This window comes from Streptosporangium nanhuense (assembly GCF_059358815.1).
The window spans coordinates 1-56,624 of record NZ_JCADBG010000039.1 but is presented as its reverse complement, the minus strand read 5'-3'; the positions used below and the strand labels follow the sequence as shown (position 1 = coordinate 56,624).

51 protein-coding genes and 1 pseudogene are annotated in these 56,624 nt (G+C 72.0%); 32 read left to right on the top strand and 20 right to left on the bottom strand.

All coding sequences use genetic code 11. From position 1 onward, the window contains the following. Positions 1-166: 166 nt before the first annotated feature. Together AC5L38_RS41680 and AC5L38_RS41675 are read left to right on the top strand one after the other, a co-directional pair. The gene (locus AC5L38_RS41680; protein WP_495248347.1) at positions 167-1,369 is read left to right on the top strand and encodes a sensor histidine kinase; all 1,203 of its coding nucleotides are present in this window, start codon (positions 167-169) and stop codon (positions 1,367-1,369) included. Positions 1,370-1,465: 96 nt separating this feature from the next. Then, positions 1,466-2,170: a response regulator gene (locus tag AC5L38_RS41675; protein ID WP_495248353.1), complete on the top strand. Its 705-nt coding sequence runs from the start codon at positions 1,466-1,468 to the stop codon at positions 2,168-2,170. 102 nt (positions 2,171-2,272) lie between these two features. Here the strand turns inward: AC5L38_RS41675 and AC5L38_RS41670 are convergent, their stop codons facing one another. Together AC5L38_RS41670 and AC5L38_RS41665 are read right to left on the bottom strand one after the other, a co-directional pair. Then, positions 2,273-3,076, bottom strand: coding sequence for a hypothetical protein (locus AC5L38_RS41670; RefSeq protein WP_495248346.1), 804 nt, complete (start codon positions 3,074-3,076; stop codon positions 2,273-2,275). 327 nt (positions 3,077-3,403) lie between these two features. Further along, positions 3,404-4,984, bottom strand: a complete 1,581-nt coding sequence (locus AC5L38_RS41665; protein WP_495248345.1) for an FAD-dependent oxidoreductase — start codon at positions 4,982-4,984, stop codon at positions 3,404-3,406. Positions 4,985-5,253: 269 nt separating this feature from the next. On the opposite strand from AC5L38_RS41665, the gene AC5L38_RS41660 reads away from it, so the two are divergent. Continuing rightward, the gene (locus AC5L38_RS41660; RefSeq protein WP_495248344.1) at positions 5,254-5,904 is read left to right on the top strand and encodes a TetR/AcrR family transcriptional regulator; all 651 of its coding nucleotides are present in this window, start codon (positions 5,254-5,256) and stop codon (positions 5,902-5,904) included. A 98-nt stretch (positions 5,905-6,002) separates the two neighbouring features. Here the strand turns inward: AC5L38_RS41660 and AC5L38_RS41655 are convergent, their stop codons facing one another. Continuing rightward, positions 6,003-6,671, bottom strand: a complete 669-nt coding sequence (locus AC5L38_RS41655; RefSeq protein WP_495248343.1) for a Type 1 glutamine amidotransferase-like domain-containing protein — start codon at positions 6,669-6,671, stop codon at positions 6,003-6,005. A gap of 138 nt (positions 6,672-6,809) precedes the next feature. Between AC5L38_RS41655 and AC5L38_RS41650 the strand changes: the two genes are divergently transcribed. Further along, positions 6,810-6,956, top strand: a complete 147-nt coding sequence (locus AC5L38_RS41650) for a hypothetical protein (RefSeq protein ID WP_495248342.1) — start codon at positions 6,810-6,812, stop codon at positions 6,954-6,956. 129 nt (positions 6,957-7,085) lie between these two features. Here the strand turns inward: AC5L38_RS41650 and AC5L38_RS41645 are convergent, their stop codons facing one another. Beyond that, positions 7,086-7,472, bottom strand: coding sequence for a winged helix-turn-helix transcriptional regulator (locus tag AC5L38_RS41645; protein WP_495248341.1), 387 nt, complete (start codon positions 7,470-7,472; stop codon positions 7,086-7,088). Positions 7,473-7,574: 102 nt separating this feature from the next. On the opposite strand from AC5L38_RS41645, the gene AC5L38_RS41640 reads away from it, so the two are divergent. The 3 genes from AC5L38_RS41640 to AC5L38_RS41630 all read left to right on the top strand — a co-directional run bounded on the left by AC5L38_RS41640 (position 7,575) and on the right by AC5L38_RS41630 (position 10,415). Then, positions 7,575-8,228 (top strand): NAD(P)-dependent oxidoreductase, encoded by a 654-nt coding sequence (locus AC5L38_RS41640; protein ID WP_495248340.1) that lies wholly within the window; start codon positions 7,575-7,577, stop codon positions 8,226-8,228. Then, positions 8,228-8,644: a nitroreductase family deazaflavin-dependent oxidoreductase gene (locus AC5L38_RS41635; protein ID WP_495248339.1), complete on the top strand. Its 417-nt coding sequence runs from the start codon at positions 8,228-8,230 to the stop codon at positions 8,642-8,644. Before AC5L38_RS41640 ends, AC5L38_RS41635 begins: the two co-directional genes overlap by 1 nt. 154 nt (positions 8,645-8,798) lie before the next feature. Continuing rightward, positions 8,799-10,415, top strand: a complete 1,617-nt coding sequence (locus AC5L38_RS41630; RefSeq protein ID WP_495248338.1) for a hypothetical protein — start codon at positions 8,799-8,801, stop codon at positions 10,413-10,415. Between the two features lie 173 nt (positions 10,416-10,588). On the opposite strand, the gene AC5L38_RS41625 is transcribed toward AC5L38_RS41630, so the two are convergent. Both AC5L38_RS41625 and AC5L38_RS41620 read right to left on the bottom strand, forming a co-directional pair. Further along, on the bottom strand, positions 10,589-11,827 hold the full coding sequence (locus tag AC5L38_RS41625) for a glycosyltransferase (RefSeq protein WP_495248337.1): 1,239 nt from the start codon (positions 11,825-11,827) through the stop codon (positions 10,589-10,591). A 316-nt stretch (positions 11,828-12,143) separates the two neighbouring features. Continuing rightward, positions 12,144-12,368 (bottom strand): hypothetical protein, encoded by a 225-nt coding sequence (locus AC5L38_RS41620; RefSeq protein WP_495248336.1) that lies wholly within the window; start codon positions 12,366-12,368, stop codon positions 12,144-12,146. Between the two features lie 553 nt (positions 12,369-12,921). Here AC5L38_RS41620 and AC5L38_RS41615 point away from each other — a divergent pair. The 8 genes from AC5L38_RS41615 to AC5L38_RS41580 all read left to right on the top strand — a co-directional run bounded on the left by AC5L38_RS41615 (position 12,922) and on the right by AC5L38_RS41580 (position 25,362). Next, complete coding sequence (locus tag AC5L38_RS41615; RefSeq protein WP_495248335.1) at positions 12,922-14,244, top strand: cellulose binding domain-containing protein; 1,323 nt, start codon at positions 12,922-12,924, stop codon at positions 14,242-14,244. Between the two features lie 408 nt (positions 14,245-14,652). Further along, complete coding sequence (locus AC5L38_RS41610; protein WP_495248334.1) at positions 14,653-15,663, top strand: ketoacyl-ACP synthase III family protein; 1,011 nt, start codon at positions 14,653-14,655, stop codon at positions 15,661-15,663. After that, positions 15,660-15,929 (top strand): hypothetical protein, encoded by a 270-nt coding sequence (locus tag AC5L38_RS41605; protein ID WP_495248333.1) that lies wholly within the window; start codon positions 15,660-15,662, stop codon positions 15,927-15,929. The genes AC5L38_RS41610 and AC5L38_RS41605 overlap by 4 nt, the downstream gene beginning before the upstream one ends. 19 nt (positions 15,930-15,948) lie before the next feature. Next, a complete protein-coding gene (locus AC5L38_RS41600) occupies positions 15,949-16,992 on the top strand; it encodes a ketoacyl-ACP synthase III family protein (RefSeq protein WP_495248332.1) in 1,044 nt (347 codons plus the stop codon). A gap of 66 nt (positions 16,993-17,058) precedes the next feature. Continuing rightward, positions 17,059-20,847, top strand: coding sequence for a type I polyketide synthase (locus tag AC5L38_RS41595; RefSeq protein WP_495248331.1), 3,789 nt, complete (start codon positions 17,059-17,061; stop codon positions 20,845-20,847). 279 nt (positions 20,848-21,126) lie between these two features. Beyond that, positions 21,127-22,680: a condensation domain-containing protein gene (locus AC5L38_RS41590; protein WP_495248330.1), complete on the top strand. Its 1,554-nt coding sequence runs from the start codon at positions 21,127-21,129 to the stop codon at positions 22,678-22,680. A 180-nt stretch (positions 22,681-22,860) separates the two neighbouring features. Then, entirely contained in the window at positions 22,861-23,964 is a 1,104-nt protein-coding gene (locus AC5L38_RS41585) for a hypothetical protein (protein ID WP_495248329.1), read from the top strand. A 258-nt stretch (positions 23,965-24,222) separates the two neighbouring features. After that, positions 24,223-25,362, top strand: coding sequence for an NAD(P)/FAD-dependent oxidoreductase (locus AC5L38_RS41580; protein ID WP_495248328.1), 1,140 nt, complete (start codon positions 24,223-24,225; stop codon positions 25,360-25,362). 47 nt (positions 25,363-25,409) lie between these two features. Here AC5L38_RS41580 and AC5L38_RS41575 read toward each other — a convergent pair whose 3' ends face one another. The 4 genes from AC5L38_RS41575 to AC5L38_RS41560 all read right to left on the bottom strand — a co-directional run bounded on the left by AC5L38_RS41575 (position 25,410) and on the right by AC5L38_RS41560 (position 28,602). Then, on the bottom strand, positions 25,410-26,174 hold the full coding sequence (locus tag AC5L38_RS41575) for an SDR family NAD(P)-dependent oxidoreductase (RefSeq protein ID WP_495248327.1): 765 nt from the start codon (positions 26,172-26,174) through the stop codon (positions 25,410-25,412). 33 nt (positions 26,175-26,207) lie between these two features. Next, entirely contained in the window at positions 26,208-27,167 is a 960-nt protein-coding gene (locus AC5L38_RS41570) for an NADP-dependent oxidoreductase (RefSeq protein WP_495248326.1), read from the bottom strand. 288 nt (positions 27,168-27,455) lie between these two features. After that, a complete protein-coding gene (locus AC5L38_RS41565; RefSeq protein WP_495248325.1) occupies positions 27,456-27,896 on the bottom strand; it encodes a hypothetical protein in 441 nt (146 codons plus the stop codon). A gap of 73 nt (positions 27,897-27,969) precedes the next feature. Further along, positions 27,970-28,602 (bottom strand): pyridoxamine 5'-phosphate oxidase family protein, encoded by a 633-nt coding sequence (locus tag AC5L38_RS41560; protein ID WP_495248324.1) that lies wholly within the window; start codon positions 28,600-28,602, stop codon positions 27,970-27,972. A 232-nt stretch (positions 28,603-28,834) separates the two neighbouring features. Here AC5L38_RS41560 and AC5L38_RS41555 point away from each other — a divergent pair, with 232 nt between their 5' ends. The 9 genes from AC5L38_RS41555 to AC5L38_RS41515 all read left to right on the top strand — a co-directional run bounded on the left by AC5L38_RS41555 (position 28,835) and on the right by AC5L38_RS41515 (position 38,520). Further along, the gene (locus AC5L38_RS41555; RefSeq protein ID WP_495248323.1) at positions 28,835-29,008 is read left to right on the top strand and encodes a hypothetical protein; all 174 of its coding nucleotides are present in this window, start codon (positions 28,835-28,837) and stop codon (positions 29,006-29,008) included. Continuing rightward, the gene (locus AC5L38_RS41550; RefSeq protein WP_495248322.1) at positions 29,005-30,336 is read left to right on the top strand and encodes an enolase C-terminal domain-like protein; all 1,332 of its coding nucleotides are present in this window, start codon (positions 29,005-29,007) and stop codon (positions 30,334-30,336) included. Before AC5L38_RS41555 ends, AC5L38_RS41550 begins: the two co-directional genes overlap by 4 nt. Before the next feature lie 33 nt (positions 30,337-30,369). Continuing rightward, positions 30,370-31,518, top strand: coding sequence for an L-talarate/galactarate dehydratase (locus tag AC5L38_RS41545; protein ID WP_495248321.1), 1,149 nt, complete (start codon positions 30,370-30,372; stop codon positions 31,516-31,518). Between the two features lie 246 nt (positions 31,519-31,764). Next, the gene (locus AC5L38_RS41540) at positions 31,765-32,772 is read left to right on the top strand and encodes a 1-aminocyclopropane-1-carboxylate deaminase (RefSeq protein WP_495248320.1); all 1,008 of its coding nucleotides are present in this window, start codon (positions 31,765-31,767) and stop codon (positions 32,770-32,772) included. 307 nt (positions 32,773-33,079) lie between these two features. Continuing rightward, positions 33,080-33,853 carry a helix-turn-helix transcriptional regulator gene (locus tag AC5L38_RS41535; RefSeq protein WP_495248319.1) on the top strand — a complete coding sequence of 258 codons (774 nt, stop codon included), beginning with the start codon at positions 33,080-33,082 and terminating at the stop codon, positions 33,851-33,853. A 301-nt stretch (positions 33,854-34,154) separates the two neighbouring features. Then, on the top strand, positions 34,155-35,225 hold the full coding sequence (locus tag AC5L38_RS41530; protein ID WP_495248318.1) for an iron-siderophore ABC transporter substrate-binding protein: 1,071 nt from the start codon (positions 34,155-34,157) through the stop codon (positions 35,223-35,225). After that, on the top strand, positions 35,222-36,265 hold the full coding sequence (locus AC5L38_RS41525; protein WP_495248317.1) for a FecCD family ABC transporter permease: 1,044 nt from the start codon (positions 35,222-35,224) through the stop codon (positions 36,263-36,265). Before AC5L38_RS41530 ends, AC5L38_RS41525 begins: the two co-directional genes overlap by 4 nt. Positions 36,266-36,616: 351 nt before the next feature. After that, positions 36,617-37,669 (top strand): FecCD family ABC transporter permease, encoded by a 1,053-nt coding sequence (locus AC5L38_RS41520; RefSeq protein WP_495248316.1) that lies wholly within the window; start codon positions 36,617-36,619, stop codon positions 37,667-37,669. Beyond that, positions 37,666-38,520, top strand: coding sequence for an ABC transporter ATP-binding protein (locus AC5L38_RS41515; RefSeq protein ID WP_495248315.1), 855 nt, complete (start codon positions 37,666-37,668; stop codon positions 38,518-38,520). Before AC5L38_RS41520 ends, AC5L38_RS41515 begins: the two co-directional genes overlap by 4 nt. Positions 38,521-38,596: 76 nt before the next feature. On the opposite strand, the gene AC5L38_RS41510 is transcribed toward AC5L38_RS41515, so the two are convergent. Next, complete coding sequence (locus tag AC5L38_RS41510) at positions 38,597-39,205, bottom strand: class I SAM-dependent methyltransferase (protein WP_495248314.1); 609 nt, start codon at positions 39,203-39,205, stop codon at positions 38,597-38,599. Positions 39,206-39,569: 364 nt separating this feature from the next. Then, positions 39,570-41,000, bottom strand: coding sequence for an aldehyde dehydrogenase family protein (locus tag AC5L38_RS41505; protein WP_495248313.1), 1,431 nt, complete (start codon positions 40,998-41,000; stop codon positions 39,570-39,572). 246 nt (positions 41,001-41,246) lie between these two features. On the opposite strand from AC5L38_RS41505, the gene AC5L38_RS41500 reads away from it, so the two are divergent. The 5 genes from AC5L38_RS41500 to AC5L38_RS41480 all read left to right on the top strand — a co-directional run bounded on the left by AC5L38_RS41500 (position 41,247) and on the right by AC5L38_RS41480 (position 45,569). Continuing rightward, positions 41,247-42,413: a sensor histidine kinase gene (locus tag AC5L38_RS41500; protein WP_495248312.1), complete on the top strand. Its 1,167-nt coding sequence runs from the start codon at positions 41,247-41,249 to the stop codon at positions 42,411-42,413. Positions 42,414-42,432: 19 nt separating this feature from the next. Next, entirely contained in the window at positions 42,433-43,104 is a 672-nt protein-coding gene (locus AC5L38_RS41495) for a response regulator (RefSeq protein ID WP_495248311.1), read from the top strand. An 85-nt stretch (positions 43,105-43,189) separates the two neighbouring features. Continuing rightward, positions 43,190-43,903: an ABC transporter ATP-binding protein gene (locus tag AC5L38_RS41490; protein ID WP_495248310.1), complete on the top strand. Its 714-nt coding sequence runs from the start codon at positions 43,190-43,192 to the stop codon at positions 43,901-43,903. Positions 43,904-43,908: 5 nt separating this feature from the next. Further along, positions 43,909-44,700, top strand: coding sequence for an ABC transporter permease (locus AC5L38_RS41485; RefSeq protein ID WP_495248309.1), 792 nt, complete (start codon positions 43,909-43,911; stop codon positions 44,698-44,700). Further along, positions 44,697-45,569: a hypothetical protein gene (locus tag AC5L38_RS41480; protein ID WP_495248308.1), complete on the top strand. Its 873-nt coding sequence runs from the start codon at positions 44,697-44,699 to the stop codon at positions 45,567-45,569. The genes AC5L38_RS41485 and AC5L38_RS41480 overlap by 4 nt, the downstream gene beginning before the upstream one ends. 108 nt (positions 45,570-45,677) lie before the next feature. Here the strand turns inward: AC5L38_RS41480 and AC5L38_RS41475 are convergent, their stop codons facing one another. After that, positions 45,678-46,625: an AraC family transcriptional regulator gene (locus AC5L38_RS41475; protein ID WP_495248307.1), complete on the bottom strand. Its 948-nt coding sequence runs from the start codon at positions 46,623-46,625 to the stop codon at positions 45,678-45,680. Between the two features lie 85 nt (positions 46,626-46,710). On the opposite strand from AC5L38_RS41475, the gene AC5L38_RS41470 reads away from it, so the two are divergent. Then, positions 46,711-47,526, top strand: coding sequence for an NAD(P)H-binding protein (locus AC5L38_RS41470; protein WP_495248306.1), 816 nt, complete (start codon positions 46,711-46,713; stop codon positions 47,524-47,526). 141 nt (positions 47,527-47,667) lie between these two features. On the opposite strand, the gene AC5L38_RS41465 is transcribed toward AC5L38_RS41470, so the two are convergent. The 3 genes from AC5L38_RS41465 to AC5L38_RS41455 all read right to left on the bottom strand — a co-directional run bounded on the left by AC5L38_RS41465 (position 47,668) and on the right by AC5L38_RS41455 (position 51,012). Then, entirely contained in the window at positions 47,668-49,188 is a 1,521-nt protein-coding gene (locus AC5L38_RS41465) for a ricin-type beta-trefoil lectin domain protein (protein ID WP_495248305.1), read from the bottom strand. A 202-nt stretch (positions 49,189-49,390) separates the two neighbouring features. After that, the gene (locus tag AC5L38_RS41460) at positions 49,391-50,233 is read right to left on the bottom strand and encodes a hypothetical protein (RefSeq protein WP_495248304.1); all 843 of its coding nucleotides are present in this window, start codon (positions 50,231-50,233) and stop codon (positions 49,391-49,393) included. Further along, entirely contained in the window at positions 50,233-51,012 is a 780-nt protein-coding gene (locus tag AC5L38_RS41455; protein WP_495248303.1) for a MerR family transcriptional regulator, read from the bottom strand. Before AC5L38_RS41455 ends, AC5L38_RS41460 begins: the two co-directional genes overlap by 1 nt. A 100-nt stretch (positions 51,013-51,112) precedes the next feature. On the opposite strand from AC5L38_RS41455, the gene AC5L38_RS41450 reads away from it, so the two are divergent. Together AC5L38_RS41450 and AC5L38_RS41445 are read left to right on the top strand one after the other, a co-directional pair. Then, a complete protein-coding gene (locus AC5L38_RS41450; RefSeq protein ID WP_495248302.1) occupies positions 51,113-51,433 on the top strand; it encodes an ArsR/SmtB family transcription factor in 321 nt (106 codons plus the stop codon). Positions 51,434-51,488: 55 nt separating this feature from the next. Next, the gene (locus AC5L38_RS41445; RefSeq protein ID WP_495248301.1) at positions 51,489-51,944 is read left to right on the top strand and encodes an SRPBCC family protein; all 456 of its coding nucleotides are present in this window, start codon (positions 51,489-51,491) and stop codon (positions 51,942-51,944) included. A gap of 644 nt (positions 51,945-52,588) precedes the next feature. Here AC5L38_RS41445 and AC5L38_RS41440 read toward each other — a convergent pair. From AC5L38_RS41440 to AC5L38_RS41425, 4 genes and pseudogenes are all read right to left on the bottom strand, one after another. Then, complete coding sequence (locus AC5L38_RS41440) at positions 52,589-53,233, bottom strand: hypothetical protein (protein ID WP_495248300.1); 645 nt, start codon at positions 53,231-53,233, stop codon at positions 52,589-52,591. A gap of 124 nt (positions 53,234-53,357) precedes the next feature. Next, complete coding sequence (locus AC5L38_RS41435; protein ID WP_495248299.1) at positions 53,358-54,731, bottom strand: AI-2E family transporter; 1,374 nt, start codon at positions 54,729-54,731, stop codon at positions 53,358-53,360. Positions 54,732-54,861: 130 nt separating this feature from the next. Beyond that, positions 54,862-56,076 carry a hypothetical protein gene (locus tag AC5L38_RS41430; protein WP_495248298.1) on the bottom strand — a complete coding sequence of 405 codons (1,215 nt, stop codon included), beginning with the start codon at positions 56,074-56,076 and terminating at the stop codon, positions 54,862-54,864. A 110-nt stretch (positions 56,077-56,186) separates the two neighbouring features. Next, positions 56,187-56,624 (bottom strand): annotated as a pseudogene (locus AC5L38_RS41425) (phospholipid carrier-dependent glycosyltransferase); the annotation flags it as partial.

Genomic DNA, 56,624 nt, shown 5'->3' with positions numbered 1-56,624 from the left:
CCGCCGTCTGAAGTAGATCTGGAAGCGTGACGGGCGACGTCGTGGGTCGCGCCTCGGTGCGGTTCGTGCGAGCCGGTGGTGTGACCTCGGACGAACGCGCGGACGGAGGCGGATGTCCGATTGTGGGCGGATTCCGCATGATCCGGCGAGGGGATACTGTCCCATCATGGAACGGGCTGGATGGCGGCGCGGTGGAGGGGACGTCGTCGACGCGGCGGTGGCGGTCGCGGTGGCACTGCTCATCAGTTACGCCATCGTCGACCCGCCGGGACGGTCGTCACCGTGGCCCGCGTGGGCGGCCTGGCTGGTGGCGGCGGCCCTGAGCTTTCCGATCGCCGTCCGGCGGCGCCGGCCGTGGGCCATGCTCGCCGTCGCGTGCGCCGCGGGCACGGGGGTGACCGTGGTCGGGGCCGTCGCCGCGGGTGCGATCTGGCTGACTTTCGTGCCGACCGTGCTCGTGCTGTACCTGGTGGCCGCCACCGCCTCGATCGCCTGGTCGGCGGCGGGGCTGGCGGTCTGCCTGTCCGCCGCGGTGACCGCGATCCTGATCTTCTACGCGCGGGTGTTCCCCGGTCTCGCGCCCGCGGCGACGCCCAGCGAGATGCCGGCGGCCTGGCCGATCGAGATCGGTACGATCGGTGTGCTCCTGACCGTCGCGTGGGCCGTCGGAACGGTCGTGCGCTGGAAGCGGGAGACGACCGCCCGCCTCGTCCGCCACCTCGCCGACGCCGCGGTGATCGACGAGCGCAGGCGCATCGCCCGCGAACTGCACGACGTCATCGGCCACAGCATGAGCCTGATCGCCGTCAAGGCCACCGTCGCCAACCACGTCGCCGAGGCCCGCCCGCAGGAGGCCCGCGCCGCGCTGGCCGTCATCGAGCAGACCAGCCGCAGCACGCTCGCCGAGATCCACCGGGTGCTCGACCTGCTGCGCTCCGACGGCGATCCCCAGCAGGACCCTGTGCCCGCGCCCGGCATGGCGGACCTGCCCGAGCTGGCCGCCCACGCCCGATCGGCCGGGGTCGAGGTGGAGCTGACCGTCCGTGAGGAGGCCGCCCTGCCCGCCGCGGTCGCGATGTCGGTGTACCGGATCGTGCAGCAGGCCCTGACCAACGTCGTCACCCACGCGGGGCCGACCCGCTGCGTGGTCACCGTGGACGTCGACGGGCGGGAGGCCGTGATCGAGGTCGTCGACGACGGCCCCCGCCACGGCCGGCCGCCGCGCCCGGGCCACGGCGGCCACGGCCTGGTCGGCATGCGGGAACGGACCAAGATGTACGGGGGCGCGTTCGACGCGGGGCCCCGGCCAGAAGGAGGCTTTCGCGTGGCGGCTCGACTGCCCTACGACCCGGACGGCACCGCGGCATGAGCAGACATGAGCAGACATGAGCGCCGACGTCATGAGCACCGACTACATGAGCAGACATGAGCAGACATGAGCGCTGACGGCATGAGCATCGACGACATGAGCACAGACGCCGCGCCGCACGGCTCGCCCCCGCTCGTCCGGGTCCTGCTCGCCGAGGACCAGGTCCTGATCCGCGACAGCTTCAAGGTCCTCATCGACGCCACACCGGGGCTGGCCGCCGTGGGCGAGGCGGGCACCGGCACGGAGGCCGTGCTCCTGGCCCGCCGGCACCGGCCGGACGTCGTCCTCATGGACGTGCGGATGCCGGACATGGACGGCATCGAGGCGACCCGGCGTATCTGCGCCGACCCCGCCTGCGCCGGTGTGCGCGTGCTCATCCTCACCACGTTCGACCTGGACGAATACGTGTACGCGTCGCTGCGGGCGGGTGCGAGCGGCTTCCTGCTCAAGAGCGCCATGGCGGCCGAGTTGCTGGCGGCCATCCGGGTCGTCGCCTCCGGTGAGGCGCTGCTCGCGCCCACGGTCACCCGCCGGCTCATCACCGAGTTCCTGGAGGGCCCCCGTCCCACCCAGGTCGTGCGGGGCCTCGACGACGTCACCCCGCGCGAGCGCGAGGTGCTCACCCTCATCGGCAGGGGGATGTCCAACGCCGAGATCGCCGGGCACCTGCACCTCACCGTCGGCACGGTCAAGACCCACATCGGCCGCCTCCTGGCCAAACTGCGGGCCCGGGACCGGGCCCAGCTCGTCATCGCCGCCTACGAGGGCGGGCTCATCGCCGGTTCGGACGGCCGCCGGTGACCGTCCCGCCCTCCTCCGGTCGAGGGCGGAACGGTCACCGGCTCCGTAGCCGCTCCCGGGACGGCCGGCTTCGGGTCCGGAGCGGGATCCGCTTTTGGACCGTCACCCTCTCGGGCCGAAGCCCGTCATCAGGACGTGCACGCCGATGAGGACGGCGACCCAGATCATGGCGCGCCTGGTCGGCGGGGGGCCGCCGCGCAGCAGCGAGACGCCCAGGGGGATGAGGGCGACGCAGAGGCCGCCCACGGCGATGTAGGACTGGGGTTCGGTGCCTTTGAGCGTCCCGAGCGCGAGCGCCGACATCAGGCCGAGCGCGATCGAACGGCCCAGCCCCAGGGCGCCGGAGCGGTAGGCGCCGATGGCCAGCACGACCCAGCCGAAGAAGGCAGGCCCGGACATGGATCTGAACGGGTGCCAGACCGTGTCCCGCCATGCCAGGTAGTAGCCGTCGATGCCGGTGAGCATGGTCCGCAGGCCGAGGGTGTCGGTCAGGTGGAAGGCCAGGTGGTCGGTGCCGAACTGGAAGGTCCGGGTGAACAGGCCGACGATCACCAGGCAACCGCCCCAGATTCCCCACAGCGGGCTGGTGGCGGCGATCCTCTGGGCCAGCGTCATGATCGCCGGCCACAGCAGCACGAACCCGCCGGCGAAGCAGACGTAGGCGGCGGTGACGAGGGCGGGATGCTGAGTGTAGGCGGTGAGCTGGTGAGGGACGAAGTAGTGGAACGGGGAGCGCAGGAGAGTCCCGGCCATGATCAGGGCGGGGCCGCCGATCAGCGAGACGGCGCTCACCCATCGGCCGGGAAACGCGGGCCCGCGGTCCAGGTTGGCGGCGGCGTTGGCGGCCCGCCGGTCCGCGCCGGTCCGCCGCCATCGCGTGACGCGCCCGCCGAGGTCGATGCTCATGAATTGCCGCCCGTCCTGTCCGTGTCGGTGTGCCCGGACCGGTACGTCGGGGCACACCGAAATGGTGCGGGGCGAGGCGGGGGGCGCGCGTCTGGCCCGGGTCGCATCTTGGCGGGCCGGTACGGGCGGGTGGTGCGACCCCAGACGGATGCGCATGTCCGACCGTGGTCAGATGCCGGGTGATCTGCCGGGGCGGTACCTTCGCGTCGTGGAGTGGCGGCGGATCGGCGGTCCCGCTGCCGGTTGGCGTCGACCATGGGCCGTGATCGGTGTTGGGCCCGGCCGGCTACGCGACCCCGGCGGCCCGCGGGCCGGCTCGCCCCGGATTCACCGGGTACGGGCGGGTTCGGTGGCGCCGAACCACCGCCGCAAGGCCGTCCGCAGTGTTTCCGTCTCCGCGGGATCCGGCCGGGGTGACGCGGAGGCCCAGGCCACGTAGCAGTCCGGTCGAAGGAGCAGGGCGGCGGGCGCGTGGGGCAGGGGGCGTGCGGTGACGACGTCGACCCGGTCGTGCCGCAGGGCGGGCGTCCGTGCCAGCGATGCCCCTTCGGTCAGGTCGAGCAGCAGGGGGCGTGCGGTTCTGGTCAGCTCGGCCAGCCGGACCGGCCCGGCCGGGGTGTACAGCTCCAGGTCCGGGACGAAGCGGCCGACCAGCGGGTGCGGCCCGGGCTCGCCCGTGTCGTACGCGCCCATGTCGTAGCGGACGTCGGCGCCCGCGGTGAGCTCGGCCAGGCGCCGCACCGTGGCCGGGTCGCGGAGCAGTTCGGTGAACAGCCCGCGCAGTCCGGTGACGTCGCCACCGGGGGCGATCAGCGCCGACTGCGCCTGGGCGTTCAGCACCATGCGGTTCGCGGCCGATCGCCGCTCCGTCTCATAGGTGTCCAGCAGTCCGGGCGGGGCGCTTCCCCGGATCTCGGCGGCGAGTTTCCAGCCGAGGTTGACCGCGTCCTGCAGGCCGAGGTTGAGCCCCGGGCCGCCCCCGGTGGCGGCGTACACGTGGGCGGCGTCACCGATCAGGAACACCCGGCCGCGGGCGAACCGTTCGGCGACCCGGGTGTTGCCGCCGGTGAGCCGGCGCAGTACGTGCGGCCCCGGGCCGTCGGGCGGGCCGAGCGGCAGGTCGGCGCCGAGCACGCGTCGGACGCTCGCCCGCGACTCCTCCAGGCTCATCGGGGCGTCGGTCGCGGGCTGGTCCCACTCGGTGGTGCTGACCAGCGGTGGATGGCCGGGCATCGGCGCGTAGGAGAACCCCCCGTGCTCGGTGCGGTGGGGCAGGAACGGCAGGACGGCGCCGTAGCCGGGCACGTTCAGCGCGCCGTTCGCGGGGTCGATCCAGTCCGCGGGGACGGTCGCGTGCGCCGAGCGGACGGTCATGCGGTCGTAGGTGACGCCGGGGAATCCGATGCCGGAGAGTTTGCGCGTGGTGCTGTGGGCCCCGTCGGCGCCGATCAGGTACCGGGCCCGCAGGTCGTACTCCCCGTCCGGGCTCGCGACGTCTACGGTGACGGCGTCGTCGTCCTGTGACAGGCCGACGACCTCGTGTCCCCACCGGATCTCCGCGCCCAGTTCGACCGCTCGCTCCCGCAGGACCTCCACCACGCGTCGCTGCGGCACCGGCAGGGCGTGGACGGGGCTGTCCTCCAGCAGGCTCAGGTCCAGGCCCATCGCGCCGAACATGAAGTACGCGGAGTTCGGCCGCGGCGGTTCCGGGCTGTCGCTGAGGCGTTCGTGCAGCCCGCGGTGGTCGAGCATCCTCACGACCTGGCCGAGCAGCCCGTTCGCCTTCGGTTCCCGGCCGGGCTCGGGCAGCCGCTCCAGCACGAGCGGCCGGACTCCCGCCAGGGCCAGCTCGCAGGCGAGCATCAGCCCGTTCGGGCCGCCGCCGGCGATGACGACATCGATGGTCATGGTGCTGTCGCTCCTTCGTTCGCGGAGAAAAGGTCAGGTACGGATGAGGTGCCGGCGCGTCCGGCCGGCGGATCCCGGTCCCGGGGTGACGCGGCCGGCCGCTGTGGTGCCCGGCCGCCTCGGGTTTCCGGGGGACGGCGGTGGTCGAGGACTTCGGCGACGGGGGACCGGCCGGTCGTGGTCCTTCGGTCTGAACAGGCGTCAGGTTAGGCAGAAAAATGCGTACACGCAAGTTTGCGTGTGCGCATCAGGACTGGGATGCTGAGGCGGTGACGACAGGACGGACCGGGTTGCGTGAGCAGAAGAAGCAGGCCACCCGAGAGGCGTTGAGCGCGGCGGCGCTGCGGCTGGCCCTTGAGCGCGGCCCGGACAACGTGCGCGTCGACGACATCGCCGAGGCCGCCGGGGTCTCACCGAGGACGTACAACAACTACTTCTCCAGCCGGGAGCAGGCGATCGTCGCAGCCGTCACTGGCGAGCGGGGGGCGCGGGTGGCCGAGGCGGTGGCCGGCCGGCCCGCGGGCGTCGGCCTCGCCGACGCGGTGGTCGAGGCGATCGTGGATCAGTACACCGCTCCGGGTGAACCCGGTCGCGACGCGCTGCTGCTGATCACCGCCCGTCCCGCGCTGCGCGAGGCGTTCGTCGACGCCACCGGCGCGATCGAACACCCTCTCGCCGGCGCGATCGCCGGACGCCTCGGCGACACCGGCCCGCACACCCCCCGCGTGCTCGCGGCGAGCGTGGCCGCGGCGGTCCGTGTCGCGATCGAACAGTGGCTGCGGGCCGCTACCGGGTCCTTCACGGCCGGAGGGCTCGTCGTGCCGTCGGGCTCGCTGCCGGACCTGCTGCGCGCCACGCTCGCACCGCTCACGCCCGCGCTCGACGCCGCGGAGCGACAGGCACCCCGCCGGCATCGGTGAGCCGGCCGTCCCGGCCCGTTGGTGATGGATGGTACGGACACGCCGTCATCCGGCCGTAGAGGCCGGAGTCGCGGGCGAACCGGCTGAGCGCGTCGGTGTCAGGACGAGAACAGCTTCCAGTGCCCCTCGGAGACGACGTCGACGGTGCCGTCGGTCACCCTGATGGCGGTCTCGTCGTCGATCGCGTACGCCGGACCCGGGATTCCGGCCGCCCATCTTTCCGCGTGGGCCATGGTGTTCTCCGGCAGGAGCTCGTGATCCAGGTGCGGGAAGATCGAGAAGTCGACGATGCCCAGCGTGCCGTCACCCCCGGCAGGCGGTTTCCATTCGACGAAGTAATCCCCGATGCGGGGGGTCATCACCATGCTTCCGGCGCTCAGCCCCACCCAGACCGTCTCGCGCAGGGACGGCAGGAGGTCCGCCAGCCCCGACTGCCGCATCCAGTGGCACAGGTACAGGGCGTCGCCGCCGTTCACCAGCAGGACGTCCGCCTCCCGGACCCAGGAGACCCAGCGTTCCTCGTCGATGCTGGGCAGCGCGGTGAGCTCCAGCACTCCCAGGGACTTCCAGCCCAGCTCGCACATGGGGGTGGAGGACCGGCCGCTGATGAAACGCCATGCCCTGTCGGGACTGCCCTGGGGGTGCCCGTACCCCGCGGTGGGGATGCAGAGGGCGTTGGAGTCGGAGATCGGTTTGCCCAGCAGGTCGACCAGCGCGCTGTGGATGCTCGGGTTCTTGACGCCGCCGGAAGTGAGAAGAAGCCTCACGCCTGCCTCCTGTACGTAGCGGTCATGACGCTCTCGTCGAGAATCGGGAGACCGGGCACTTCGACGCGATGGCCCTCGCGGACCGGTGGCCCGGTGCGGACCCGTGGCCGGGTGCCGTCACCCGAGGGAGGTGCCGGTGTGGACGGCGAGGCCGGCGTGGGAGACGAGCGCACGTTCCCGATCGGACGGGGAGCCGACAGGGCCGAAGATGTGATCCATCTTCGATTCGAACACTATATCGAGATCATGTTCGTGCACCAGTCCCGAACCACGATTTTCCGATGATCGCCGGAAGTGCCGTTCGTGCGTCCGGCCGGAGACGCCCCCGGCGCGATCGCCCTCGGCCGACTCGCCGCGGGGCGACGGCGCGCCGGGTGGCCGAGGCGGCGGACGCGTGCGGGTCGCGGCGCCGCGTCAGCCGGCGCGGCCGAGGCGGGCGCCGTCGTCGTACGACTCGCGGGCGTCGAGCAACTCGTCCCAGTGCTCCCGCGTCCAGGCGCAGGCGATCGCCATCGGCCCGAGCATGCTGCGGCCGAGGGGGGTCAGCTCGTACTCGACGCGCGGGGACTCGCCGGGGTGGACGGTGCGCCTGACCAGCCCGTCCCGTTCGAGGGAACGCAGCGACCGGGTGAGGACCTTGGGGGTGACGCGGCTCAGCGGCACCCGCAGCTCGGAGAACCGGCGCGGCCCGTGTTCGAGGCAGCGGATGACGAGCGCCGCCCACTTGTCGCCGAACCGGATCGGATTGAGCGAGGACGGGCACAGCTCGTCGAACATGTCGGCGGGCAGAGGTTCCCTCATGGCCTCACGATAGCCGGTATCCCGGAGGTAACCGGGACCCCCGATAGCGTCCGCGCAGCGGCCGGGCGGAAGGGATCCGGCCCCGGTGAAAGGTGGTTCGCCATGAACATCGCCATGAACATCGTGGTCTTCGGCGCGGGTGGCAGAGCCGGCGGGCAGGTCGTCGCGGAGGCGCACCGGCGAGGGCACCGGGTCACCGCCGTGGTGCGTGACCCCGCGGGCCACAGCGACCTGGGCGACCTGGGCGACCTGGCCGGCGTGCGGGTGGTGGCGGGCGACGTCACGGACGCGGTGAGCGTCGCGCGCGCGGGCGCGGGGCATGACGCGGCCGTCAGCGCCGCCGCGGACCTGTCGGTGCCGCCCCGCGAGTTCTTCACCGGGTCGGCTCGCGCCCTGACCACCGGGCTGGCGGAGGCGGGCGTACGCCGGCTGGCGGTGGTCGGACTCGCGTCGATCATGCCTGGGGCGTCCGGGGTCCCCCTGATGGACGAGCCCGGTTACCCCGGCGAGTACCGCGACTTCTACCTCGGCCACGCGGCGGGACTCGCCGTGCTCCAGGGCTGCGACCTCGACTGGACGTACGTCGCGCCGGCCGGCGACTTCGACCACGCCGGCACGCGCACCGGCCGGTACCGGATCGCCGATCACGCGGACCCGGCCGACAGGATCACGTACGCGGACTTCGCGGTGGCGCTGCTCGACGAGATCGAGACCCCTCGCCACCACCGCGCCGCCGTCAGCGTCCGGGGGGCGTGATGCCGGAGATCCGCGACAGTCCGGATCCCTGGATCGCCGAGCACATCCGTCGTTTCGAGGAGACCGGCGGCCGGCCACGGCCGGGCGTGAACGACCTGCTGCTGACGACCCGGGGCCGGAGAACCGGCGAGCTACGCCGCACCGCGCTGGTCTACGGACTCGACGGCGACCGCTACGTCCTGGTGGCTTCCAACCGTGGCGCGGACCGCCATCCGGCCTGGTATCTGAACCTGCTCGCCGATCCGTGCGTCACCGTGCAGGTCGGTACGGAGACCTTCGCCGCGCGAGCGCGTCCCGCCGAGGCTGCGGAGCGTCCGTCTCTGTGGCGCCTGATGGTGTCGGCGAGGCCGGAGTACGCGGCCTACCGGGAGCGGACCAGCCGTGAGATCCCCGTGGTCCTCCTGGAACGCCGGTGACGACCGGATTTCCGGGAGGCTCCGGGCGACGAGGTTCGCGCCGGAGGGGGAGCACTGCCCGGTCGTACTACGATCATGCTCCATTGTGCGCGTACACCGTTTAACGGCTTTTGCCTACTTAGTCATCACGCTCGGTTCGATCATCCTCAGCCTGGTGATCGGCACCGCGACACCCGCATGGCTGGTCACCATGTGGTACCCGCCCGGCGAGAGCGTCGGGAGGTCTTCTCCGCTGCCGGTGCTGGGTGGGCTGCTGCTGCTCGGGCTGGTGAACGCGTGGATGCTGTGGCAGATCCTGCGGGGACCCGCGCCCGCGGCCGTGCCGATGGGGCGGGCGGCCAGGTGGCTGCGACTGCTGCTGTACGCCGAGGTGGTGTGGCTGCTGATCCCCTCGTTCCTTCCTGACCTGATCGAGACGGTCATCGGGCCGGCACTTTGGGTACCCGCGCTCGTGCTGTTCACGGTGGTGCTCACCGGGTCGGGACGGCCCTTCCGGCTGGCCCTGCTCCTGCTCGGACTGGTGGAACCGGCCGTTTCGCTCGCGATGGGCCTGGCGGACGAGTCGGAGCTCCGGTTCTTCGTGAGCCCGGTCTATCAAGCGACCGCCATGGCCGCGGCGGTGGCCTCGTTCGTCGTGATGGTGCTGCTCCTGCTCGCTCAGCGGCGCGACGGGCGCTGGAGCGGGGCGACGCTCCTCGTGGGTCTGGGCACGTTCGCGAGCGCGTTCCTGGTGGAGCTCGTGGATGCCCTGACGAGCGGCGGCCCGGTCGAGTCGATCGCCGAGGCGATGGACGTGCTCTACATCGTCTGGCTGGCGCGCACGGCCCACGAGCTGAACCGTGAGCCGGGGCGGAGGGCGCCTCGGCGGGTGCCCGCGGCGGTCGCGGCCGTGGCCGCCGTCCTCCCGCTGATGGTCGTCGGACCCGAGGGCCGTCCACATCTCACCTACACCTGGCAGAACGACGAGCTCATGGGAGGGCAGGGCGATGAGTTCGAGGAATGCCGGTGGTGGAGACCGCCACGTGTCGCGGACGTCCCGGCCCACGAGCGCGATCGGGCCTACCTGTGCAGCGTGACCAAGCCCTCCCGGCATGTCTCGGACCAGGCGCTGCTCGCCAGGGGCAGGAACGCCTGCGCCAGGTTCGCGGCCGGGGAGCCGGTCAGGGCCCGGCCCGCGCTGCTCGCGCTGCTCTGCCCGGAGGTGGTCGGACGCAAGCATCCGGATCTGTTGCTGTCGTCCGATCAGATGGACCAGCGGAAGGCGGAGAGGGAGAACGTCGTGCGCGAACAGCTGGCGCGCGAGGCGCGCGAGGAGGACGCCCTGTGCCGCGATCCGTGGCCCGCGCTGCGTACCCGGTTCCAGGCGACCGCGTCCTACTACGACTGGGACGCCCAGCCCTACGGCATCTACGACGCGGAGGCGGACACCGAGAAGGACGCCGAGGTGATCCGGAACGCGAAACCGGTCTACACCATGGCGACCAGCGGCCAGCTGGCCCTCATCTACACGTCCAGCCAGGACTGGGCGACCTGTGTGACGGCGAAGGCGTTGCGCTCGGCCCCGCCACCCCCGCGACGCGGAGGCTGGGACGCGGTGGTCGAGGCGGACATCGTCAGCGAATCGGGCCGCCTGGTGATGAACACGCTGTCGGCGAGCAAGGTGCGCTTCCCCGACCTCGCGCGCGGCGGTCCCGGCACCTACCGGCTGCGCCTGTACACGCGTCCCGGCGTGGATCTCATTCTCGTCTATCCGGCCAGGAGAGCGGCGTAGCGCCGGCCGGCCGGTCACGCCGGCCGCCATGTTCTCCGGCCCGGCCGCCATGTTCTCAAGCCCGGTCGCCACGTTCTCCGGCCCGGTCGCCACGTTCTCCGGCCCGGTCGCCACGTTCTCCGGCCCGGCCGTCCGCGGAGCCGCGACCTCGGGCCGCGTCGCCTTCGCGGCCCTCACCGTCGTTCGCGCCAGGCTCCGTCTCGCGCGAACCACGGCCCGGGACGGGCCGATCCGCCGGTCTCGCGGGACCGCGCGTGGTCGACCGCCGCCACGAGGAGTCGCGCCCTGCCCGTGCCGGTGGGCCCCACTCGCGTCCTGCCGGCATTCGCGGCCCGGGTTTCCCGATCGATGCGGCTCACGACCGCGTCCCCGAACTCCTCCGGGGTCCGCAGGCCGCCCAGGACCTCCTCACGGACGTCCTCGTCGAGGAAGTCGTCCCTGGCGACGACGGGTAGTCCCGCGAGGGTGGCCTCCCACACCGTGATCCCCTGTGTTTCCGTGACGGAGGCGGTGGCGAAGACGTCGACCCGGCGGTAGAGGTCCGACAGTGTCCGGCGCTCCACGGGGCCCAGCACGAGAAGGTTCGCTCCCAGACGCGCCTGTGCCGTGCGCAGTCGAAGCCGCGTTCTCGGGTCTTCGCACGGGCCCACGAGGATGAGGGTCGCCCGTGGCCGGCGTTCCACGACGTGCCCGAACGCCTCCACGAGGAAGTCGATTCCCTTCTCCCGGCTCAGGCGGCCGACATAGACGACGCGGCTCCCCTCCGGGGTGGCCTCAACGGACTCGACCAGTCCCTCCGGGGGTGTCTCTCCCCGCAGATCCGATTCCTCGACGCCGGTGGGCAACACGAAGACGGGCCGCCCGGTTTCCAGGCCCCTCAGGTAGGAGGCGGTCTTGGCGGACGGGACCACCACCAGGTCGGCGGCATCGGCCACGTACGCGAGGATCTCCCGGATGACACCGGACCTGCCGGCGCCGGCCGCCTTCCTCGTCAGGTCGCGGCACAACCGGACACCCCCTCCCCTCAGCACGACGTACGCGGGAAGTATGAACAGCCACGCCAGCCGGTACCTGTTGAGGTAGGACTCGAAATCCGTGTGCCAGGAGAGCGCGACGGGCAGTTCCGTCCGGCGCAGTGCGCGCAAGGACGCCACCCCGAGGGAGCCGATGGTCTGGACGGAGACGAAATCCGGTTCGAAGACACGAATGATCCGGGTGATGCTCCTCGTGGAGGCCAGGGAGGCCGGGTATCCGTCCAGCGGTGTCCTGAGCGACGACACGCGCCACCGCCGCGTGCCCGTCTCGTCCACCTCGTACTTCGAGCGCCGTCCCGGAAAGACCACTCCCACGTCGTGGCCGGCGGAGACGAGGCCGTGGATCAGCGAGTCGACCGAGACCGCCACCCCGTCCATCCTCGGCGAGAATGAATCCGTAACGATGAGGACGCGCATTCCAGGCTCCAGTTACTGCGAGGCACCCGCGTATCACCCCGTCCAGGACGGTGGTCGTCGATTCTACGATGCGTGTTCGAAACTCCTGGGGCCCGAACGGCGGTAGGTGAAAGATCAGCGGGGCGTGACCCGCGATCGGACGACGCCGCCGCAGGCCTCGTGAAGCCACGGGCCGGAACGGCGGGGCGGGGCGGGACTCGCGTCCACGACCCGCGAATCATGAGCACGCGCCCCCGGTGCGATTCCTCAGGGCCGGGGGTGCGCGCGTTTCACGAGGTCACGCGTAGAGGAAGTAGTAGCGGTAACGACTCTCCCACACGCAGGAGTAGTCGTCCCACCAGCCCTGGGCGATGCCTTGGTTTCCGATCCGCTGGCAATCCGAGTAGTCCCTGAAGACGCCGGACAGCTTCGCCGCCTCGGCTTGCGCCGGGGTGGCGCCGATCGTCAGTGACACTCCGAGGACCATGACGGCCGAGATGAGAACAGCGCGTACTTTTCGCATTCGTCCTCCTATGACGGTGGAGATCATGACGGTGGACATTATCACCCGCCGCGCGTCAGGAGAATTGTCATGTCCGAATCGGTTGCGTGAAGGAGCCGAAACTCCCGGCGGCGTTGTCCCCGGGTGGTGCGTGTTTCACGGTGTTACTCGCGGGTAAAGCCGATATCGCTTCCCAGGGCGCCTGTTCTCGGGGGTTCCGGCCACCCTCGTCCATTTCCGGACGTGGCGGTCGTGAAAGGCCTCGCAGGCGCGTATCCGACTGCCTGGGCGTGCCATGGATGATCTGTAGGGCCTTCGTACCACATGCTCTGCAAAGTACGATTTATGCCGCTTTTTCAGATCGATTGGAACGAGACCAAGAAAACTTTGACCATCGTCACTTACGTGTCATATCGTCTCCCCGCCCATATCGATGTAAGTCGCGACACTCGAGCAGTACGTTGTTCTCGCAGGCGCCCCGGTCGACGTGCCGATCGCGGCTGCCCCGGCACGGGAGGAGACACGGACGGTCACCGGGGAAGCGGCGATCATCCGACCCGACCGGAGTCGCACCATGCAAGCTCAAACCCGCAGGGCCATGATTGTCGGCATGGCGATGGCCATGCTGGCCGCCCTCGGCGTGTCAGCGCCCTTCGCGCCGCCGGCTCACGCCATGCAGGTGATCACTGACATCGCCTACGCCCCCGCACAACCGGCCGGCAGCAGGGGACACCTGCTGGATCTCCACCTGCCGTCCACCGGCATCACCCCCCGGCCGCTGCTGATCTGGCACAGCGGCTCGGCCTGGAGCAGCGACGACGGCAAGGCCGGAGCGGACGCGATCGCGGCCGTCTTCAACCCGCTGGGCTTCGCCGTGGCCGGCGTCAGCGTCCGCTCCAGCGCCCAGGCGATCTTCCCGGCCCAGGTGCACGACATCAAGGCGGCCATCCGCTGGCTGCGCGCGAACGCCGCCACCTACAACCTCGACCCCAATCGCTTCGCGATCATGGGTGACTCCTCGGGCGGCTGGCTGACGGAGATGGCCACCCTGTCCGGCGGCGTGGCGGCGATGGAGGGCACCGTCGGCACGACCGGCGTCTCCAGCGCGGTGCAGGTGGGACTCGCCTTCTACAGCCCGACCGACTTCCTGCAGATGAACGCGCAGAACCTGCCGACCGGCGGGCTCGACCACAACTCCCCGGCCTCCCCGGAATCCCTGCTGGTCGGCTGCCCGATCCAGACCTGCCCGGCCACGGTGGCCCAGGCCAATCCGATGACCTACGTCGACGCGGGCGACCCGCCGCTGCTGTTCCTGCACGGCCAGGCCGACTTCCTGGTGCCGCACGGGCAGAGCGTCCTGCTCTACAACAGGATCAAGGCCCAGTGCGGCAACGCCACGTTCGTCTCGGTGCCCGCCGCGGACCACATGATGGTCCAGATCATGGACCCCGCCCAGTACGGCCTGCAGACCGTCCGCACCACCAGCAACTGCGGCGAGACCGTCGGCACCGGTACGTTGAACCCCACCTGGGCCAACTTCACGACCTTCCTGCGCAGCGGGCTCAAGATGGGCAACTCCTGCGAGGTCACCTACGCCACCGGCACCTGGAACGGAGCCTTCAACGGCAGCGCGACCATCAGGAACACCGGCACGACCCCTATCGACCGCTGGACCCTGACGTGGACCTGGCCGGGCAACCAGAACATCACGACCGCCTGGAACGCCACGGTGACCCAGGTCGGCACCCAGGTGACCGCCCGCGACGCCGGCCACAACTCCTACATCGGCCCCGGCTCCAGCCAGAGCTTCGGCTTCTCTGCGACCGCCACCGGGACGAACGGCATTCCGGCCCAGTTCAAGCTCAACAACATCGTCTGCACGAGAGTGCCCGCCTAGAGGACGCGCCGGGCCCGAGCCGAATGGCGACGGCCCGGCGCCGTTCTCGTCGTCGGGATCCTGAAAGTTTCATTCGGAGAACTGTGACCTGGAGCGGAAAGGCGCATTTCCAGAACTCGCCACGTTCCGTTTGATTCTGGTCACGGATTGTCGCCGACCGGATTGCTCGCGTTCATATTGCTTTCCCCGACGGGCCGCCCCTATTGTTGCCCCGGACGGCTCGTCGGCCCATTTTCAGTTGTTTTCATTGACCGGCCGGGATCACTCGATATCCCGGGTCACGAAATAAACCCGAAACAAATCGGATAAGCGGCCTTCCGCTGCCTGAAGGCCGTTGTCCGGGATCGTCGATGAGTTAGGGGACGTGTGCGTACATCCAATATGTTCGTCAGGAGTCTCGGTGTTCACGTGCCTGACAGCGTGAGCGTCGAGCAGGCGGTCCGCGAAGGCTGGTACCCGGCCGAGGAGGCCGAGAAGTTCCAGCAGATCGGCGCGGCGGTGGCCGGCGACATGCCCGCCCCCGAGATGGCGCGGCTCGCGGTCCTGGACGCGTACGAGCGCTGGGGCGAGTCCTCCCCGCGCAATCTGGACCTCCTGCTCTACCCGTCGGTCTGGCACCAGGGCCCGAACGGCTGGCAGCCCCAGCACTACCTGCAGATGCACCTGCTCGGCGGGAACGTTCCGGCGTTCGAGATCCGGAGCGGCTGCGTGGGGATGATCAGCTCGCTCGAACTGGCGGCGAGCTACCTGCAGGCCGACGCGAACCGCGAGACGGCCATGGTCGTCTCCTCGGACAACCACGGCACCCCGCTGGTGGACCGCTGGCGGATGACCCCCGGCGCGCTGATCGGCGACGCCGCGGCCGCGCTCCTCCTCGGCAAGGGGTACGGCATGGCCGAGCTCCTGTCGGTGAACGCGACGGTGATCCCGGAGGCCGACGCCGTCAACGACGGCGGCTACCCCCTGTTCCCCCCGGACGCCACCGTCGGCGTGGGGCTGAGCTTCGGGGACCGGCACGAGGAGTTCCGCCAGAAGCTCCTCAAGGCGCAGGGGACCGGGATCCACCTGACGATCCAGAAGACGATGATGCAGCAGGTCGAGCAGACCCTGGACGAGGCCGGGATCGAGCTCTCCGACATCACGAAGGTGGCGCTGCCGCACGGCCGCCGCGAGGACCTGGACGGGCAGATGTCCTGGCTGGGCATCGACGAGGACCAGACGACCTGGGACTACGGCAGGCGCGTGGGCCACTGCGGCGCGGTGGACCAGTTCATCGCCTTCGAGCACCTGATCGCGACCGGCGGGCTCGTGGCCGGCGACCACCTGCTCATGGTCGGGTTCGGCTCGGGGACGTCCGTCGCCGCGGCGGCGTTCCGGATCCTGTCCACCTCCCCCGTCACGGAAGGGGCACGCGCATGACCGAGCTCACGCGCACGACCGAGCTCTCGCGAAGGCTGGTCGACTTCATCCAGGACAACCTCGTCCAGGACGGCGACGACATCAAGGTCGACGAGACGACCCCGCTCCTGCTGTCGGGTCTCCTGGACTCCCTGCGGACGGCGCGGCTGCTGAACTTCCTCCGCAAGGACGTCGGCGTCCCGGTCCCCGCCGCGAAGCTCGACCCCGAGAACTTCCGGGACGTCGTGACCATCGTGGCGATGGTCGAAGAACTCGAATCCGTTTAGCCGGGGCGAGGACGAAGTCATGCGGTTGGCGAACACGTACATCAGCGGGGTGGGAGCGTTCCTCCCCCGGACCGTCGTCAGCGTCGAGAAGGCCGTCGCCAAGGGCTGGTACCCGCCCGAGGACGCCGAGCTGCACAACCTGGCCGGGGCGGTGGTGGCCGGTGACGTACCGGCTCCGGAGATGGCCCTGCACGCGGCGCGGAGCGCGATCAAGCGCAGCGGGCGGGCGCCGGGCGACCTGGATCTCCTCCTGTACGCCTCGACGTGGCACCAGGGGCCGGACGGCTGGCCCCCGCACTCCTACCTGCAGCGTCATCTCGTCGGCGGGGACGTCCTGGCCACCGAGATCCGGCAGGGCTGCAACGGGGTGTTCATCGGCCTGGAACTCGCGGCCGGTCACCTGGACGCCGCTCCCGGCAGGCAGGCCGCCCTGCTGGTCGCCGCCGACAACTACGGCACCCCGCTGATGGACCGGTGGCGGATGGGGCCCGGCTACGTCGGCGGGGACGCCGCGAGCGCGCTCGTGCTCACCAAGGGGACAGGGTTCGCGCAGCTGACGTCGGTCTGCACGACGACGGTGACCGAGGCCGAGGAGCTGCACCGGGGCAGCGAGCCCCTGTTCCCCCCGGGCGTCACGCTCGGGCGCAAGATGAGCTTCGCGGCCAGGAACGAGCAGTTCCGGCAGCAGGTCATGTCCAAGGGCGAGGCCACCGCGGCGCTGTTCAAGATCCAGCGGGCGATGATGGAGGTCGTCGAGCGCGCGCTGACCGAGAGCGGGATCGAGGCGGGCGACCTCACGCGGGTGGCGTTCATGAACTACTCGGAGGAGATCGTCGAGCAGCGGTGCATGGCCATGCTCGACCTGCCCATGTCCCGCTCGACCTGGGACTACGGGCGCACCATCGGCCACTGCGGGGCAAGTGACCAGGTCCTTTCCCTCGACCACCTGCTCCTGACCGGGCAGCTGGGCCCCGGCGACCACATGCTGATGCTCGGCACCGGGCCGGGAGTGACCGTCTCCAGCGCCGTGATCAAGATCATCGACAAGCCGCAGTGGGCCTGAACCGAAGAGTGGGCCTGAACCGAAGGGAAACGAACGCAGATGGTCGACAGCCCGCGCGGAGTCCGGGTGGAACCAGTGGCGGTGATCGGGATCGGATGCCGCCTTCCCGGCGACGCCGGCTCACCGGACGAGTTCTGGGACCTGCTGCGCGCAGGCCGGAACACGACCCGGCCGCTGCCCGCCGAACGCTGGCGCCGCTACGAGAACCGCAGCCCTGAGTACGCCGCCGCGCTGCGTGACGCCGTACGTCACGGCAGCTTCCTGAGCGACATCGAGGGCTTCGACGCTGAGTTCTTCGGCCTGTCGCCCCGCGAGGCCGAGCTGATGGACCCGCAGCAGCGGATCCTGATGGAGACCGCGTGGGAGGCCCTGGAGCACGCCGGCCTGCCGCCGCACGAGCTGGCCGGCACCGACGCCGGGGTGTTCATGGGGGTCTGCACCGCCGACTACGGCGGCCGCCTCCTGGAGGACCTGCCCCAGATCGAGGCCTGGACCGGGATCGGTGCCGCGACCTGCGCCGTCGCCAACCGCATCTCCTACTCCCTGGACCTGCGCGGGCCCAGCATGGCGATCGACACCGCCTGCTCGGCATCGCTGGTCGCGCTGCACCTGGCCGCGCAGAGCCTGCGGCTCGGCGAGAACGACGTCGCCCTCGCCGGCGGCGTCAACCTGCTGGTCACCCCGGGCCAGACCCTCACGCTCGGCACGGCCGGGGCCCTCGCCCCCGACGGGCGCTCCAAGTCCTTCGACGCGTCGGCCGACGGCTACGGGCGCGGCGAGGGCTGCGGCGTGATCGTGCTCAAGCGGCTGTCCGACGCGCAGCGTGACGGCGACCGGATCCTCGCGCTCGTCATCGGCAGCGCCGTGAACCAGGACGGGCACACCAACGGCATCATGGCGCCGTGCGGCGAGGCCCAGGCACACGTGATGGCCCGGGCCTGCCGGCAGGCGGGCGTCGAGCCGTCCACCGTCGACTACGTCGAGGCGCACGGCACCGGGACCCGCCTCGGCGACCCGCTCGAAGCCGGAGCGCTCGCCTCCGTGTACGGCGCGGGGCGGCCCCCCGGCGACCCGTGCCTCATCGGCTCGGTCAAGTCCAACATCGGTCACCTCGAAGGCGCCGCCGGCATCACCGGCGTCATCAAGGCGGTGCTCACCCTCCACCGCGGCGAGATCCCCCCGAGCGTGCTGACCAGCCTGAACCCGGCCATCCCGTGGGAGACCTCGGGCCTTCGCGTGGTGACCGAACGGTCGGCCTGGCCCGAGCGCGACCACCCCCGCCGGGCGGGCGTCTCCAGCTTCGGGTACGGCGGCACGGTCGCGCACATCGTGCTGGAGCAGGCACCTCCGGCCGAGGAGGTGCCCGGGGGCGAGGTGACGGGGGAGCGGCTGTTCCCGCTGTCGGCCGCGTCGGAGCAGGCCCTGCGGCAGTACGCGGGCAGGCTCGCCGACCACCTCGGCAAGGGGCTCGACCCGGCCTCGGCGGGGCACACGCTGGCGCTGCGGCGCACCCACCTGGCCCGCCGCGCCGTCGTGGTCGGGGCGGACGGGAACGAGCTGGCGGCCGGCCTGCGCAGGCTCGCCGAGGACGTGCCGGGCGAGGCCGTCATCACCGGTGACGTGCTGCCCGAGCTCGGCCCCGGGCCGGTCTGGGTCTTCTCCGGGCAGGGCTGCCAGTGGCGCGGGATGGGGCGGGAGCTGCTCGCCGTGCCGGAGTTCGCGTCCCTGGTCGACGAGGTGGAGCCGATCTTCGCCGAGGAGATCGGCTTCTCTCCCCGGCAGGTCCTGGCCGACGGCGACATCGACACCATCGACCGCGTGCAGACCATGATCTTCGTGATGCAGCTGGGCCTGGCCAGGCTCTGGAACGCGTACGGGGTCACCCCGAAGGCCGTCATCGGCCACTCCGTCGGCGAGCTCGCGGCGGCGGTGACGGCCGGGGCGATGTCCGTCGCCGACGGCGCCCGCCTGATCTGCCGCCGCTCCCGGCTGCTGCGCCAGGCCGAGGGCAAGGGGGCCATGGTGATGGTCGACCTGTCCTTCGAGGAGGCGGCGGAGAGGCTGGCCGGCCGCGGCGACCTGGTGGCCGCGATCGCGTCGGCCCCCGGCTCCACCGTGCTGTCCGGCGACGTCGCCGCGGTCGAGGAGGTGGTGAACGAGTGGCCGGTGGAGGGCATCGTGGTGCGGCGGGTGGCGTCGGACGTGGCCTTCCACAGCCCGCACATGGACCCCCTCGCCGTCGAGCTGGCCGCCGCCGTCGCCGACCTCTCGCTCGGGGCGCCGCGCATCCCCATGTACACGACCGCGCTGGCGGACCCCCGCTCGGCGCCCGTCCTGGACGGCGCGTACTGGGCGGCCAACCTCCGTGACCCCGTGCGGCTGGTCGCGGCGACGACGGCCGCGGCGCAGGACGGCCACCGCGTGTTCCTGGAGATCTCCCCCCACCCGGTGGTCGCGCACTCGGTGACCGAGACGCTCTCGGAGAACGGGTTCGAGGACGTGTTCGTCGGCACGTCACTGCGCAGGAACCAGCCGGAGCAGCTCACCTTCCTCGTCGCGCTGGGCACGGCGCACTGCCACGGCGTCGAGGTGGACTGGAGCCGGCTGCAGCCGTCCGGCGGCCTGGCCGACCTGCCGCCGTACGCCTGGCAGCACCGCCGTCACTGGCGCGAGTCGTACGCCGAGGGCGGCAACCCGGGGCACGACGTGCACTCCCACACCCTGCTCGGAGCCGGGAGCGGCCTCGCGGGCAGCCGGACCCGGGTGTGGCGGACCAGCGTGGAGGACGCCAACCGGCCCTACCCGGGCAGCCACACCCTCAACGGGGTCGAGATCGTGCCCGCGGCCGTGCTGGTCAACACGTTCCTGCACGCGGTCGAGGACGAGGACGTCACGCTCACCGACGTGGAGATGATGCATCCGCTGATGACCGCGGAACGCAGGCAGGTCCAGGTCGTGCACGAGCCCCCGGCGGTACGGCTCGCGGCCCGCACGCCGGCCGGCCCCGACGAGCCCGAACCCGCCTGGCTGGTGCACGTCACCGCGGAGGTGGCCGCTCCGGGCCAGGTGAAACCCGACGTGCTGCCGGACGCGGGCACCCTGGCCCCGATCGACCCCGGGTTCGTGCACAAGCGGCTGGCCGCCGTCGGCGTGCCCTCGACGGGCTTCGACTGGACGATCGAGACGCTGCTGGGCGCGGACGGCGCGCTGCGGGCCACTGTTCGCACCGCCCGCACCCAGGGGCCGGGGGGCTGGGCGCCGGCGCTGGACGCGGCGATGTCCGTGGCGCCCTGCGTGTTCCCCGGCGACCCGGTGCTGCGCATGGTCGTGCACATCGACGAGGTGGTGCTGACCGGCACGCCACCCGAGACGGTGGTCATCGACGCGGCCGTGGACCCGTCCGCCGACGACACCGTCCGGGCGCTCCTGGCCGACGTGGACGGCCGGGTGGTGGGGCACCTCACCGGGCTCCGCTATCCGGTGATCGACGCGCCCGCCCTGGCCGAGGAGGACCTGCGGGGGCCCGCGGAGTCGTTCGCCGGCCTGGCGCCCGAGGACCTGCGCGAGCGCGTCCTGCCCGAGATCCGCGCGGAGATCGCGGCCGTGATGAGGCTCGCCCCCGAGGACCTGGCGACCCGGCGTCCCCTCGTCGAGCAGGGGCTGGACTCGGTGATGACCGTCATGGTCCGGCGGCGCCTGGAGAAGCGCTTCGGCCGCCGTCTGCCCGCGACCCTGCTGTGGCAGCAGCCCACCATCTCCGCGATCGCGGACCACCTGGCGGGGCTTCTCGCGGCGCCGAGACCGGACGCGACGGCGGAGAGCGTTCCCGAGAGCCCGATCGTGATCGGCGGCTGAGACCGGTTCTCGGGAGTGTGCCCGTGATCGGCGGCTGAGGCCGTTCCCGGGAGCGTCCTCGTGATCGGGGGTGAGGCCGCCGGCCGGGCGGCCCGAGGGGGTGATCCCCTCGGGCCGCCCGGCTGCCGCGTCCGGCTGGAGCGGGCCGGCACCACCCGCCGCGTCCCGGCCGTCCGGCCGGTTCGTAACCGCCCGGCCCGAAGATCGATCCTGGGCAACAGACGCCGGGTTTCGTACGGTCCCGTGCGAGGCAGGCCGCGATGACGGTGGTGGTCGGAGGTGAACGACCTGGAGGTCCGCTTCTCGGGCTCCCGATCGGGGCGGTGGCCCATTACGGTCGGCCAGAAGAACGTGCTGGAGTGGATCAGCCCGGACCTGCCGGGGCCGGCCGACATCCTGTCGACGATGGTGCGCGTGCCCCGGGGGAGCACCATGGACGAGGTCGGTGCGGCCCTGGGCGCGCTGATCGGCCGCCAGGAGGCGCTGCGGACCCTCATCAGGGACGGCGAGCAGTTCGTGTGCGCGTCGGGAACGCTCGTCGCCGAGGTGGTCGAGGCCGCGGGCACCGGCCAGGCCTGGTTCCCGCCCGGCCGGGCCTTCGACCCCGCCGCCGACCTTCCGGTCAGGGCGAGCGTGGTGACCCGGTCGGGGTCTCCGTTCCTGGTCGTCCTGCACGTGTCGCACGTGGCGGCGGACCTGTCGGCGATGACGGTCCTGCGCGCCGAACTCGCCGCCCTGCTGGCGGGCCGGCCGCTTCCTCCCGCCGCGTACCATCCCGCCGACCAGGCCGTCTACGAGCTCACCCCGGCCGGGCAGCGCCGGCTGGAGGGTTCGCTCAGATACTGGGCCCGCCAGGTGGCCGAGAGGCCGTTGTGCGCGCTCGGCCTGCCCTTCCGTTTCCCCGGCGCCCGCGGCCATCATCACGTCCTGCTGGGCTCCCGGCCCGCCGCGGAGGCGCTGGCCCGCGTCGCGGCGGACACGGGCGCGCGGCCGTCGGCGGTCGTGATGGCCGCGTTCGCGGCGCTCCTGACGACCTGGACCGGAGCGCCGGGATGCCAGTTGAACTGCCTGTGCAACAACCGCTTCTCCCCGGAGCTGCGCGACTACGTCGGCACGGTGGCCCAGGAGACGACCATCCCCTTCACCGCGTCGCCCTCGTTCCTGCGGGCGGTCTCCCGGACGGACGCCGCGGCCTTGGCGGCCTACAAGTACGGCCGGTACGACCCGGCCCGGCTGACCGAGGCGAAGGACGAGGTGGAACGGATTCGAGGCATGCGCTGCCACCGGGACGTGGTCGTCAACAACACGACCGGCCACTCGCGCGCGGTCATGCCGGAGGCGGGTGTGGAGTTCGACACGGGCGACCGCGTGTTCGGAGCCCCCGCGGAGTTCGACATCTACCGGCTGGACGGCAGGCTGGGCTGCGGGCTCGGTCTCGACGCCCGCCTGGCCACCGCCGACGAGACCGCCGCCCTCCTCGGCGGGGTCGAGCGGCTCATCGTCGCCGCCGCCGACGGTGACGTCGATCCGGCCGGCTTCGGCATCCCCCCGGCGCGACGCGGGCCGGGCTGGGTGCGTGCCCGCTCGTGCTGGGTCGACCTCGCCGGCGTCCAGGCCGCGGCGGACCTCGCCCTCGGCCCCGGCGTCGCGCGGATCGAGGCCGCCGGCGACGAGCTCGTCGCCCGGGTCGGGCCCGGCACCGACCTCTCCGCCGCCGCTCGGGCGGTGCTCGACGCGGTCCTGCGCGAAGAACGCCACGGCGTGGTCGCACCCGGCCACTACGTACGGGCCGTCGACGGGCGCGGCTTTCACCCGCCGAAACCCGTCCGCTGACCAGACGACGCCGGCTCCTGCTCCGGCGAAACCGAACCGTGCCGGGGCGCATCAGAGTCCCCAGCGACCTCGGCGCGGTCCATTCCTTTGACGCGGCGTTCGGCCGTAGTCAAAGACCCGCATATACGGCCGAAGTCACCTGTGCCTATCCTGTTGATCAAAATGAGGCGGGAGCCAGGCATGACGGAGGTCCGTTATCCGGTGACGATCCCCGGCGCGGGGATGTATGTGGTGGGGGTCGACATCGCCCCCGGACAGTACGTCGGCGAGGGCGACGGTGTCTGGACCCTGTTCTCCGGGCCCGGCGGCGTGCCCGGTTCGGGCGGTACGGCCGAGGTGATCGTCTGCGCCGATGACGTCGCCCTCCAGCTCAGCGGCTCCGGGCTGTGGCACCGGGCCGGTGCCGTCGCGGAGGAGCCCGCGACGGAGCAGGGGCCGGACTGGCCGGTGCTCAGCCCGGCACTTCCGCCCGCGCTGGTCGAGGAGATCGAGCGAAGAGGGATGCCGGACCTCGGCCGTTCTCAGCGCCGTTCCCCGCGACGCCGCCTGACGGGCCATCTCGCCAAGGCCGCGGGACCGGTGCTGGCCTGGTGGTCATGCATGATGATAATTCTCGCGGCGTTGTTGTCCTACGGCGAGGAACAGGCCTCCAGCGCGGCCGAGTACGCCGGAGTCGCGGGCATCCTCCTGCTCTGCTCCATTGCCGTGGACCTGATCAAAGGGGATGGGGTCAAGCGGTGGAGGACCAACATCCGGCTCGCCCGGCTCCTGCCCTTCGAGAACCGGATCCGTTCCGAGAAGCGGGAAGGCAGGATCGTCACCGCCGCCGACCTCGGCCCTGAGCACGCCGCGCTCCTGGCCCGCGCCCAGCGCGCGATCAGGCGTATCACCGGCTCCGCGGTGAACCGGGCCGGGTTGCTCGACTCGCTGGACAACGCGCTCACCCTGCGCGAGCAGGAGTGGGAGATCGCCTGGAGACTCGCCCAGATCTCCCGGCTGGGGGACGACCGGGAGAGCCTCCAGGAGGCGGTGGACTCGGTCCGGAACAGGGTGGAGGAGCTGGAGACCTACGCGGGCCATGTCGCCGAGGCTGACCTGGCCCACCGTGCCAGGGAGCGGCTCGACGCCGCCCTCGCCGCCCGGTCCTCCGTCATCCAGGACCTGCTGGCGGAAACCGCGCGGGACGACCACGCCGTCAAGCAGATCCAGCGCCTGGACGAGCACGCCCGGACGCTGCGCGACGCCATCCGCGCCAGCCTCGACCAGGAAGGGCCCGGCCGGTGATCCAGGGCGCGAATGATCGGGACCTGGCCGGTGCGGGCGCGGTCGGCGGCCGGGAATCGGCGAGGCGAGCCGGGGCCGGGCAGCGGCGGAAGCGAACGACGGTGTGCTGTCCACGTCGATGTGACCTTGAGTGAGCGTCCCGAGGTTCCACGGCCGTCTCTCGTCAGAGGCGCCGAGTGTGGCGACGGTGTGGAGGTATGGGGCAGGTAGCGTGCAAACCATCGTACGGACGAGGTGTCGCCCCTACCGTCGCGAGATATGCAGACAGTGGACGTACTGGTCGTGGGGGCGGGCCTGGCCGGCCTGCACACGGCCCGCCTGCTCGCGCTACGGCAACTGAACGTGATGGTGGTCGACCGCCGCAGGTCGCTGTCGGCGGGCATCCGCACGACAGGGATCTTCGTCCGCCGCACCCTCGACGACTTCGACGTCCCGGACCACCTGCTCGGGCCGGGTGTCCGGGACGTGCTGCTGTACCCACCCTCGCGGCGGGCGCCGATCCGGCTCACCAGCGACCGGGACGAGTACCGCGTGGCCGACATGGCGGCCGTCTACGAGCACGCGCGCCGCGCGGCGGAGTCGGCCGGGGCACGGGTCCTGCTGGGCGTACGGTACGTCGACGCGTCGATGGGGGTCGTGCGGTTCGCGGACGCGGCACCGGTGACGGCCCGGTTCGTCGTCGGCGCGGACGGCGCCCGCTCCAGGGTGGCCCGCGATCTCGGTCTCGACGTCAACCGGCGCTTCCTCGTCGGTGCCGAGATCGTCCACCCCGTCGCGCCGGGCACGACCACCCCGGCCTTCCACTGCGTGCTGGACCCCCGGATCGCCCCGGGGTACCTGGGCTGGGTCATCGACGACGGCCGGCACGCCCATGTCGGCGTCGCGGGATACCCGGACGCGATGCGCGTCGGTGTCCGACACCTGCTGGACGCCTTCGCCGCGGACGCGCCCGGCGGTACGCGGCCGGCCGGGCCGGTCGGGCGCCGGGGCGGTCCGATCCCGGTCGGCGGCGTGCTGCGGCGGCTGGCCTGCCCCGCCGGGCTGCTCGTCGGGGACGCGGCGGGCGCGGTGTCGCCGCTGACGGCCGGCGGGCTGGACCCCTGCCTGCGCATGTCCGAGCTGGCCGCGGCGGTCACCGCCGGTTACCTGCGCACCGGCGACCGGCGCGTGCTGAGCCGGTACGACGGGGACGCGCTGCGGGCCCGGTTCCGGGGCCGGCTGCTGCTGCGCCGCGTGTTCGCCGGCATCCGGTCCCCCGCCGCGGCGGAGGCGGCGGTGACCCTGTTGCGCGGCCGTGCCGGTCGCGCCCTCGCGGCGCGGATCCTGTTCGGCGACGGCTCGTTCCCCGAGGTCGGCCCACGGATCGCGGACCTGGCGAACGGCCGCTCTCACCGGTGAGCCCGCGCCCCGGCGGCGGCCGGTGCCCGCCATGGCGGGATCCGGCGTCAGGCGGCGGTCAGCCCGCCGTCGATCGCGAGCGCGGCCCCGGTGATGAACCCGGCCTCGTCGCTCAGCAGGAACGCCACGAACGCCGCGATCTCCTCCGGCCGGCCGATCCGCCCGACCGGGTGCATCGCCTCGGCCGCGCGCAGGGACTCCTCCGGTGTCGGGCCCAGGTTGGCACGCAGCAGCGGGGTGTCGACGCCGCCGGTGATCAGGGCGTTGATCCGGATGCCGGTCGTGGCCGTGTCGAGCGCCGCCGAGCGGGTGAGCCCCACGACGCCGTGCTTGGCGGCGCTGTAGGAGGCCATGCCCGCCGACCCGGTGACGCCGAGGTTGGAGGCGTTGTTCACGATCGCGCCGCCGCCGGTGGCCCGCAGCGCGGGGATCTGGTGCTTCAGGCCGTAGAAGACGCTGCTGAGGTTGAGCGCCAGGTCGGCCCGCCAGGCGTCGCCGTCCACGTCGGTCACCGCGCCGATCGCGGTGGCGGCGCCGACGTTGTTGAACGCGCCGTCGAGCCGGCCGTACCGCTCGACCGCCTGCCGGACGAGTCCGGCCGCCTCGGCCTCCACGGTCACGTCGGCGGGGACGAAGGTGGCCTCGCCCCCGGCGGCGCGGATGCCGGCCACCAGCGCGTCGCCGGCCTCCTTGCCGCGTGCGGCCAGGACGACCCTCGCGCCTTCGGCCGCGATCCGCTCGGCGGTGGCGCGGCCCATGCCGGAGGTGGCGCCGGTGATCAGGATGACCTTTCCCGCGAGACGTGTGGACACGATTACTCCTTTTCCCGGTGAGGGTGGGTGATGTCAGAAGGTGAGCACGAGCCGGCCACGGAGGCCGCCGGCCTCGAGCCGCCGGTGCGCGTCGGCCGCCTCGGCGGCGGGGAGGGCCGCCGCGACGCGCGGGGTGAGCACGCCCGCCTCGGCGAGCCGGCGGATCTGGTCCAGCTTGTCCGTGCGTCCCGCGTAGTCGGGGACGAACGTCGTCCGCACCGTGATCCGGCCGTCGCTCCCGAACTCGTGGCCACCGGGTTCGTCGGCACCGCGGAACCGGGCGTACGCGCCGCCGTCACGTACGGCGGCGAGGAGTCCCGGCCCGACCAGCGCCGTGTCGGCGACCGCGTCCACGCCATCCGGATACCGGGCCCGGACACGTTCGGCGACGCCGGCCCCCCTGGCCACGACGTCGGTCGCGCCGGACAGGCGGACCAGGGCCTCGTCGGCGGGCGCGGCGTCGGCGACCACGGTCAGCCCCTCGTGCCTGCCCATTTGGACCAGGTAGCCGCCGAGGATCCCGGCGGCCCCGGTCACGGCGAGGACCGAGCCCGGGGCGAGCGCCAGCTGGTCGAGCGCGAGCCGCGCGGTGAGCCCGTTCATCGGCAGCGTCGCCGCCGCCACGTGATCGATGCCCGCCGGTGCGGGGACGACCCAGCCGGCCGGCAGCACCACCTGTTCGGCGTAGCCGCCCGCGGCCGGGCCGAGCGGTACCACCATCGCCATCACCGGTTCCCCCGGGGACAGCTCGGTCTCCGTCCCCGGGCCGATCTCGTCGATCACACCGGCGATCTCCATCCCGGGTACGTACGGGGTCGGCACCCCGTCGAACGCCCGCGCGAACACGCCGGAGCGCAGCAGCGTGTCCCCCGGATTCACCGCGGCCGCCCGCACCCGTACCCGGACCTCACCGGGCCCGGCGTGCGGTTCCGGCAGGTCGACGACCCGCAGCACGTCGGGCCCCCCGAACTCGTGAAAACCTATCGCTTGCAAAGTCGCAGCTCCTAAGTGGTTTCTTTTGTATACCGACCAGGTCATCCTCACTTTTGCACCGGTGTGGAGGAGCGGCAAGAGAGCACTTCAACGTGCGCAGGTATCCTCGGGGAAACCGTCCCGGGCGGAACCAGGTATCTCTCGTACACCGGGAGCGCCACGTCGGCGGGCGGGGCTTCGCGCACGCCGACGACGAGGACCGGCCCTGTGACGACGTGCTCGCTCCGTGACGCACGGCGAAACCCCCGGCCGCCGCCGGGAACGTGGCGGCCTCGCCTGATCAGGCCTTCAGTCGGTGAACAAGGCTTCGAGCGAACGGGTGCCGTCGTCGAATTCCCGCACGGTCGCCTCGACGCGCCGGTCGCCGACCTTCTTGCTCACCCCCGCGACGCAGAGATCTCCGCAAGGCTCTATGGGCTGGGGCAGATCGGCCCATCCGGCGGAGTGGAATCTCGCCAGCACCGCGCTGAAGGGCACATCGGGGTCCAAAGCGAAACTCACCCGGGCGCCTCCCGTTGTCACGGAGTCGCAGGCGCTGCCCTCGCCGGGCGGCGACTTCGCGTGCGGTGCCAGCAGCGGCCCTATTTCCCTGGCGAGCCGCTCGCTCTCGCGTTTGTCCTTCGCGTAGCACCCCTCCTGTGCCCGGCGGGACGCGGTGTCGTCATGACCCGCGCATCCAGCGGTGATCGCGGCCGCGGTGACCAGGAGCAGTGTCAGGCCGATTCTCATTCGACACCTCTGTGACATGGGTGATCTGCCGTTCGGAGAGGTGGGCACCGGCGGGCCTCTCCGGGCGCGGGGGTCAGTACTGGTTCATCTTGGCGTCCAGGGCGAGCCCCGCGTCGATCGCCTTGGCGGGGACCCCCTTGAGGCCCATCTGGTCCTTGGTGATCCGTCCGAGCGTGGGCAGGCTCCCGCGGTCGGGCCAGGTCTCGGGCTTCCACAGTGACGAGCGCAGGAACGCCTTCGCGCAGTGCATGTACAGCTCCTCGACCTCGACGAGGACCGCCAGCCGTGGCCGCTTGCCCTGGACCGCCAGGTCGTCGAAGAACGGGGCGTCCGACACGAGTGTCGCGCGCCCGTTCACCCGTAGCGTCTCGTTCATCCCCGGCACGATGAACAGCAGCCCGACGTGGGGGTTGTGCAGCACGTTGCGGAGACTGTCGAGCCGGTGGTTTCCGGGCCGGTCGGCGAGCACCAGCCGGTGGTCGTCGAGGACCAGCACCGACCCGGCGGGGTCTCCTCGGGGGGAGACGTCGCAGGTGCCCTCGGCGTTGGAGGTCGCCAGCAGCACGAAGGGCGAGTGCGCGATGATCGTGCGCGCGTGCTCGTCGATCCGGGCGATGTCCTTGTCCCAGAGGGTCTGCGGCGGCTCCTTCGCGATCTCTCGGAGCTCGGCCTCGGTCGTCACCGCACGGATCTCAGAAGGGTTCACCGTCCGAATATATGTAAGGGGAGCCTAACCCGCGAGGCCGTCGCGATCTCCGCAGGCCGAGAGCCCGCCGACGGCGATCGCGGTGCCCGGGTACGGTCACGCGGGGTCGTCGGCGTGGTCGCGGGCGGCCCGGCGGCTGAGCCTGAGTTTTTCGCCGTGGATGCCCCTGGGGTGTTACGCGATACGGAAACACTCTTGGACAAGCATCGTCGTCGCTTCCTACCTTGGCCAGGTGACGCTGACTCCCCCCGCTGAACTCGCCGACCGGCTGACCACCGGCCTGCTCTCGTTCCCGGTCACGCACTTCGACGACCGGCTCGACTTCGACGAGCCCCGCTACCGCGACCACCTCGCGTGGCAGGCCGGCCTCGCCGCCCTGATCGAAAAGGTTGGACAGGCCACATGAGCGCGCGAACCCCCACGGTCGCCCGGGTCGAGGCGATCCCCGTCGCCGGGCACGACAGCATGTTGCTCAACCTCAGCGGCGCCCACGGCCCGTTCTTCACCCGCACGATCACGATCGTCACCGACAGCGCCGGGAACGTCGGCGTCGGCGAGGTCCCGGGGGGCGAGGCGATCCGCCACACCATCGAGGCCGCCGGGGAGATGCTCGTCGGCCGGCCGGTCGCCGAGTACGGGAGCCTGCTGCGCGAGGCCGGGGCCAGGTACGCCGGGCTCGACGCGGGGGGACGGGGCCGGCAGACCTTCGACCTGCGGACCACCGTCCACGCCGTCACCGCCCTGGAGTGCGCGCTGCTGGACCTGCTCGGGCAGCACCTCGGCGTGCCCGTCGCGGAACTCCTGGGCGAGGGCCGCCGGCGCGACACGGTTCCCGTGCTCGGGTACCTGTTCTACGTCGGCGACCGTACGCGGACGGACCTGCCGTACGTCGCCGAGAAGGACCCGGCCGACGACTGGGAGCGCCTGCGCCGCGAGACGGCGCTCACCCCGGACGCGATCGTCGGGCTCGCCGAGGCGGCGCGGGCACGGTACGGCTTCGCGGACTTCAAGCTCAAGGGCGGGGTGCTCGCCGCGGAGCAGGAGATCGCCGCCGTACGGGCGCTCGCGGCGCGGTTCCCGGACGCGCGGATCACCGTCGACCCCAACGGGGGCTGGCTCCTCGCCGACGCCGTCGAGCTGTGCCGGGACCTCGGCGGCGTGCTCGCCTACGTCGAGGACCCCGTCGGCGCGGAGGGCGACATGTCCGGACGCGAGACCATGGCCGAGTTCAGGCGCGCGACCGGCCTGCGTACCGCCACCAACATGATCGCCACCGACTGGCGGCAGCTGGCCCACGCGGTGCGCGCCGACGCCGTCGACATCCCCCTCGCCGACCCGCACTTCTGGACCATGCGCGGCTCGGTCCGCGTCGCGCAGATCTGCCACGACTTCGGGCTCACCTGGGGCTCGCACTCCAACAACCACTTCGACGTCTCGCTGGCGATGTTCACCCACGTCGGCGCCGCGGCGCCCGGGCGGATCACCGCCCTCGACACGCACTGGATCTGGCAGGACGGGCAGCGCCTCACCCGCGATCCGCTTCGCATACGCGACGGCCACATCGCCGTGCCGACCGCTCCGGGCCTCGGCGTCGAGCTCGACCGGGACGCGGTGGCGGCGGCCCACGAGCTCTACCTCGAACACGGCCTCGGCGCCCGTGACGACAGCACGGCCATGCAGTACCTGCTCCCCGGATGGCGGTTCGACCCCAAGCGTCCCTGCCTGGTGCGCTGACCGAAAAGAGGTACAGAGCATGAGGGACAGAGCATGACGAGAGCACAGGGCGACCGGATCGTCGAGGTCGCGCTTTCCTCCGTGACGCTGCCGCTCAAGGCCGCGATCAGCGACGCGAAGGTCCTCACCGGACGGCAGCGCCCCATGACCGAGGTGGCGTTCCTGTTCGCGGAGATCCGCACCGAGAGCGGCGTCGACGGCCTCGGATTCAGCTACAGCAAGAGGGCGGGCGGCCCGGCCCAGTTCGCGCACGCCCGCCAGGTCGCCCCCGACCTCATCGGCGAGGACCCCAGCGACATCGGCCGGCTGTGGACCAAGCTCGTGTGGGCCGGCGCGTCGGTGGGCCGCAGCGGCGCCTCCACGCAGGCCGTCGCCGCCGTCGACGTGGCGCTCTGGGACCTCAAGGCCAAGCGCGCCGGCCTGCCCCTGGCCAAGTTGCTCGGAGCCCACCGCGACTCCGTCCGCTGCTACGACACCTCGGGCGGGTTCCTGCACGAGCCGATCGAACGGATCCTGGAGAACGCCACCGCCTCGCGCGCGGCCGGGATCGGCGGCATCAAGATCAAGGTCGGCCACCCGTCCCCCTCTGTGGACCTCGGCCGGGTCCGCGCCGTCCGCGAGCACCTCGGCGACGACGTCCCGCTCATGGTCGACGCCAACCAGCAGTGGGACCGCCCCACCGCCCAGCGGGTCGGCCGGGCGCTGGAGGAGTTCGGACTCGTCTGGATCGAGGAGCCCCTCGACGCCTACGACGCCGAGGGGCACGCCGCGCTGGCCCGCTCGCTGGACACCGCGATCGCGTCCGGCGAGATGCTCACCAGCGTCGCCGAGCACTACGAGCTGATCCGCCACGGCGCGGTCGACATCCTGCAGCCGGACGCCCCGCGCATCGGGGGCATCACGCAGTTCCTCCGCCTGGCGACCCTCGCCGAACACCGCAACCTGACGCTCGCCCCGCACTTCGCCATGGAGATCCACGTCCACCTGGCCGCCGCGTACCCGCACGAACCCTGGGTGGAGCACTTCGACTGGCTGCACCCGCTGTTCGACGAGCGGCTGGAGATCGGTGACGGCCGCATCCACCTGTCGGGACGGCCGGGCCTCGGCGTGACCCTCAGCGAACAGGCCCGCGCCTGGACCGTCGACCGGGCTGTCATCCAGGGGACGCCGGCCGGGCCGTGACTCAAGGGGCCGTGACTCAAGGGGCCGTGACTTAAGGGGGCGCGAATCAAGGGACCGGACCCGGGAGGTCCTGAGGTCCTGAGGTTCTGAGCGGTCCTGAGCGGTTCGGTCGCGGGGCTCCGGCAACTCGTCCTTGACGGTGAAGGGCAATCCAGTGTGCAATATATTGCATGCCGGTGCCTGGAGAGCGAGGGTTCGTCGCCGACCCGTGCCGACGACCGCCCCCGCTTTCCCATGGAGGTACTCATGCCCCTCGGTGACTTCGACCGGTACCCGCTGCTGTTCGGCCCGAGCCCCGTCCACCCGCTGGACCGGCTCAGTGCCCACCTCGGAGGCCCCCGGATCTGGGCCAAGCGCGAGGACTGCAACAGCGGCCTGGCCTACGGCGGCAACAAGACCCGCAAGCTCGAGTACCTGGTGCCCGACGCCCTCAAGCAGGGTGCCGACACGCTGGTCAGCATCGGCGGGGTGCAGTCCAACCACACCCGGCAGGTCGCCGCCGTGGCCGCCCGCCTGGGGCTGAAGGCCGTGCTCGTGCAGGAGCACTGGGTCGACTGGCCGGACGCCGTGAACGACAAGGTCGGCAACATCCTGCTGTCACGCATCATGGGCGCCGAGGTCCACCTGGTCGACGCGGAGTTCGGCATCGGTTTCAAGGACAGCTGGAGCCGGGCGATGGACGACGTGCGCAAGGCCGGTGGCACGCCCTACGCCATCCCGGCCGGCGCCTCGGACCATCCCCTCGGCGGCCTGGGCTTCGCCGGTTGGGCCGACGAGGTACGGGCGCAGGAGCGTGAGCTCGGGGTGTTCTTCGACACCGTCGTGGTGTGCAGCGTCACCGGCAGCACCCAGGCCGGGATGATCGCGGGCTTCGCGGGGCAGGACCGGCCGCGCCGGGTCATCGGCATCGACGCCTCCGCCAAGCCGGCGGAGACCCACGCCCAGGTGGACAAGATCGCTCGCCGTACCGCCGAGCTCATCGGTCTCGGCAGGGACCTGCGAGACGACGAGATCACCCTCCTTTCCGGGTGGGCCGGGGATCTGTACGGGATCCCGGTGCGGTCCACCCTGGACGCCATCAGGCTCACCGGCGGGCTGGAAGGGATGATCATCGACCCCGTCTACGAGGGCAAGTCCATGGCGGGTCTCATCGACCTCGTCCGGAACGGGGACATCCCCAAGGACGCGAACGTCCTGTACGCCCACCTCGGCGGCCAGCCTGCCGTCAACGCCTACAGCGGCCTGTTCCGCTGAGGCGGCACGCGGAGCCGCCGGACGTCCGTGAGAGGCCCGGCGGCGGAGGACGCCGCGAGCGGTCGTCCCCGCGGCCCGCCGGCCGGGTCCGGGCTGAGCCGGTCCCGGCGAGGCCACGACCAGCGGTTCCTCCCAAGGGGGCCACCCTGTCGTCGCCGTACTAGGGTGAGGGAATGCCGCTCGCGTCCCTCCGCGCCGACCGCTTCCCGCCATGACCGGGTTCACGTCCCGTCGCGTCCTGCCGTGACCGGGTTCATGTCCCGTCGCGTCCTGCCGTGACCAGGTTCATGTCCCGCCGCGTCCTGCCGTGACCAGGGAGACCCGCACGCTGCCCGTCCTCGCGGCCGGGCCGGTCGAGATGCCGTTCGTGATCCTGGGCTGGAGCGAGACCATCGCCCGCGACACCACCTGGAACGAGCACTCCCACCCCTTCCACGAGCTGCTCTGGAACGAGCGGGGCACGTCCACGGCCGTGGTGGGGGAGCGGGTCTGGACGGTGACCCCCTCCCTGGGCCTGTGGATGCCCGCGGGCACCCTGCACTCCGGCTCGGCGATCGTCGGCACCCGCTGCCGCGCCAGCTTCTTCGGCTTCGGCACCATGACCTCCATCTCCCCGACGCCCGTCGGCGTCGAGATCACCCCGCTGCTCCGGCTGCTGCTGGAGCGGCTCGCCGACACGGAGCTGTCCCCCGGCTCGCGGACGGTGACCGAGGCGATGGTGCTCGACGTGCTCACCCCCTCCTCACGCGAGCTGCTCGTGCAGATGCCCACCTCCGACCTGCTGCGCCCGATCGTCGAGGCGGTACAGGAGAATCCCGGCGACCCGCGGACGCTGGCGGGCTGGGCGTCCCACCTCGGCGTGAGCGCCCGTACGATCACCCGTGCCTTCAACGCGGAGACGGGCACCAGCTTCGTGCGCTGGGTCGCCGCGGTGCGCGCCCAGCACGCGGTCGCGCTGCTCGCCCGGGGGTGGGAGGTCGACGTCGTGGCCGAGGAGGTCGGCTACCGCTCGGCGAGCGCGTTCGGCGCGGCCTTCCGGCGGACGACCGGGCTGACCCCGGGGGCGTTCCGGGCCCGGTGACCACGGGCGTCTCGCGGGCGTGGGGCTTGTTCCGGGGGCCGGGGCTCGCGGACGTGTCGCCGCCCTCGTACACGCGCCATCCGAAGGCCCTCCTCCGGCCTTCGTGTCCCGATCTCGACAACGGGTGTCTCAAAAGCTTGATTGCGACAACTCGGTCATTCCTCCTAGGGTGCAAGCCAAGGCAAGCCTTACCTAACTAGATCGAAGTTTGCGGCAGTTACGGTGTACCGCCCCACGGACGCGCATCGCGATCCGGACGTGCGAGGGCCGGCACCAGCGAAATTCTGAAAGTGGAGTACCGATGAAGCGTCCACGTAGCCTTCGCATCCTCACCGTGACGGCTGTCCTGCTGGGCCTCGCGGGCTGTGGCGGCCCGTCGGAGACCAGGACCGAGACCGCGAGCGCGAGCAGCGGCCCGAGCACGAGCGCGAGCGCGGGCGGCGGCGCGAGCGCCTTCCCCATGACGATCGAGCACGCGCTGGGCACCACCACCATCCCGGCGAAGCCGGAGCGGGTGGCCACGGTCAACTGGGCCAACCACGAGGCGCCGCTGGCCCTCGGGGTCGTCCCGGTCGGCATGGCCGCCGCGAACTTCGGCGACGACGACACCGACGGGCTGCTGCCCTGGGTGAAGAAGCGCCTGGAGGAGCTCCAGGCCAAGACGCCCGTGCTGTTCGACGAGACCGACGGCATCGACTTCGAGGCCGTCGCCGACACGAAGCCCGACGTGATCCTGGCCGCCTACTCCGGCCTGACCAAGCAGGACTACGACACCCTGAGCGACATCGCCCCGGTGGTGGCCTACCCGGAAGCCGCGTGGGCGACCCCGTGGCGCGAGATCATCAAGCTGAACAGCAAGGCCATCGGGCTCGCCGCGGAGGGCGACAGGCTCATCGCCGGCATCGAGGGCGACATCGGCGAGGTCGTCGCGAAGTACCCGCAGCTCAAGGGCAAGTCGGCGATGTTCATGACGCACGTCGACCCCAACGACGTGAGCGAGGTCGGCTTCTACACGACGCACGACACCCGCACGCTCTTCTTCGAGGACCTCGGGCTCACGATCCCGGGCAGCATCGCCAAGGCCTCCGAGGGCACGGACAAGTTCGCCCTGACGCGGAGCGCGGAGCAGGCCGACCTGTTCGACGACGTCGACATCATCACCGGATACGGTGACGAGAAGGGCGAGCTGCTGGAGAAGCTCCGCAAGGACCCGCTGCTGTCGAAGATCCCCGCCGTCAAGCGCGGCTCGGTGTACCTCCTGCCCGGCAGCACGCCCCTGGGCACCGCCGCGAACCCCACCCCCCTGTCGATCTCGTGGGTGCTGGAGGACTACGTCAAGGCGCTCGCCGGCGCCGCGGACAAGGTCAAGTGACGTCGGTCGACACCGCCCGCCCGCCGGACGCCGTCCTCGTACGACGTCCGGCGCGTGTCCGGGTCCTGTGGCTGCTCGTCGCGGTCCTGGTCATGGTCGCGCTCACGGTGGTCTCCGTCGCGCTCGGCTCGCGTGACGTCGCTTGGTCCGACGTCTGGGCCGCCCTCGGCGGCGCGGACGAGACCCTCGAACAGGCGGCGGTCGCCAAGCGGATACCGCGCACCCTGCTCGCGATGGTCATCGGCGCCGCGCTCGGCCTCGCCGGAGGCGTCATGCAGGGCGTGACCCGCAACCCGCTGGCCGACCCGGGCATCCTGGGCGTCAACATGGGCGCGTCGCTCTTCGTCGTCACCGCCGTCGCGTTCCTCGGGCTCACGTCGCCGACCGGGTACATCTGGGTCGCGATGGCGGGGGCCGCCGTCTCGGCCGGATTCGTCTACACCGTCGGGTCCCTCGGACGCGGCGGGGCCACGCCCCTCAAACTCGCGCTCGCCGGCGTCGCCACGTCAGCGGCTTTCGCGTCCCTGGTCAGTGCCGTCATCCTGCCCCGCAACGACATCGCGGGGAGCTTCCGGCTCTGGCAGATCGGCGGGGTGGGCGGCGCGTCGTACGAGCGCATCGGGCAGGTCCTGCCGTTCCTCGCCGTCGGCTTCGCCGTGTGCCTGCTGTCCGCGCGGGCGCTGAACTCGCTCGCCCTGGGCGACGAGCTCGCGGCCGGGCTCGGTGAGCGCGTGGCCGTCATCCGGGCCACGGCCGCCCTGGGCGCCGTCGTATTGTGCGGGGCCTCGACGGCCGTCGCCGGGCCGATCGGCTTCGTCGGGCTCGTCGTCCCGCACGCGTGCCGCCTGCTCGTCGGCGTGGACCACCGCTGGCTGCTGCCGTTCTCCACCCTGGCCGGCGCGTCGCTGCTCACGGCGGCCGACGTCGTCGGCCGCGTCGTGGCACGCCCCGAGGATGTCGAGGTGGGCATCGTGACGGCGCTGATCGGCGCCCCGTTCTTCATCCACATCGTCCGCAGCCAGAAGGTACGTGACCTGTGAGCGAGCGTAGCGAGCGAGCCATCGAACACAGCAGCGTCGCGCTCGCAGGTTCGGCGGAGGAGGAGTTGTGAGTGAGCGTAGCGAGCGAGCCATTGAGCACAGCAGCGTCGCGCTCGCAGGTTCGGCGGAGGAGGAGTTGTGAGTGAGCGTAGCGAGCGAGCCATTGAGCACAGCAGCGTCGCGCTCGCAGGTTCGGCGGAGGAGGAGTTGTGAGTGAGCGTAGCGAGCGAGCCATTGAGCACAGCAGCGTCGCGCTCGCAGGTTCGGCGGAGGAGGAGTTGTGAGTGAGCGTAGCGAGCGAGCCATTGAGCACAGCAGCGTCGCGCTCACAGGTCCGACGAAGGAGGAGCTGTGAGCGCCCCCGCTGTCGCCCGGCCGGACGTCGTCCAGGCCGTCGTCCGAGGCCGTCGCCGTCGCGCCTCGCGCCGCCGCGTCGTCATCCTGGCGCTGGCGGTGCTCGTCGTCGCCGGTTTCGTCGTGACCCTGATGGCCGGGCAGACGTTCTACCCGCTCCGTGACGTGGTCCGCGTCATCCTCGGCGAGCGGGTCCCGGGGGCGTCCTTCACGGTCGGGAGGCTCCGGCTGCCGAGGGCCGTCCTCGCCGTGGTCGCGGGATTCGGCTTCGGCCTGTCCGGCGTCACCTTCCAGACGATGCTCCGCAACCCGCTGGCCAGCCCCGACATCATCGGCATCAGCTGGGCGGCGAGCGCCGCGGCGGCCGTCGCGATCGTGTCGCTGTCGCTCGGCGGGCTCCAGGTGTCGGCCCTCGCCATCGTCTCCACCCTCGCCGTCGCCCTGCTGGTGTACACCCTGGCCTTCCGGGACGGCGTCGTCGGCACGCGGCTCATCCTGATCGGCATCGGGATCGCCGCGATCCTCGAGAGCATCACCTCCTACGTCCTGTCCCGGGCCGCGGAATGGGACCTGCAGGAGGCGCTGCGCTGGCTGACCGGCAGCCTCAACGGCACGACCTGGGAACAGGTCGTGCCGGTCCTCGTCGCGCTGGGCGTCTTCACCCCCGTCCTGCTGTCCCAGGCGCGCGACCTGTCGGCGATGCGGTTTGGCGACGACACCGCCTCCGCCCTCGGGGTCCGTGTCGAACGCACCCGCGTCACGGTGATCGTCGCCGCCGTCGGCCTGATCGCCTTCGCCACGTCGGCGGCCGGGCCGATCGCGTTCGTGGCGTTCCTGTCCGGGCCCATCGCGGCTCGGCTCGTCGGCACCGACGGCTCCATGCTCGTGCCCGCCGGGCTCGTCGGGGCCCTCCTGGTCCTCGTCGCCGACTTCACCGGCCAGTTCGCGTTCGACCTCCGCTACCCGGTCGGCGTCGTCACCGGTGTCCTCGGTGCGCCGTACCTCGTCTATCTGATCGTCCGCACCCACAGGGCCGGAGGCTCGCCGTGACCACGTCCCACTCCCTCGCGGCCGAGGGTCTCACGCTCGGCTACGGCGACCGCGTCGTCGTCGAGTCCCTCGACCTGATCGTGCCGCACGGCGGGGTCACGGCCATCGTCGGCGCGAACGCCTGCGGGAAGTCGACGCTCCTGCGCTCCCTGTCACGGCTGCTCAAGCCCCGTGAGGGCCGTGTCGTCCTGGACGGCAGGGAGGTGCACCGCATGCCCGCCAAGGAGCTGGCCCGCACGCTCGGACTGCTGCCCCAGTCGCCGGTCGCGCCGGAGGGCATCACCGTGCTCGACCTCGTCGGCCGTGGCCGCCACCCTCACCAGGGGATCTTCTCCCGGTGGAACGACAGGGACGACGCCGCGGTGGCGGCCGCCCTGGAGGCCACCCGGACGACGGACCTCGCCGACCGCGCCGTGGACGAGCTGTCCGGCGGCCAGCGCCAGCGGGTCTGGATCGCCATGGCACTGGCCCAGCAGACCGACCTGCTCCTCCTCGACGAGCCCACCACCTTCCTCGACGCCAGCCACCAGATCGAGGTCCTCGACCTGCTGACCGACCTGAACCGCGATCGCGGCACCACCGTCGTGATGGTCCTGCACGACCTCAACCTCGCGGCCCGCTACGCCGACCACCTCATCGCGCTCTCCAACGGCCGCATCCACGCCTCCGGCCCCCCGGACGAGGTTCTCACCGAGGACGGCGTCCGCATCGTCTTCGGCCTCGACAGCCGCATCATCGAGGACCCCGTCTCCGGCCGCCCCCTGATGCTCCCCATCGGCCGCCACCACGTCCGGGCGCGGCCCGCCCCGTCCCCGGGTGCCCCGGGCCACCCGCGGGAGGCGCCCCTCTGAGCGAGACAACGCCCCGGCGACCGTCCCGCCGTCCCGTCGTTCCTCGCCCCCGTGTTCCCCGGCCACGCGGGCCGCTCTACCGGGGACGGCGGGCGAGATACACCAGGGCGGGGGGCAGGTTGCGCCACACCGTCCGGCTGAGCACGACCTCCTCGAAGGTCGTACGAAGATCATTGAGGTGTTCTCGCGCGGGTGGCGCCCACCGTGTCCAGCGGTAGGCGAACTGGGTGAACACCCCGTCCCGGGACAGGGAGCCGGCCACCAGCGGCAGCAGCCGGGCGCCCGCCACCGGCCGGAACGCGACCCAGGGCAGGCCGCTGACCACGACGTCGGCGGACAGGCCGCGCTCGGCCATCAACCCGGGCAGCTCCGCCGCGTGGGCGTGCACGACCTCCACGCCGGGGAAGCGACGGGCGAGGAGCACGGCCAGGCGCGGGTTGAGCTCGACGGCCAGATGGTGGCCCCTGCCCCCCAGGCGATCCTGGATGACCCCGGTGAAGGCGCCGGTTCCCGGTCCCAGCTCGACGACCGTCGGCTCCCCGCGTTCGGGGATCGGCACGACCATCTGCGCGGCGAGCCGTCGCGAGCTCGGGGCGACCGTGGCGGTCAGCAGCGGGGACCGGAGGAACTCGCGCAGCAGGGAGGTGCCGCCGGAGGCGTCGGCGGCGGGGCTGGTCGGTGTCACCGTGCGTGCTCCAGTGTCGTGGTTTCCTGTCTCGCGGGCCTCATGCTTCCAACAGGGCGGCCACCGCCGTCACCTGGCCGGGGTGAACACCGGGAGACATCTCCCGGCCCTTCCGCCGGTCGGCCTCCCACGGCCGGGGCTCCGGGGAGTCCCGGCCGGAGGGATCGTCGTCACTGAGAATCGCCACGAGGAACCGGATGGGTGGTCCGCCCCCTCAGGGCGTCAGGTCGGGTTTGTTGGTGATGATGCCGTCCACCCGGTAGGAGGTCACGCGCCGGCCTTCGTGCCATCCGGTTGGCAGGGGAGTGGTCCGTCGATGCCCGGCAGGTGAGCAATCGCCTCGGCACCGGCGTCCCGCCTGCCGCTAGCGCTGGATGGCCTTGAGCTCGGTGAACTCCTCCACCCCCGCGCGGCCCATCTCACGCCCGTTGCCGGACTGCTTGTATCCGCCGAAGGGGGCGAGCGGGTTGAAATGGGCGCCGTTGATGTAGACCTGCCCGACCCGCAGCCGCATGGCGATCCGCAGCGCGTGCTCGTCCTCGCCGAACACGGCGGCGTTGAGGCCGTAGATCGTGCCGTTGGCGATGTCGACCGCCTGGTCCTCGTCGTCGTAGGGGATGACGGACAGCACGGGCCCGAAGATCTCCTCCTGGGCGATCACCGAGTCCGGGTCGACGTTCGCGAAGACGGTCGGCCGGATGTACGCCCCGTGCTCCAGTCCGGGGACCCGGCCGGGGCCGCCGACGACGAGGGTCGCCCCGTCCGCGATGCCGCGTTCGATGTAGCCGTTGACGCGGCTCCACTGCCTCTCCGAGGCCAGGGGGCCGATCCGGGTGGCCTCGTCGGCAGGGTCTCCGACGGTGTAGGCCTTCGCCGCGGTGACGAGCATCCGCACGATCTCGTCGTGCCGGGACGCCGGGACGAGCATGCGGGCCCACGCCCCGCAGGCCTGGCCGCCGTTGGTCCAGATGTTGGCGAGCGTCTCGTCGACCGCGTGGTCCAGGTCGGCGTCGTCGAGCACGAGGTTGGCGGTCTTGCCGCCCAGTTCGAGCCCGACCCGCTTGACCGTGGCCGACGCGAGGACCGAGACGCGCTTGCCCACCTCGGTGGAGCCGGTGAACGAGACCATGTCCACGTCGGGATGGGACGCGATCGCCTCGCCGACGACGGGCCCGGATCCGTAGACCACGTTGAACACGCCCGCGGGCAGTCCCGCGGCGCTCGCGGCCTCGGCGAACAGCCGCGCCGTCAGGGGGGCGAGCTCGGCGGGCTTGAGCACGATGGTGTTCCCGGCCAGCAGGGCGGGCGCGATCTTCGTCATGATCTGCTGGAGCGGGAAGTTCCACGGGGTGATCGCGCCGACGACACCGACGGGCTCGCGCACGACGAGGGAGTTGCCGACCTCCTCCGTCCAGGGGAACCCGTCCGCGACGCCGGCCGTCGCGGACGCGACCGCGACGGGGAAACCCGCGTGGCCGAGGCGGGCCAGGGTGATCGGGGCGCCCATCTCGGCGGTCACGGCCTGGGCGATCTCCTCGTTGCGCGCGGACAGCTCGTCGGCCAGCCGCTGGAGGATCGAGGCCCGCTGCGCCGGTTCGGTCGCCGCCCATCCGGGGGAGGCGGCCCGCGCCGCCGCGACGGCGCGGTCGACGTCGGCCGCGGTACCGGCCGGAATCGTCGCGACGACGTCGCCGGTGGCGGGGTTGACGACGTCGATGGTGTCGCCGCCCGCGTCGACGGTCGCGCCGCCGATCCAGTGACCGGTCACGTTCAGGTGCTCATGTGTATGTGTCATGCCCTCAACGATTCATCGGTTCGCAGTCGGCATCCAGGTTCAAACGATCCGCGGATAACGAAGGAGACCCAGGTCAGGGCGGGGACAGGTTGTCCGCGGACACGCGTGGCACGGATGCCGCCGGTGGCCCGGAACCCCGGCCCGGAACCCCGGCCGGACGGCCTCGCCCGGCCGGTCGGGGAGTGGCGAGCCCGGTCCCGGGGGCGAGCAGGGTGTGGTTCGGACCGTTTTGAGTAGGGTTCGGTGATGCGGAGTCGTTCCCTCGTCGATCGAGCCCCGGCCGGTTCGAGCGAGGGCGCACGGCCCCTCCTGGATGTTCTGGCCGCGGTTCTCGTCGTCGGGATCTTCTGGTTGCCGCCGACGATCGGCGGCGCGGACCGGTCGCGCCTGGCGGCCGGGCTGGCGCTGGCGGCGATCACCGGTGGGGCGATGATCCTCCGGCGGCGTCTCCCGGCCGTGTCGACGGTGATCGCCGGGACCACGACCGTCGTGGGGGGCGTTCTGGGGGTGTGCCAGGACCCCATGCTCGCCACGGCGTGGTGCCTGTACCCCCTCGCGATCGCCCACGCGGCCCGCACCCGGACGCTCGTCCTCGTTCTCGCCTGCCTTCTCGCGGGACTGGCGGCGGTGACGGGGGTCCCGGAGGGAGAGGCGAGCGGTGCCGGGCAGCGGCTGGTCCTCGCCGTCGGCGCGTTGAGCGTCGCATGGCTGCTCGGTACCGCGGCGGGCAGGCAGATCGCGACCGCCCGGGAGGCGGAGCGGGCCCGGGTGCAGCTGGAGGTGGCGCGCGACGTGCACGACGTGGTCGGTCACGCGCTCGGGGTGATCAGCGCGGAGGCGGGGGTGACGCGGGCCCTCCCGGATGCCGGGGAGCAGGAGTTGCGTGACTCGCTGGCCGATGTCGAGGCGCACGCGCGGCGGGCGCTGGAGGAGATGCAGGCTTTCGTACGGGCGCTTCGCTCCTCTCCCGGCTCGGCGGCGGGTACGGAGGCTTCCGGGTCGGCGGCGGGCGCGGGGCCGGGAGGGGAGGTCGCGGGGGTCGCGCGGCTGCCCTCGCTGGTCGCCGCGACGCGCGCCGCCGGGGTGGGCGTCGAGGCCCGGGTCGAGGTGAACGGGCACGTCGACGACGTGGTCGGCGCGGTGGTGTTCCGGATCGTCCAGGAGTCGCTGAGCAACGTGGTGCGACACGCGCCGGGAGCGGGCTGCGCGGTCGACGTGCGCGAGGACGGGGAGGTGATCGTCGTGCGTGTCCGTGACCACGGTCCCGGAGCCCCGCCGGAAGGAGGTTCCGGGTTCGGCCTGCGGGGGATGCGGGAGCGGGCCCGGCTGGTGGGCGGCACCGTGACCTGGGGGAACCATCCGGAAGGCGGGTTCGACGTCACCGCGCGCCTCCCCACCGGCGGTGCCCGGTGACCGAGACCGGAGGTGCCCGGTGACCGGGGCGGGGCGCGAGGTCGTCGGCGTTCTCCTCGCCGACGACGACGAGCGCTTCCGCGGCGTGTACCGCAAGCTGTTCTCCAGGACCGAGGGGTTCCGGGTGGCGGGGGAGGCCGCCGACGGGGCGGAGGCGGCCAGGCTCGCCGGCGCCCTGAGACCGGCGGTGGCGTTGCTCGACGTGCAGATGCCCGGTACGAGCGGGCTGGAGGCGGCCCGCCGCATCCTGCGGGACACGAGCACCCGGGTGATCATGCTGACGACCTTCGACCTCGACGAGTACGTGCACGAGGCGCTGACGCTCGGGGCGTCCGGGTTCCTGCTGAAGAACGCGTCCCCGCCGGAGGTGCTCCAGGCGGTCCGTACCGTCCACGCGGGCAACGCCATGCTCGCCCCCGAGGTCACCGCGAGGCTGATGCACCGGTTCGCGCCGCGCCGGCCCGATCACCGGCACGCGTTCGCGGGCCAGGTGCTCTCCGAGCGGGAGATACAGGTCATCCGGTTCGTCGCGCGCGGATACTCGAACCAGCGGATCGCGGACGAGCTGTTCCTGAGCCTGGAGACGGTCCGCACGTACCTGCGGCGCATGTTCGCCAAGCTCGGGGTGAACGACCGCACGCACCTGGCCGTGCTCGCCTACGAAGCGGGGCTGCTGCACGAGCCCCGGTAGGTGTCTACTTTCGGGTGACGCGAGAGGGCGCCCCCTCCCCGCAGTCTGGAGCCGTCCATCAGGCGAGGCGCGGCAGAGGTGAACGGTGATCGAGATTTCCCGGCTCAGCAAGCGTTACGGAGGCAGGGCGGCCGTCGTCGACGTCAGCCTCACCGCGCGTCCCGGCCGGGTCACCGGCTTCCTCGGCCCGAACGGAGCCGGGAAGTCCAGCACTCTCCGGGTGCTGCTCGGCCTGGACGCGGCGAGCGGCGGCACCGCGCTGATCGGCGGGAAACGGTACCGCGACCTGCGGTACCCGTTGCGCACGGTCGGGGCGCTGCTCGACGGGGCGGGCCCGGTGCCCGAGCGCCGGGCCGTCGACCACCTCACCTGGGTCGCCCGGTCCAACGGGATCGGCCGGTCCAGGGTCCGGGAGGTGCTCGACGTCGTCGGCCTGGGCGAGGTCGCGAGACAGCGGGTGAGGAGGTACTCGCTGGGGATGGGGCGACGGCTCGGCATCGCCGCGGCGCTGCTCGGCGACCCGGAGGTCCTCGTGCTCGACGAACCCGTGAACGGGCTGGACCCGGACGGGATCCGCTGGATCCGGCGCCTCCTTCGCGACCACGCCGCGTCCGGCCGTACCGTGCTGCTCTCCAGCCACCTGATGACGGAGATGTCCGGCACCGCCGATGACATAGTGATCATCAATCATGGTCGCGTCGTCACCCAGGGCTCCCTCGCCGAGATCACCGCGGGGCACCCGTCGCTGGAGGAGGCGTTCTTCGCGCTCACCGGCGACCGGAACGCGCCGGGGTGGTGACCACCGTGCCGCACGCGACCCGCGCGGAACTGACCAAGATCCTCACCTTGCCCGGTGTGTGGATCTTCATGGGCGTCGTGCTCGCCCTCGACGTGCTCGTCCTGGCCCAGTCGGCGGGGCTCCTCGCCGACGCGGTGGCCGCCATCACGCCCGACGGCGTCATCGAGATCTTCACCGGCCAGCCCGAACCGGCGACCGGGGCGATCCTCGGCCTTCTCGTCTCGTCCTCGCTGCAGATCGGCGTGTTCCTGCCGATCCTCGCCGCGATGATCGCCGGACAGGAGTTCCGCTCGCACCAGCTCGGGCTGACCGTGCTGGCCATGCCGAGGAGAGGGAGGCTGCTCGTCGCGAAGATCCTCGCGGTCACCGTGTTCCTGCTCTGCGCGGCGATCGTGATCGCGGTGATCAGCACCGCGTTCACGTACGCCGCCGTCAAGGACTGGAACCCGGGCCTGCTCCTGAGCGGTGACGCGTTCCTCGGTCACGGGAAGTTCGTCGTCTTCGCGGTGCTGTTCTCGCTGACCGGCTTCGCGATCACCGTCATCGCCCGCGGCACCCTCATCGGCGTCACCGTCATCGTCGCCCTGACCGCCCTGACCATGACGCAGATGCCCTCCGAGGCGGCTCCGGCCCTGGACGCGCTGTTCCCGGTCAGCGCCGGCCGGAACCTGCTGCTGGACGCGGGGGTGAACCGGCTCAGCGCCGGCCCGGAACACGGCCTGCTGGTGCTCGTGGGCTGGGCGCTGGTGACCACGGCCGTCGCCGGGATCACGCTGGTCAGGAGGGACGCGCGATGAGCGCGGACAGGACCGGCGACGCCCCGGGAACCGCCGACGGGGGCGGCGGTGTCCCGGATGTCACGGGCAGGATCGACGGCGTTTCAGGGATCGCGGACAGGACCGGCGGCACCCGGAACGCCGCCGGCGCCATCCGGTTCGGTGACGTCCTGTCCTCGGAACTCACCAAGATCCGCACCCTGCCTGCCACCTGGATCGCCCTGGCCCTCGCGTCCGCCGCGAACACCCTGCTCGGCCTCCTCGCCGTGTCGGACGCCGTACGGATCGCCGGCCAGGACGGGCAGATCGAGGTCGGACGGCTCGGCACCCTCATGGTGTCGCCGGTCTACGTCTTCGTCGCGATCGCCGTCCATGCCGCGGGCGGTGAGTACCGTGCCGGGCAGCTCCGCGTCACCCTCGCCGCCGTCCCCGACCGGAACCGGTTGTACGCCGCGAAACTCGCCGCGACCGCCGTGGCCGGTCTTCTCGCGGCGATCCCCGCGGTCCTGCCCGGCCACCTCGTCCGGCACGCTCCGGCGATCGCCGGCGGGCATCTCGGGCCCGGTGACGCGGCCGCCGGCCTCGCGGCGATCCTGGGGGCCTACCTCCTGCTCGGGCTGGTCGGCCACGGCTTCGCCGTCATCGCGAGGAGCGTCGTCACCCCCCTCGCGGTTCTCCTCGTCGTGCCGGTGCTCATCTCGCCGGTGCTGCGGGGCGCCCTGCCGGACCCGGTGAGGTTCCTCCCCCACGAGGCGACCCTCAGCCTCCTCGGCATGGCGGACGACCCGGGCACCGCCCTCGGCAGGACCGGCGGGCTGTTCGTGCTCACCGCCTGGGCGGCCCTGTCCGTCGGCGGCGCCTGGGTGCTCTTCGCCAGGCGAGACGTCTAGGAGACGCGAACGGCCGCTCGTCCGTCATGCGGGGCATCCTCGCGGCGTGCACGGCGGGCCCACATCGTCCGACGGACACGGCCGATGTCTCCTTCGGAGAGGTCCCCCTCAGGCGTTCCACGGGGCGGGACGGGCACCGGCCCCGGCGCCGCCACCGTTCTCAAGGCCGTCACCCTTCCCGGCGCCGTCGCGGTAGGCGCTCGGGCTCACGCCCAGGACGCGCTTGAAGGCCGAGCTGAAGCCGAACGCGTCGGAATATCCCACCCTGCGCGCCACCGTGGCGACCGTCGCGGCGGGTTCGGCCAGCATGTCGGCGGCCAGCGCCATCCGCCACTCCGTCAGGTACGTCATCGGCGGCTCGCCCACGAGCTCGGTGAACCGCCTGGCCAGGGTGGTGCGCGAGACGCTCGCGGCGGCCGCGAGGGAGGCGAGCGTCCACGGCCTGGACGGGTCGGCGTGGATGGCGCGCAGGGCCGGTCCGGCCACGTCGTCGCCCAGGGCGGCGTACCAGCCCGGACTGACCGCCTCCGGCCGGTCGAACCAGTCGCGCAGCGTGCACACCAGCAGCCAGTCGAGCAGCCGGTCCAGCACGATCTGGTGCCCCGGGCGGCCGGAGAGGAGCTGAGCCTCCAGATAGGCGCCCATGGTGCCGCAGTCGTGCTCGTCCGGTACGACGAGCGCGGGGGGCAGCACCCGGACCAGGCGGCGGGCGACCTCGCCGTTGACCCGGTACGACCCGGCCAGCAGGATGGTCCGGCCGGTCAGGTCCCCGGTGGCGGTGCCGGCGCCGTCACGGCGGACGTCCGGTGCCGGACGCGGGGTGTCGGTGTCCGCGAACACGAAGGGCTCCGGCCCGCGCACGATCGCCGCCTCGCCCATCCGCACCCGCCGGGCGTCGTCTCCCCGGACGATCCACCCCTCGCCGCGCAGGGGGACGCAGAGTGTCAGGGAGGGGCCGTCGGTGAACCTGAGCGCCCACGGAGGCGACAGCACCGACGCGCCGAAGACCGAGCCCTCGCCGCGTACCCCACGCAACAGATCGTCGTACGGGTCCATGGCGTCACGATAACGGGACGATCGGACAGGCGTGGCGTACGTCCGGCCATGTGCGGACGGCTCCCCGCGCGGTTGGCTCGATGCCATGAGAGAGATCCTGATTCTGGGCGCGACGGGCAAGACCGGCCGCAGGGTGGTGCGGCTGCTGCGCGCGGCGGGAGAGCGGGTACGGCCCGCGTCCCGTTCCAGCGAGGTGCGTTTCGACTGGTCGGAGCCCGCCACCTGGGAGAACGCGCTGAGAGGCGCCGAGGCGGTGTACCTGGTGGCGCCCGACGACCCCGCCCCGGTCGGCGACTTCGTCAAGCGGGCCACGGACGTCAGGCGTTTCGTGGTGCTGTCCGGCCGGGGCCTGGACCTGGTCGGCGAGGACTTCGGCCAGGGCATGGCCGCCGCCGAGCGGGCCGTGCGCGACTCGGGGGCGGAGTGGACGATCCTGCGGGCGAACAACTTCGACCAGAACTTCGACGAGGACCTGTGGCACGCGCCGCTGCGCGCGGGGCGGCTGGCGCTGCCGATCGGCGACGTGCCCGAGCCGTTCGTCGACGTCGAGGACGTCGCCGCGGTCGCCGCGGCGGTGCTGACGGGGGACGGGCACGCGGGGCGGACGTACGACCTGTCGGGGCCGCGCGGGGTGACCTTCGGCGCGGCCGTCGAGATCATCGCGCGGGCCGCGGGCCGGTCCATCGAGTACGCCGAGCTGACCCCGGAGGCCTACCGGGCCGAACTGCTCGCCCAGGGGTACCCGGTGGCCGCGGCCGACGCGCTGGACGCCCTGTTCGCCCTGCACCGCGCCGGTCACACGGCCGAGCCCGCCGACGGGGTCCAGCGGGTGCTCGGTCGTCCTCCGGTCGCGTTCGAGGCCTACGCGACCCGGATCGCCGCCACCGGCGCCTGGTCGTGACGTCCCCTCAGGCTCGGTCTTGACCTCTCGTCGAGAGCGTCGGGGGCGTCGGGGGCGTCGGGGGCTTCAAGAGCGTCGAGGGCGTTGAGGGTGCCGGGGCGGTGAGGACGCTCGCCGCCCCGGCGGTGTTCGCACGGACGGTCAGCCTCGCCGCCACTTCTGGTTGGCGCCGCCGTTGCACTCCCACTGCTGCAGCGGCGTGCCGGTGCCGCCCCAGCCGGTGACGTCCACGCACTTGTTGGCCTGCGGGTTGACCAGGTCACCGGCACCGCTGAGGACGAACTGCTGTGCCGGGTTGCCGCTGCAGGTGGCGAGCTGGATGGCGGCGCCGTTGGCGGTGGAGCCCCAGGCCACGTCCATGCAGAGACCGAGGGCGCGGACGGTGCCGTCGCCGGGCCACGTCCAGTTCTGCGCGGCGGTGCCGTTGCAGTCCCACAGTTGCAGGCGCTGGCCCGCGACACCGTTGCTGTTGGGCACGTCGACGCACTTGTCCTGCCAGCCGATGAGCCGGCCGCCGCCGCCCCCTCCGGTGGTGGTCAGGCTCAGGCCGTACGCGCCGAGGATCTCGTTGACCGGCTGGTGGAAGGTGTTGCCGCCGGTCGAGCAGTTGCCGGAGCCGCCGGAGGTGACGCCCTGCGCCTGGTCACCGGAGATGTACGCGCCGCCCGAGTCGCCGGGCTCGGCGCAGGCGCTGGTCTGGGTGAGCCCGTGGACCAGCGAGCCGGAGTAGTTGACGGTCACGTTCTTGGCCTGGACGACGCCGCAGCGCCAGCCGGTGGTGCGCCCGGACCGGCAGACGGAGGCGCCGACCACGGCCTCCTGGGAACCCGCCACGGCGACGTTGCCGCCACCGTAGTTGTTGACCCACGGGCGGGGCGTCCAGTTCCCGTTCGTACGGACCCAGGCGTAGTCGTTGCCCGGGAACGACGAGCCGGCGAAGGTGCCCTGGCTGACGTTGTTGTGGCCGAGGGTGGGGCTGCCGGTGCCGCCGCAGTGCCCGGCGGTGACGAAGCCGCCGTTGTCGACCGAGAAGCCCACCGAGCAGAGCGTGTTGCCGTTGATGACGTACTGGTCGCCGCCGCGGATGTCGTACAGGGGCCTGGGCGCCTCGCCGACGGAGATCCGCACCTCGGCGGCGTCGACGGCGCCCGCCCTGACGAACCGCTCGGCGGCGGCGCGGTCGGCCGCCGCCACCGCCACGGTGTTCGCGGCGACGTCCACGTACCAGCCGTGGACGTCCTTGCCCGCGGAACCCGCGGCGGCGGCGCGGTCGAGCGCGGCCTTCGTGGCGGTGAGCTGCTTCTCGCTGCGGGGTACGGGCACCGGCAGCGCGCCCGCGGCCCGGACGACGTCGGCGTCCTCGCCGTTCAGGACGCCGACGCTCAGCCGTCCCTCGCCGGGGGTGAACCACGCTCCGGCGAACCGGCCGGCGAGACGGGTGCGAAGGTGCCGCTCCACCACGGTCGCCCCGGCCTCGTGGGCCTGGCGGACGCGAGCCTGCGTGGGGGTAAGGCCGAGGTCGCGCTCCATCGCCTGCTCGGCGGTGGTCGCTTTGGACGGGTCGGGGCCGGGGCCGGGTACGGCCGCGGCCTGTGCGGTCGCGGAGGGGACGACGAGCGCGGCGGCGAGTACCGCCACGCTGGTCAGCACGGTGAATCTCACGGCTGGTCCTCGGGGGGCTGGGGGGTGGACGAGGCGTGAGAGCGCTCTCTCGAAAGAAACTTTTCATTTGTGGTGATCGAAGTCAATATCGACCCTGACTGGATCTGACTGAATCTGATCAGGATTTTCGGCGGCGGGCGCGACCGCGGGCGCCGGGCGGTGCCAGGGGGCGCCGGGCGGTGCCAGGGGGTGCCGGGCGGCGTCAGGGGGTGCCGTGCTGGGCGGGGGATCGCAGGGCCTTCAGCAGGACGTCCGGGGTGTCGGTGAAGAAGCGGATCGTGGTGGCCTCGGCATGTCCGCCGAGGGGGCGGACCACGGTGACCGGCCCGGTCAGCTCGACGACCACGTTGGTCTGGGAGGACACCACCACGCCGAGCCGCGAACCGGTCACGGTGATCGAGCCGCTCTCGTTGTAGTTGCGCGACAGCCGCACCGAGGAGATCAGCTCGCGGGGGACGCGCAGGTCGAAGTACACCCCGGAGCGGACGCGCAATTCCCCGGGAGTCACGACGTGGGGGCGGGTGACGCTCGCCGCGGCGAGCATCAGCACGTACACGATCCCGTAGACGTCGGCCACCAGCACCGCGACGCGCAGCCCGTGCGGCACGTCGAGAGCCCTCAGCAGCAGCTCGATCCCCACCGTCTCCACGACCATCACGAACAGGAACACCATCAGGATCGACGACTGCTCCCGCGCGTACGGCGCGGCGGTGGCGCCGGGCGGCACGCCGTGGCGGCGGCGCGCGATCCACAGGGCGAGGCTCGCCAGGCCCTTCAGCTCGAACCCCACGAGCCTGCGCACCTGTACGGGCACCAGGAGGCGGAAGGTCGCCCCGAGCGCCGCCCGCCGGTCGGCGCCGCCCCTGCGCTCGGCCCTGAACAGCCGGTACGCGGTCACCGCCTCCAGGACGAGCATCGACGCGACGATCAGCTCCGCCGCGACGATCACCGGGCCGGGCAACGGCACCCCCGACACCAGCAGGACCACGAGCAGCATCTCCAGGGGGATGACGGCGAACAGCGCGGCACGGGCGGCCCAAAGCATCAGGTTCTCTCCTTGAGTGTCGTCATGACCAGCTTGAAAACCTCGGCCTGGGCGGGGGAGACCTCGGCGTACATCGTCTCCAGCCACCGCCCGCCGCCCGCGTCCTCCGCCGTGCCGTGGCCGGGCGGCGGATCCAGGTTCGCGACCATCGCCGCGGCCATCTCGCCGGGGATGTGGGCGACGAGGTCGGCGGCGAGCGCGGCGACGCGGGGGTCGCCGGGATCCGTGTCCGCGAGCTCGTCCAGCCGCCGGTAGAGGTCGTGTCCCCGTGCGAGCGCGTCGGGCTCGGTGAGCGGGCGCATCAGGTCGAGCACCTGCGCCCGGTCCGCGGGGCCTGCCACCGTGTCCAGCAGTGCCAGCAGCTCGCGGTCGATCTCGGCGAACCTCGACCCCGTGGTGTGCAGGTCGCGCAGCACCGCCGCCATGTCGGGGGAGACCATCGAGTCGGGATGCGGGTCGGCCTCCGCCAGCAGCGCGGCGAGCCGGTCCCGCCTGGCGCCGATCGCCTCCTGCTGCCTGGCCAGGTCCGCGTCCAGCTCCAGCAGGACCTCGCGCAGCTCCTTGCCCCGGTCGTCGGCGAGCACGTCGCGGATCTCGTCCAGCGACAGGCCGAGTTCGGCCAGCCGCCGCACCCGGGCCAGGACGACCGCGTCGCGCAGCCCGTACTCCCGGTAGCCGTTGGCCAGGCGTACGGGCTCGGGGAGAAGGTCCAGGTGGTGGTAGTGGCGCACGGTCCGGGGGGACACCCCGACCAGCGCGGCGAGCTCGCCGATCCGCATGCCCTCATTAGAAACGTTGACGCTACGACAAGGTCAAACCCGCTCCCAACACTTAAGTGGATGCTTGACTGTTCGCGCTCCGCCCGCAATACTTAAGTACATGCTTAACCAAGGTGGTTCGCTGGACCGGGTGTTCCAGGCGCTGGCGGACCCGACGCGGCGCGAGATGGTCGAGCGGCTGGTCCGCGGGCCCGCGTCGGTCGGCGAGCTGGCCCGGCCGCTGGCGATGTCACTGCCGGCGGTGATGCAGCACCTGCAGGTGCTGGAGGCGTGCGGCCTGGTCAGGACCGAGAAGGTGGGAAGGGTCCGCACCTGTCACATCGAGCCCGGCACGCTGCGGGCGGCCGAGGGCTGGATCACCGGACAGCGCACCACCTGGGAACACCGGCTCGACCGGCTCGGCGACCTCCTGGACGAGTGAGCCGGGATGTGACGAGCGAGCCGGGATATCCGGAACCCCGAACAAGGAGAAGACCATGACCGATCGTTCTGTCAGGCATGCCTCGTTCACCCTGGAGCGGGTGTACGCCGTCCCGCCGTCGCGGGTGTTCGCCGCGTGGGCCGACCCCGTGGCGAAGGCCCGGTGGTTCGCCGTTCCCGGCGGGGAGCACCACCTCGACTTCAAGGTCGGCGGCAGGGAGGTCAACCGCGGCGGTCCCGAGCACGGTCCGGGCATGACGTTCGAGTCCTCGTACCAGGACATCGTCCCGGACGAGCGGATCGTCTACACCTCCACCCTCTCCTCGGGGGAGGACCTGGTCACGGTGTCGTTCACGACGGTGGAGCTCGTCCCCGAGGGCGAAGGCACCCGGCTGGTCCTCACCGAGCACGACGCCTTCCTCGACGGCCGCGAGGAGCCGGAGTGGCGGGAGCGCGGCACCGGCGACTGGCTCGACAAGTTGGACGGTGAACTGCGGCGGCCGGGCGCGTGACCCGGACGGCCGCCGGAGCTCGTCGCTGACCGGGGCGGCACCGTCCGCCCGACACCCTGCCGCAGGCCGCACGCCGGATCGCCGAGCCGTTCGGCGTCGCCTCGGCGGTCGTGGGGCGACAATCCCTCTCGCCGGGCGTGCGCCGTCGTGCCGCATGAAGCACGGTGCGATCAGACCCCCTCGGCGCCGTGGCCGGCGGCGATCGCGTCAACGTGGCGGGCAAGCTCGATGTCCTTGGCCGTGAGGCGGTCCTCGACGTCGTGGGTAGTGATCACGAACCGGATCCGGCCGCCAGGGGTCACGCCTTCATCGACCGGAAGGGAGTGGTCGTGATCCCGCCCCACGGCACACCGGTGGGCGACTGGGTGAACACGGCCACCTGGTGGCCTGGTGCTGTCACCGTCCTCCAGCACCTGCGTGTGCTCGTCGGCCCTGACCGGGGGCTGGGCGAGCGTGAGCTTCGCAAAGAGATCACCGGTCTGCTCGGCGCGCCGCTGCCCGGACCGCCCGCTCGTCGACGACCATGCGTGGTGGACGATCCCTCCACCGCTCCCGTCCAGGAACCTGGATCTCCTTGCAGGACTCTCACCGTCGCCGGGGACCGGCCGGGGCGCGCCGTGAGAGCGGGCCCCGGCCAGGGGTGATCAGATGTCGCCGTTCTCGATGGCCTGCTTCAGGCCCGCCTGCGTCGCCTGGTGGGAGGAGACGCCGCCCGCGACGACGAAGTCGATCAGCGCGGTGTCCGCGTCGAAGGTGAGGTACTCGGTGACCTGGGTCTTCCCGGTGGTCAGCTTCTTGAAGACGATCTTCTGGTGCGTGACGACGTTGGGTACCGACCAGGTGTCGGTCTCGTAGTAGAAGCCGTCGAGGTCGATGCGCTGCTGCGCGTGCGTGTTGCTGATGACGGTCGAGCCCTCGTACGGGATCTCCTCGACCGCGGTGAAGTTGACGTTGCGCTTGCCGGACTTGGTCCAGGTCTTGTGGGTGACGACCCGCTTCAGGAACGAGTGCATGCCCAGGTGGTTGTTGACGTTCGAGTACGCCGAGAACACCTTCTTGATGGGGGCGTCGATCGTGATGGAGATGCTGTCCTTCGCCCGGCTCCGTCCCGACCCCGCGGCGGGCGGGACGTTCTTGTAGAACTTGTAGGTGTCCCAGGCGGTCTGCCACTCGGCGGCGAGCTGGGGGTCGCTGTCGGAGGTCTCCGCGCGGGCCGGGCCGGAGAAGGCGGTAAGGACGAGGGCCGCTGCGAGCAGCTGGACCGAGAGGAGTCGAAGGTGCTTCTTCACGTGTACCCCAAGGGGAGGCAGTAAGTACAAGTGATCTTTTACCGCATGTTGTGGCGATCTCTGTACTTTTGCGGTGAAGAGGCGAAAAAATCTTTTTGTGACGATATGTACGGATGGGTGAGGATCAGGCGCGTTCCTGCCGGGGCAGGACCACCTCCCGCAGGATGAGCAGGATGGCCGCGACCATCGGGATGCCCAGCAGCGCGCCCACCACGCCGAGCAGCGCGCCGCCCAGCAGCGCGCCGACGATCGTGGCGAGCGGCGGCACGTCGACCGAGCTCTTCATCACGGCCGGGGCGATCCAGTAGTTCTCGATCTGCTGGTAGATCGTGAAGAAGACGAGGCAGACGATGCCGACGGTCGGGGAGACGAAGAACCCCACCAGGGAGGCGACGCCCGCGCCGATGAAGGCGCCGACCAGGGGGATGAGGTCGGTGAGCGCCACGATCAGTGAGAGCGCCAGGGCGTACGGGACCTGCATGATGCTCAGGAAGAAGAAGGTCGTCACACCGGCGATGAGCGAGATGATCAGGTTCCCGGCGACGTAGCCGCCGATGCTGTCGATGATCTGGTCGCCGAGCAGGGTCGCGCGGGTCCGGCGGGACCGGGGGACGAGGCGGTAGGCCATCCGCTTGAGCGACTTCAGCGAGCCCAGGAAGTAGAGCGTCAGCACCAGCACGGTCAGCGAGTTGAAGACCGCCCCGATGAGGACCGTCCCGATGCCGAGCACGCCGCCGAACATCTGGGTGCCGAAGTCGCCGCTCGTCACGTACGTCTGGAGCTTCTCCAGCAGCTGGAAGCGCTGGTCGAGGTCGCGGATCATCGGGTTGTTCTGCAGCTCCTGGACGTACTGCGGGAGCTGCTCGACGAACTGGGCGGACTGCGTGGTCAGCGGGGGCACCACGGCCAGGCCGAAGACGACGAAGACGAGGATGACGCCCAGGAAGACAGCGGTGATGGCCGCCACGCGCGGGACGTTGCGCCGCTGGAGCACCTCGACGGCCGGGTTCAGGCCGATGGCCAGGAAGATCGAGACGATGATGAGGATCAGCACCGAGCTCGCGCTCGCGACGGCCTGCACCAGCCACCAGGCGGTGAGCACGCCCAGCGCGGCGGTGAAGCCGAACACGAACGGGTTGTTGCTCATCGAGCGCCCCGGACGGCCGAACGGCAGGCTGTTCTGCACGACCCCCGAGGGCCCGGCACCACCGGGCGCCCCTCCTGGCGGCGTGGCCGCGTCGGCGGCCGCGGTGGCCGTGCTCGTGGGTACGGCCGCACCAGCGGGATCGCCGGGGCCCGCGGGCGAGGTGTCCGGCAGGACCAGGGGGCCCGCAGAGGTCAGGATCGGCTCGGACCCCGCCGCGCCCGCGATCTCGGAGGTCGCGCCGGCCGGTGCGGCGGGTCCGGCCGAGGTGGCCGCCTCCGTCGACGGGACGCCGGGGGCGGGCGGGGACGCTGCCGCCGCTGTGGCGCGGTCAGCGGAGATGGGCTCGGGCACCAGCAGCCACTGCCCTTTCCAGAGAGAGATAGTCGGCTTCCGCCAACCATACTTTCCGCTGGTCACCGCATGGTTCGCAGCATAAGGAGCACGAGGAGCGTGAGGGACGGGAGGGGGTGGAGGGGCGCGGTCAGGGCATGTTGACGTACTGCCGGGGGCGCAGGGCGTGACCGCGCAGGGCGGCCAGGGCGGCGGAGCGGCCCGCGGGGGTGAGCCGGCCGTCGACGCGGAGCCCGAAGGCGTCCAGGCGCCTGCCCAGCTCGGTGAGCGAGGCGTCGACCTCCACGGTCTGCCACTCCGCGCAGTCGATCACGGCGGTGACGTGGTCGCGGTCGGCGGGGGAGCCGTCGGCGAGCAGCATCAGCGCCACCTCCCTGGCCGAGGCGCGGAAGCCGTTCTCGCCCGACGCGGGGGCGAGCAGGGCGGCGGCCGCGGTCTCCCAGAGCAGGTCGGCGTCGCCGAGCAACCGCTCACCGGCCGGGGTGGTCACCAGGCGCCTGCCTGCCCGGCGCAGCGCGCCCATGTGGTCCTGGGCCACCTCGCGGACGGTCGCCAGCTCCGCGCCGCTCCAGGTGCTCTCGGCGAGCACGGAACGGGCGAGGTTGTGCCGCTGGGTCAGCGGGATGCCCTCGGGGCGCAGGCCCACGGTCAGCAGCCAGCGCAGCGCCCCCAGGTGGGCCTCGTCCGGTGCGGGGATGGGCGCGTGCAGCCGCACCTCGAAGGGCTGGGCGAGCTCGCGCCAGGCGGTGCCCCGGCCGAGGACCCAGCGGTTGAGCCGCTCGCCCTGGACCCGGTGCAGCCAGTTGTCGCCGCCCAGCTCGGGGCGGGGCGTGGTGAGCCAGTGGCTGGTGAGCCTCTGCCGCTCCTCGGGGCCGGGGACGAGCTCGCCGGAGACGATGGCCAGCTCCAGCGCGGCCGAGCAGGCGCCGTGCGCGCCCAGCTCCTCGGGGCCCATGATCGAGCTCCACCGCAGCTCGGGGACGTCGGGCGGGAGCACGCCCGTCGCGTCCAGGGCGGTCTGGTACGCGGCCATCCCGGCGTCCTCGCCCAGGCGGGCGTAGGTGCGCAGGATCTGGCTCGTCGTGGCCGACGAGCACAGGGCGGCGTAGCGCTCAAGGCCGCCCAGCCGCAGCAACCGGCCCAGCGCGCGGGCGATCGCCGGGCGGTCTCCGGTGACCTTGCAGGGCAAGGTGTACCAGAGGAATTCGCACACGTTGAGCTCGGTGATCGTCTCGAGCGGCTCGCCGCCGGTCAGCCAGTCGATCGCGCTGCGAGCGTGCTCGGCGGAGGCGGGCTCGGAACGCTCCAGCTCCGACAGGAGTGCGGCCACGTCCGGTGCAGGCATGCTTCGAAGTCTGCCGTATGCGGGCCTGCTCTGACGATGGACGTGACGTAATGGATCCTGCACGGTGCCTACCCTAGGAAATGTCTTCTAAGTGGCTCATATGCGGACGCTCAGATCCAGCCCTTCTTGAAAAGCATTCGCGAACTCCACTCGGCGTACGGGACGATCTCGGCGGTGAGCACCGGATAGAGCCACCAGAAGTTGACGAGCGCCAGGAGGGCGAAGGCCCCCACGACGGCGGCGCCGAAGATCCTGCGTCCCTGCCGGGCGCTCGCCGAGCCGATGATCAGCTTGGCGTCGTGTCCCTGCGGGGCGCTCGCCGGGCCGATGATCAGCCCGGCCGCGAGCACGATCGCCAGGACCATGAAGGGGACCATGGGGATCGCGTAGAACAGGAACATGGTCCGGTTGTCGGCGATCGCCCAGTAGAACCAGGGCAGCCAGCCGGCGGCGTAGGCGAGGAGCACGGCTCCGGCGCGCCAGTCGCGGGTGGCGACGTACCAGGCGACCATGGCGATGAGGGCGGCCAGGCCCCCGTACCAGATGAC

What these genes read in the sequence shown, in the direction of transcription:
- AC5L38_RS41625 (WP_495248337.1), bottom strand. Translation starts at nt 11,827, where the DNA reads ATGGACGGGGTGGCGGTCTCGGTCGACTCGCTGATCCACGGCCTCGTC.
- AC5L38_RS41550 (WP_495248322.1), top strand. Translation starts at nt 29,005, where the DNA reads ATGAGCGCGCGAACCCCCACGGTCGCCCGGGTCGAGGCGATCCCCGTC.
- AC5L38_RS41670 (WP_495248346.1), bottom strand. Translation starts at nt 3,076, where the DNA reads ATGAGCATCGACCTCGGCGGGCGCGTCACGCGATGGCGGCGGACCGGC.
- AC5L38_RS41585 (WP_495248329.1), top strand. Translation starts at nt 22,861, where the DNA reads ATGACGGAGGTCCGTTATCCGGTGACGATCCCCGGCGCGGGGATGTAT.
- AC5L38_RS41450 (WP_495248302.1), top strand. Translation starts at nt 51,113, where the DNA reads ATGCTTAACCAAGGTGGTTCGCTGGACCGGGTGTTCCAGGCGCTGGCG.
- AC5L38_RS41540 (WP_495248320.1), top strand. Translation starts at nt 31,765, where the DNA reads ATGCCCCTCGGTGACTTCGACCGGTACCCGCTGCTGTTCGGCCCGAGC.
- AC5L38_RS41480 (WP_495248308.1), top strand. Translation starts at nt 44,697, where the DNA reads ATGAGCGCGGACAGGACCGGCGACGCCCCGGGAACCGCCGACGGGGGC.
- AC5L38_RS41500 (WP_495248312.1), top strand. Translation starts at nt 41,247, where the DNA reads ATGCGGAGTCGTTCCCTCGTCGATCGAGCCCCGGCCGGTTCGAGCGAG.
- AC5L38_RS41580 (WP_495248328.1), top strand. Translation starts at nt 24,223, where the DNA reads ATGCAGACAGTGGACGTACTGGTCGTGGGGGCGGGCCTGGCCGGCCTG.
- AC5L38_RS41615 (WP_495248335.1), top strand. Translation starts at nt 12,922, where the DNA reads ATGCAAGCTCAAACCCGCAGGGCCATGATTGTCGGCATGGCGATGGCC.
- AC5L38_RS41605 (WP_495248333.1), top strand. Translation starts at nt 15,660, where the DNA reads ATGACCGAGCTCACGCGCACGACCGAGCTCTCGCGAAGGCTGGTCGAC.
- AC5L38_RS41665 (WP_495248345.1), bottom strand. Translation starts at nt 4,984, where the DNA reads ATGACCATCGATGTCGTCATCGCCGGCGGCGGCCCGAACGGGCTGATG.
- AC5L38_RS41680 (WP_495248347.1), top strand. Translation starts at nt 167, where the DNA reads ATGGAACGGGCTGGATGGCGGCGCGGTGGAGGGGACGTCGTCGACGCG.
- AC5L38_RS41545 (WP_495248321.1), top strand. Translation starts at nt 30,370, where the DNA reads ATGACGAGAGCACAGGGCGACCGGATCGTCGAGGTCGCGCTTTCCTCC.
- AC5L38_RS41645 (WP_495248341.1), bottom strand. Translation starts at nt 7,472, where the DNA reads ATGAGGGAACCTCTGCCCGCCGACATGTTCGACGAGCTGTGCCCGTCC.
- AC5L38_RS41460 (WP_495248304.1), bottom strand. Translation starts at nt 50,233, where the DNA reads ATGCTTTGGGCCGCCCGTGCCGCGCTGTTCGCCGTCATCCCCCTGGAG.
- AC5L38_RS41635 (WP_495248339.1), top strand. Translation starts at nt 8,228, where the DNA reads ATGCCGGAGATCCGCGACAGTCCGGATCCCTGGATCGCCGAGCACATC.
- AC5L38_RS41475 (WP_495248307.1), bottom strand. Translation starts at nt 46,625, where the DNA reads ATGGACCCGTACGACGATCTGTTGCGTGGGGTACGCGGCGAGGGCTCG.
- AC5L38_RS41640 (WP_495248340.1), top strand. Translation starts at nt 7,575, where the DNA reads ATGAACATCGCCATGAACATCGTGGTCTTCGGCGCGGGTGGCAGAGCC.
- AC5L38_RS41455 (WP_495248303.1), bottom strand. Translation starts at nt 51,012, where the DNA reads ATGCGGATCGGCGAGCTCGCCGCGCTGGTCGGGGTGTCCCCCCGGACC.
- AC5L38_RS41565 (WP_495248325.1), bottom strand. Translation starts at nt 27,896, where the DNA reads ATGAGAATCGGCCTGACACTGCTCCTGGTCACCGCGGCCGCGATCACC.
- AC5L38_RS41620 (WP_495248336.1), bottom strand. Translation starts at nt 12,368, where the DNA reads ATGCGAAAAGTACGCGCTGTTCTCATCTCGGCCGTCATGGTCCTCGGA.
- AC5L38_RS41470 (WP_495248306.1), top strand. Translation starts at nt 46,711, where the DNA reads ATGAGAGAGATCCTGATTCTGGGCGCGACGGGCAAGACCGGCCGCAGG.
- AC5L38_RS41600 (WP_495248332.1), top strand. Translation starts at nt 15,949, where the DNA reads ATGCGGTTGGCGAACACGTACATCAGCGGGGTGGGAGCGTTCCTCCCC.
- AC5L38_RS41505 (WP_495248313.1), bottom strand. Translation starts at nt 41,000, where the DNA reads ATGACACATACACATGAGCACCTGAACGTGACCGGTCACTGGATCGGC.
- AC5L38_RS41445 (WP_495248301.1), top strand. Translation starts at nt 51,489, where the DNA reads ATGACCGATCGTTCTGTCAGGCATGCCTCGTTCACCCTGGAGCGGGTG.
- AC5L38_RS41530 (WP_495248318.1), top strand. Translation starts at nt 34,155, where the DNA reads ATGAAGCGTCCACGTAGCCTTCGCATCCTCACCGTGACGGCTGTCCTG.
- AC5L38_RS41675 (WP_495248353.1), top strand. Translation starts at nt 1,466, where the DNA reads ATGAGCACAGACGCCGCGCCGCACGGCTCGCCCCCGCTCGTCCGGGTC.
- AC5L38_RS41430 (WP_495248298.1), bottom strand. Translation starts at nt 56,076, where the DNA reads ATGCCTGCACCGGACGTGGCCGCACTCCTGTCGGAGCTGGAGCGTTCC.